General features: G+C 71.7%; 54 protein-coding genes and 2 pseudogenes (1 of these 56 cut by a window edge). 26 read left to right on the forward strand and 30 right to left on the reverse strand.

The window, feature by feature from the left end; genetic code table 11:
- Positions 1-213: 213 nt before the first annotated feature.
- Complete coding sequence (locus tag AB0O07_RS34045; protein WP_365641027.1) at positions 214-453, forward strand: DUF6879 family protein; 240 nt, start codon at positions 214-216, stop codon at positions 451-453.
- Positions 454-611: 158 nt separating this feature from the next.
- On the opposite strand, the gene AB0O07_RS34050 is transcribed toward AB0O07_RS34045, so the two are convergent.
- Positions 612-1,103: a hypothetical protein gene (locus tag AB0O07_RS34050; RefSeq protein WP_365640836.1), complete on the reverse strand. Its 492-nt coding sequence runs from the start codon at positions 1,101-1,103 to the stop codon at positions 612-614.
- A gap of 151 nt (positions 1,104-1,254) precedes the next feature.
- Between AB0O07_RS34050 and AB0O07_RS34055 the strand changes: the two are divergent.
- A pseudogene (locus AB0O07_RS34055) lies at positions 1,255-1,527 on the forward strand (Scr1 family TA system antitoxin-like transcriptional regulator); the annotation flags it as partial.
- A 108-nt stretch (positions 1,528-1,635) separates the two neighbouring features.
- On the opposite strand, the gene AB0O07_RS34060 reads toward AB0O07_RS34055, so the two are convergent.
- Positions 1,636-2,172, reverse strand: coding sequence for a hypothetical protein (locus tag AB0O07_RS34060; protein ID WP_365640839.1), 537 nt, complete (start codon positions 2,170-2,172; stop codon positions 1,636-1,638).
- 95 nt (positions 2,173-2,267) lie between these two features.
- Positions 2,268-2,597 (reverse strand): hypothetical protein, encoded by a 330-nt coding sequence (locus AB0O07_RS34065; protein WP_365640841.1) that lies wholly within the window; start codon positions 2,595-2,597, stop codon positions 2,268-2,270.
- A gap of 100 nt (positions 2,598-2,697) precedes the next feature.
- On the opposite strand from AB0O07_RS34065, the gene AB0O07_RS34070 reads away from it, so the two are divergent.
- Positions 2,698-3,384: a helix-turn-helix domain-containing protein gene (locus tag AB0O07_RS34070; protein ID WP_365640844.1), complete on the forward strand. Its 687-nt coding sequence runs from the start codon at positions 2,698-2,700 to the stop codon at positions 3,382-3,384.
- Between the two features lie 1,037 nt (positions 3,385-4,421).
- Here AB0O07_RS34070 and AB0O07_RS34075 read toward each other — a convergent pair.
- Positions 4,422-5,162 (reverse strand): SDR family oxidoreductase, encoded by a 741-nt coding sequence (locus AB0O07_RS34075; RefSeq protein ID WP_365640847.1) that lies wholly within the window; start codon positions 5,160-5,162, stop codon positions 4,422-4,424.
- A gap of 88 nt (positions 5,163-5,250) precedes the next feature.
- On the opposite strand from AB0O07_RS34075, the gene AB0O07_RS34080 reads away from it, so the two are divergent.
- Both AB0O07_RS34080 and AB0O07_RS34085 read left to right on the forward strand, forming a co-directional pair.
- Positions 5,251-5,721 (forward strand): MarR family winged helix-turn-helix transcriptional regulator, encoded by a 471-nt coding sequence (locus tag AB0O07_RS34080; protein WP_365640850.1) that lies wholly within the window; start codon positions 5,251-5,253, stop codon positions 5,719-5,721.
- A 340-nt stretch (positions 5,722-6,061) separates the two neighbouring features.
- Entirely contained in the window at positions 6,062-7,096 is a 1,035-nt protein-coding gene (locus tag AB0O07_RS34085; RefSeq protein WP_365640852.1) for a hypothetical protein, read from the forward strand.
- Positions 7,097-7,150: 54 nt separating this feature from the next.
- Here AB0O07_RS34085 and hemC (AB0O07_RS34090) read toward each other — a convergent pair whose 3' ends face one another.
- Positions 7,151-8,107 (reverse strand): hydroxymethylbilane synthase, encoded by a 957-nt coding sequence (gene hemC / locus AB0O07_RS34090; protein ID WP_365640854.1) that lies wholly within the window; start codon positions 8,105-8,107, stop codon positions 7,151-7,153.
- The gene (locus AB0O07_RS34095; RefSeq protein ID WP_365640856.1) at positions 8,104-8,715 is read right to left on the reverse strand and encodes an NUDIX hydrolase; all 612 of its coding nucleotides are present in this window, start codon (positions 8,713-8,715) and stop codon (positions 8,104-8,106) included. Before AB0O07_RS34095 ends, hemC (AB0O07_RS34090) begins: the two co-directional genes overlap by 4 nt.
- A 35-nt stretch (positions 8,716-8,750) precedes the next feature.
- Here AB0O07_RS34095 and hemC (AB0O07_RS34100) point away from each other — a divergent pair, with 35 nt between their 5' ends.
- A complete protein-coding gene (hemC, locus tag AB0O07_RS34100) occupies positions 8,751-9,674 on the forward strand; it encodes a hydroxymethylbilane synthase (protein WP_365641029.1) in 924 nt (307 codons plus the stop codon).
- 46 nt (positions 9,675-9,720) lie between these two features.
- Here the strand turns inward: hemC (AB0O07_RS34100) and AB0O07_RS34105 are convergent, their stop codons facing one another.
- Complete coding sequence (locus AB0O07_RS34105) at positions 9,721-10,641, reverse strand: hypothetical protein (protein ID WP_365640859.1); 921 nt, start codon at positions 10,639-10,641, stop codon at positions 9,721-9,723.
- Positions 10,642-10,827: 186 nt separating this feature from the next.
- On the opposite strand from AB0O07_RS34105, the gene AB0O07_RS34110 reads away from it, so the two are divergent.
- Positions 10,828-11,361: a helix-turn-helix transcriptional regulator gene (locus AB0O07_RS34110; RefSeq protein ID WP_365640862.1), complete on the forward strand. Its 534-nt coding sequence runs from the start codon at positions 10,828-10,830 to the stop codon at positions 11,359-11,361.
- Complete coding sequence (locus AB0O07_RS34115; protein WP_365640865.1) at positions 11,265-12,083, forward strand: hypothetical protein; 819 nt, start codon at positions 11,265-11,267, stop codon at positions 12,081-12,083. Before AB0O07_RS34110 ends, AB0O07_RS34115 begins: the two co-directional genes overlap by 97 nt.
- Before the next feature lie 163 nt (positions 12,084-12,246).
- Here AB0O07_RS34115 and AB0O07_RS34120 read toward each other — a convergent pair whose 3' ends face one another.
- Positions 12,247-13,119 carry a hypothetical protein gene (locus AB0O07_RS34120; RefSeq protein WP_365640867.1) on the reverse strand — a complete coding sequence of 291 codons (873 nt, stop codon included), beginning with the start codon at positions 13,117-13,119 and terminating at the stop codon, positions 12,247-12,249.
- Between the two features lie 182 nt (positions 13,120-13,301).
- Here AB0O07_RS34120 and AB0O07_RS34125 point away from each other — a divergent pair, with 182 nt between their 5' ends.
- The 6 genes and pseudogenes from AB0O07_RS34125 (at position 13,302) to cseC (ending at position 19,895) form a co-directional block, all read left to right on the forward strand.
- The gene (locus AB0O07_RS34125) at positions 13,302-14,012 is read left to right on the forward strand and encodes a phosphatase PAP2 family protein (RefSeq protein WP_365640869.1); all 711 of its coding nucleotides are present in this window, start codon (positions 13,302-13,304) and stop codon (positions 14,010-14,012) included.
- Positions 14,013-14,210: 198 nt separating this feature from the next.
- A complete protein-coding gene (locus tag AB0O07_RS34130; protein ID WP_365640871.1) occupies positions 14,211-15,248 on the forward strand; it encodes an A/G-specific adenine glycosylase in 1,038 nt (345 codons plus the stop codon).
- Between the two features lie 265 nt (positions 15,249-15,513).
- Positions 15,514-15,999: pseudogene (locus tag AB0O07_RS34135) on the forward strand (SigE family RNA polymerase sigma factor); the annotation flags it as partial.
- 884 nt (positions 16,000-16,883) lie between these two features.
- A complete protein-coding gene (locus tag AB0O07_RS34140; protein WP_365640874.1) occupies positions 16,884-17,825 on the forward strand; it encodes a hypothetical protein in 942 nt (313 codons plus the stop codon).
- 10 nt (positions 17,826-17,835) lie between these two features.
- Positions 17,836-18,540: a two-component system response regulator CseB gene (gene cseB, locus AB0O07_RS34145; RefSeq protein ID WP_365640877.1), complete on the forward strand. Its 705-nt coding sequence runs from the start codon at positions 17,836-17,838 to the stop codon at positions 18,538-18,540.
- A 14-nt stretch (positions 18,541-18,554) separates the two neighbouring features.
- Positions 18,555-19,895: a two-component system sensor histidine kinase CseC gene (cseC, locus tag AB0O07_RS34150; RefSeq protein ID WP_365641031.1), complete on the forward strand. Its 1,341-nt coding sequence runs from the start codon at positions 18,555-18,557 to the stop codon at positions 19,893-19,895.
- A gap of 117 nt (positions 19,896-20,012) precedes the next feature.
- Here the strand turns inward: cseC and AB0O07_RS34155 are convergent, their stop codons facing one another.
- Positions 20,013-21,731 carry an MDR family MFS transporter gene (locus tag AB0O07_RS34155; protein WP_365640880.1) on the reverse strand — a complete coding sequence of 573 codons (1,719 nt, stop codon included), beginning with the start codon at positions 21,729-21,731 and terminating at the stop codon, positions 20,013-20,015.
- Between the two features lie 131 nt (positions 21,732-21,862).
- Between AB0O07_RS34155 and AB0O07_RS34160 the strand changes: the two genes are divergently transcribed.
- The gene (locus AB0O07_RS34160; RefSeq protein WP_365640882.1) at positions 21,863-22,453 is read left to right on the forward strand and encodes a helix-turn-helix domain-containing protein; all 591 of its coding nucleotides are present in this window, start codon (positions 21,863-21,865) and stop codon (positions 22,451-22,453) included.
- Between the two features lie 36 nt (positions 22,454-22,489).
- Here AB0O07_RS34160 and AB0O07_RS34165 read toward each other — a convergent pair whose 3' ends face one another.
- A complete protein-coding gene (locus tag AB0O07_RS34165) occupies positions 22,490-23,155 on the reverse strand; it encodes a M23 family metallopeptidase (RefSeq protein WP_365640884.1) in 666 nt (221 codons plus the stop codon).
- A gap of 353 nt (positions 23,156-23,508) precedes the next feature.
- Here AB0O07_RS34165 and AB0O07_RS34170 point away from each other — a divergent pair, with 353 nt between their 5' ends.
- The 3 genes from AB0O07_RS34170 to AB0O07_RS34180 are packed head-to-tail and all read left to right on the forward strand — an operon-like array spanning position 23,509 to position 27,113.
- On the forward strand, positions 23,509-23,892 hold the full coding sequence (locus tag AB0O07_RS34170) for a trypco2 family protein (protein ID WP_365640887.1): 384 nt from the start codon (positions 23,509-23,511) through the stop codon (positions 23,890-23,892).
- Positions 23,889-24,989 (forward strand): trypsin-like peptidase domain-containing protein, encoded by a 1,101-nt coding sequence (locus tag AB0O07_RS34175; protein WP_365640890.1) that lies wholly within the window; start codon positions 23,889-23,891, stop codon positions 24,987-24,989. The genes AB0O07_RS34170 and AB0O07_RS34175 overlap by 4 nt, the downstream gene beginning before the upstream one ends.
- 12 nt (positions 24,990-25,001) lie before the next feature.
- Positions 25,002-27,113, forward strand: coding sequence for an NACHT domain-containing protein (locus AB0O07_RS34180; protein WP_365641033.1), 2,112 nt, complete (start codon positions 25,002-25,004; stop codon positions 27,111-27,113).
- A gap of 136 nt (positions 27,114-27,249) precedes the next feature.
- Here AB0O07_RS34180 and AB0O07_RS34185 read toward each other — a convergent pair whose 3' ends face one another.
- The gene (locus AB0O07_RS34185) at positions 27,250-29,772 is read right to left on the reverse strand and encodes an ATP-dependent Clp protease ATP-binding subunit (protein ID WP_365640892.1); all 2,523 of its coding nucleotides are present in this window, start codon (positions 29,770-29,772) and stop codon (positions 27,250-27,252) included.
- Between the two features lie 433 nt (positions 29,773-30,205).
- Between AB0O07_RS34185 and AB0O07_RS34190 the strand changes: the two genes are divergently transcribed.
- Positions 30,206-30,973, forward strand: a complete 768-nt coding sequence (locus AB0O07_RS34190) for an SCO3374 family protein (protein WP_365640894.1) — start codon at positions 30,206-30,208, stop codon at positions 30,971-30,973.
- Here the strand turns inward: AB0O07_RS34190 and AB0O07_RS34195 are convergent.
- The 14 genes from AB0O07_RS34195 to AB0O07_RS34260 all read right to left on the reverse strand — a co-directional run bounded on the left by AB0O07_RS34195 (position 30,952) and on the right by AB0O07_RS34260 (position 42,685).
- Entirely contained in the window at positions 30,952-31,287 is a 336-nt protein-coding gene (locus tag AB0O07_RS34195; protein WP_365640897.1) for an Lsr2 family protein, read from the reverse strand. The two genes, AB0O07_RS34190 and AB0O07_RS34195, sit on opposite strands and share 22 nt — an antisense overlap.
- Before the next feature lie 143 nt (positions 31,288-31,430).
- Positions 31,431-31,970 carry an amino-acid N-acetyltransferase gene (locus AB0O07_RS34200; protein ID WP_365640899.1) on the reverse strand — a complete coding sequence of 180 codons (540 nt, stop codon included), beginning with the start codon at positions 31,968-31,970 and terminating at the stop codon, positions 31,431-31,433.
- A 9-nt stretch (positions 31,971-31,979) separates the two neighbouring features.
- Positions 31,980-32,456, reverse strand: a complete 477-nt coding sequence (locus tag AB0O07_RS34205; RefSeq protein ID WP_365640902.1) for a BlaI/MecI/CopY family transcriptional regulator — start codon at positions 32,454-32,456, stop codon at positions 31,980-31,982.
- 135 nt (positions 32,457-32,591) lie between these two features.
- Positions 32,592-32,777 carry a hypothetical protein gene (locus AB0O07_RS34210; RefSeq protein ID WP_365640905.1) on the reverse strand — a complete coding sequence of 62 codons (186 nt, stop codon included), beginning with the start codon at positions 32,775-32,777 and terminating at the stop codon, positions 32,592-32,594.
- A gap of 14 nt (positions 32,778-32,791) precedes the next feature.
- Positions 32,792-33,457 carry a hypothetical protein gene (locus AB0O07_RS34215; protein ID WP_365641035.1) on the reverse strand — a complete coding sequence of 222 codons (666 nt, stop codon included), beginning with the start codon at positions 33,455-33,457 and terminating at the stop codon, positions 32,792-32,794.
- Positions 33,458-33,631: 174 nt separating this feature from the next.
- The gene (locus AB0O07_RS34220; RefSeq protein ID WP_365640908.1) at positions 33,632-34,429 is read right to left on the reverse strand and encodes a type III pantothenate kinase; all 798 of its coding nucleotides are present in this window, start codon (positions 34,427-34,429) and stop codon (positions 33,632-33,634) included.
- A complete protein-coding gene (gene nadC / locus AB0O07_RS34225; RefSeq protein ID WP_365640911.1) occupies positions 34,429-35,496 on the reverse strand; it encodes a carboxylating nicotinate-nucleotide diphosphorylase in 1,068 nt (355 codons plus the stop codon). Before nadC ends, AB0O07_RS34220 begins: the two co-directional genes overlap by 1 nt.
- Before the next feature lie 2 nt (positions 35,497-35,498).
- Entirely contained in the window at positions 35,499-37,343 is a 1,845-nt protein-coding gene (locus tag AB0O07_RS34230) for an L-aspartate oxidase (protein ID WP_365641037.1), read from the reverse strand.
- Between the two features lie 86 nt (positions 37,344-37,429).
- Positions 37,430-38,572 carry a pantoate--beta-alanine ligase gene (panC, locus tag AB0O07_RS34235; RefSeq protein ID WP_365640914.1) on the reverse strand — a complete coding sequence of 381 codons (1,143 nt, stop codon included), beginning with the start codon at positions 38,570-38,572 and terminating at the stop codon, positions 37,430-37,432.
- Between the two features lie 89 nt (positions 38,573-38,661).
- Positions 38,662-39,630, reverse strand: coding sequence for a DUF2520 domain-containing protein (locus AB0O07_RS34240; protein ID WP_365640916.1), 969 nt, complete (start codon positions 39,628-39,630; stop codon positions 38,662-38,664).
- A gap of 180 nt (positions 39,631-39,810) precedes the next feature.
- On the reverse strand, positions 39,811-40,047 hold the full coding sequence (locus tag AB0O07_RS34245) for an antitoxin (protein ID WP_365640919.1): 237 nt from the start codon (positions 40,045-40,047) through the stop codon (positions 39,811-39,813).
- A 61-nt stretch (positions 40,048-40,108) separates the two neighbouring features.
- Positions 40,109-40,711: an AAA family ATPase gene (locus tag AB0O07_RS34250; RefSeq protein WP_365640922.1), complete on the reverse strand. Its 603-nt coding sequence runs from the start codon at positions 40,709-40,711 to the stop codon at positions 40,109-40,111.
- A gap of 5 nt (positions 40,712-40,716) precedes the next feature.
- Positions 40,717-41,397 carry a response regulator transcription factor gene (locus tag AB0O07_RS34255; RefSeq protein WP_365640924.1) on the reverse strand — a complete coding sequence of 227 codons (681 nt, stop codon included), beginning with the start codon at positions 41,395-41,397 and terminating at the stop codon, positions 40,717-40,719.
- Between the two features lie 88 nt (positions 41,398-41,485).
- A complete protein-coding gene (locus AB0O07_RS34260; RefSeq protein ID WP_365640927.1) occupies positions 41,486-42,685 on the reverse strand; it encodes a sensor histidine kinase in 1,200 nt (399 codons plus the stop codon).
- Between the two features lie 269 nt (positions 42,686-42,954).
- On the opposite strand from AB0O07_RS34260, the gene AB0O07_RS34265 reads away from it, so the two are divergent.
- On the forward strand, positions 42,955-44,013 hold the full coding sequence (locus AB0O07_RS34265) for an SAM-dependent methyltransferase (protein ID WP_365640930.1): 1,059 nt from the start codon (positions 42,955-42,957) through the stop codon (positions 44,011-44,013).
- Positions 44,014-44,128: 115 nt separating this feature from the next.
- Entirely contained in the window at positions 44,129-45,298 is a 1,170-nt protein-coding gene (locus AB0O07_RS34270) for an NADH-quinone oxidoreductase subunit D (RefSeq protein ID WP_365640933.1), read from the forward strand.
- 89 nt (positions 45,299-45,387) lie between these two features.
- Here the strand turns inward: AB0O07_RS34270 and AB0O07_RS34275 are convergent, their stop codons facing one another.
- From AB0O07_RS34275 to AB0O07_RS34290, 4 genes are all read right to left on the reverse strand, one after another.
- A complete protein-coding gene (locus AB0O07_RS34275; protein WP_365640936.1) occupies positions 45,388-46,677 on the reverse strand; it encodes a hypothetical protein in 1,290 nt (429 codons plus the stop codon).
- A gap of 86 nt (positions 46,678-46,763) precedes the next feature.
- Complete coding sequence (locus AB0O07_RS34280) at positions 46,764-47,765, reverse strand: ABC transporter substrate-binding protein (protein WP_365640938.1); 1,002 nt, start codon at positions 47,763-47,765, stop codon at positions 46,764-46,766.
- Positions 47,766-47,852: 87 nt separating this feature from the next.
- Positions 47,853-48,575, reverse strand: coding sequence for an ABC transporter permease (locus AB0O07_RS34285; RefSeq protein ID WP_365640940.1), 723 nt, complete (start codon positions 48,573-48,575; stop codon positions 47,853-47,855).
- Positions 48,576-48,577: 2 nt separating this feature from the next.
- Positions 48,578-49,315, reverse strand: a complete 738-nt coding sequence (locus AB0O07_RS34290) for an ABC transporter permease (RefSeq protein ID WP_365640942.1) — start codon at positions 49,313-49,315, stop codon at positions 48,578-48,580.
- Positions 49,316-49,461: 146 nt separating this feature from the next.
- On the opposite strand from AB0O07_RS34290, the gene AB0O07_RS34295 reads away from it, so the two are divergent.
- Positions 49,462-50,643 carry a betaine/proline/choline family ABC transporter ATP-binding protein gene (locus tag AB0O07_RS34295; protein ID WP_365640944.1) on the forward strand — a complete coding sequence of 394 codons (1,182 nt, stop codon included), beginning with the start codon at positions 49,462-49,464 and terminating at the stop codon, positions 50,641-50,643.
- 57 nt (positions 50,644-50,700) lie between these two features.
- Here the strand turns inward: AB0O07_RS34295 and AB0O07_RS34300 are convergent, their stop codons facing one another.
- On the reverse strand, positions 50,701-51,813 hold the full coding sequence (locus AB0O07_RS34300) for an alpha/beta hydrolase-fold protein (protein WP_365640946.1): 1,113 nt from the start codon (positions 51,811-51,813) through the stop codon (positions 50,701-50,703).
- Positions 51,814-51,957: 144 nt separating this feature from the next.
- Between AB0O07_RS34300 and AB0O07_RS34305 the strand changes: the two genes are divergently transcribed.
- The 4 genes from AB0O07_RS34305 to folK form a co-directional block, all read left to right on the forward strand.
- On the forward strand, positions 51,958-53,952 hold the full coding sequence (locus AB0O07_RS34305) for a phosphatidylglycerol lysyltransferase domain-containing protein (RefSeq protein ID WP_365640949.1): 1,995 nt from the start codon (positions 51,958-51,960) through the stop codon (positions 53,950-53,952).
- Between the two features lie 95 nt (positions 53,953-54,047).
- Positions 54,048-54,977, forward strand: coding sequence for a dihydropteroate synthase (gene folP / locus AB0O07_RS34310; RefSeq protein WP_365640951.1), 930 nt, complete (start codon positions 54,048-54,050; stop codon positions 54,975-54,977).
- Between the two features lie 215 nt (positions 54,978-55,192).
- Positions 55,193-55,552, forward strand: a complete 360-nt coding sequence (folB, locus tag AB0O07_RS34315; protein ID WP_365640954.1) for a dihydroneopterin aldolase — start codon at positions 55,193-55,195, stop codon at positions 55,550-55,552.
- Positions 55,549-55,738 carry the 5' portion of a 2-amino-4-hydroxy-6-hydroxymethyldihydropteridine diphosphokinase gene (folK, locus tag AB0O07_RS34320; protein WP_365640956.1) on the forward strand. It continues 425 nt past the right edge of the window, so 190 of the gene's 615 nt are visible here — the first part of the coding sequence; it begins with the start codon at positions 55,549-55,551; its stop codon lies beyond the right edge, outside the window. Before folB ends, folK begins: the two co-directional genes overlap by 4 nt.

Here is a 55,738-nt window from a genome sequence, read left to right on the forward strand (position 1 = left end):
GACGACGTGCACAACGGCGCCCCGCGCCCAGCTCTCGGCTGAACCGACCCGCGCGCGCTGCCCTGCCGATCCCCCAGGACCGTCAGGGCATCGCACACGTAGAAGACGAGGTGAGCGGTGGCAACGACGCTTGAGCAGGAGTGGGCTCAAGTCACCCGTAATGCTGTGCACTTGGAGATGTGAGACAGCTACATCCGGGACGACCCCGCGTTCATCGCATGGCAGGAGGGCCGCGTATCCGAGGCCGCCACCGCCTACCGGGGATGGACTGATCTCGTGCGGAAGGCCACGGCGCGAGGCGTGGTGGTGCGCCGTGCCCGCATCGTCAGCGAGCCTTTGTCGGACTACACGCGATGTGAGTACGACGTGACCGGCGCGGTGAACCTCGCCGGCGGTGAACAGGTGCGTTGGCTGCCCCGGCGTCGCGCCTCGGACATCGCGCTGCCCCGGTAACGACTTCTGGGTTTTCGACGGCGCGCACGGGAAGTTCAACCACTTCACGGGTGGCTTTGTCTACGAGAACGGACAGCGAATGTTCACCACTTCGGGAGGCGCGAGCGATTCGAACGGTCAGCAGCCTGGGGCACCTCGGAGGCGCCGCTCTTCTCTGCTCACCCCGGAAACGCAGAACTCTCACCGACGGCGGCGAGAAGCTCGAAGGGGAGCTCTCGGTCCCCCTGGCCGATAGTGAGGCCGAGCCAGCGGCCGGCGGACGGCACCCGCCAAACCTGCATGTCCACGGCGACGTTGCACAAATAGCTCAACGGCTCGGGCGCCTCGTTGCCGGGGTAGTCCGGGTCATCAAGCCCGAGATAGGGCCGCAAGTCGATCGCCTCCGGGGCACCCCAGCGTCCAGTGAGAACGACAGCCAGCGCGGCAAGGTCGGCCGCCAGCTCCCCTTCAGCCGCGTCGACGACCTCGGTGCTCCGGTCTTCCCAGAAGTCCTGGCTCTCACGGAGCACCACCAAGTGGAAGCCGGGCCCGCCCCACTGCCCGTTCGCGTCCGGTCGGCCTTCTTCGTCAGGGAAGGGCCGAAGAAGCAAGCCATCGAGGATCGACAACTGGTCGTCGGCGTGGTCTGCGGACGGGTTCTGAGCGGGCATGGCCGAAGCGTAGCTTCGCGCGCCCAGCCGCCACGGCCGGGCCGTCGGGGCAGCTCGACCCACGTCACAAATATCGAACAGAGCCCGGGTCAGCTGACTCCCGAAGTGGTGAACATTCGCTGTCCGTTCTCGTGGACAAAGCCAGCACGGCCAGCTTGAGCACCTCCTGGCAATGTGCCGACTTCCCAACGTCAGCCTGGGAGTTGTTCCCGAGCGCCATGACCGTACGCGTATGCCGGTCGAGGGGTTCTGGGTCTACGACGCGGGCCAAGTCAACGTTGAGCTCGTGAGCGGCTACCTCACGATCACGCAGCCCAGCGAGGTGGGCATGTACGCGGACGCGTTCGCGGAGCTTGCCGACATCGCGGTGTACGGCCCGAAAGCCCGCAGGACGATCATGGCGGCGATTGCCGCCCTCGGGTGATCGCTCCGCAATCACGAGCAATCGGCTGGTAGCTGAGATTCCGCTGTCCCTAGTGCAGCACCGCGTTGATCCTTCGGGGGTCTGTGACTCCCAGTTTTTGGCGGCTTTTTAGCTGACCGGTGTTGCTGCCGATGTGCCTTGACGTGGCCAGGGGTATGCCGGGTCCTCAGTGATCTCCACCTGTTGGGGAGCGTTCCGGGGGAACGTCCAGATGCGGCCCGCAGTGTTGATCGCGGTCACTACGGTTTCGTCCAACGTGACTTCGGCGAACGGATTGGAGGAGCAGGAGACCGCCAGCCACTCCAGGGTGCATTCGTCGTCCCGGGTCAGGGCGACCCAGCCGATACTCCCGTGGGCCGATGTTTCGCCTGCCAAGGCACGGCTTCCGGCGAAGGCGTGTGTGGCGAACTCCGTGTCCACATCCATCCATTCGCTAGGGGTCCACACGTGGGCACGCAAAAGCTCCTGCCAGCGCCAGGTCGCCGCCTGTGGGTTGTGGAGTTGGTCGTGCGGAAAGAAACGCACGAGCTCCATCACTGACAAAGAGCCGTCACCGAACATGATGAAGTCTCCGGCAGGCGCCTCCCGAGCGCGCCAGCGCTCACGTACCTGGTTGGCGTCGGATATCGTTTCGAAAGAATCCACGCCCCCATGGTGACAGCGAACCGCGGATACGGGCGGTCCGACGGAGATCGAGTACGTGCCCGCCACGAAAGTCGGGAGTCACGGGGTCTGAGCGCTCAGGTGGGCGGGGCGCCGAGGTAGAGTCCGGCGGCGCAGTCCAAGGCGTCCTCGGGGGTGCCGAACGGCAGGCCGGTGGGCAGGATGTTGCCCTCATAGCGTTCGTTGCTGTAGGTGAACAGGGCGAAGCCCCACAGCTCGGGGTGTCCGGTGTCCTTCAGGCGGCACAGTTGCAGGTCGCCGTCATCGTCGTCGGCCACGACGGCGTCGATGTAGGCGTAGCCGGCCCGCCAGCGGACCTTGATCTCGGTGATCTGTGGCCAGCACCGGGCGTGGGCGGTCAGTCGTTGCTGCAATGCGGCCGTCTTGGCGGCGTTCGGGCTGGCCATGGCCCCATCTTGCCCGACCCCGGCCCCGGTGCCCGCGTGGCACCCGGCCGCAGACTCGCGGAATGATCAGCGGAGCAGCAGGCTGATCTCAGGGTGGGCGATGGCGCTGGATAGTCCGTTCAGGATCGAATTGACGTCGGCCGAACAGGAGGAGCTGGAACAGCTGGCCGCCGCCCGGACAGCACCGTTTCAGCAAGTGCAGCGGGCCGGGGCGATCCTGGCCCTGGCTGGCGGAGCGTCCAACGCCGCCGTCGGCCGCGATCTGAACCGGCACGTCGACACCATCCGCGCCTGGCGCAAGCGGTTCGCCGCCGAACGCCTGACCGCACTGACCGACCGGCCCCGACCTTTGGGCCGCCCGAGGCTGAGCCCGGAGGACAAGCTGCGGATCATCGCCGCGGCCACCGCCGCGCCGCCGGGCCCGGACACGGTGTGGACCCACCGGCTGCTGGCCGAGCAGCTGCACCTGTCCGGCGGGCTGGCGGTCTCCGCCTCGCAGGTCGGACGGATCCTGGACAGCGTCGATCTCAAGCCGCACCTGGTGCGCGGCTGGCTGACCCGCCCGCCCGACCCAGAGTTCTTCACCCGCGCCGCCGACGTCTGCGACCTCTACCGGACCTGCCCGGCCAACTCCGTGGTGATCTCGGTGGACGAGAAGACCGGAATCACCGCCCGCTCCCGCAACGAACTTGCCGCACGCATCGACGACTTCGTCTGGACCTACGACGAACACGACGCCAAGCCCTACCGCTGGACCTACGACGGCTCCCCGCTCAAAGCCACGTGAACCCCTGAAGGATCAACGAGGTGCTGCACTAGCGTGGTCGTCATCGATCCACGCGAGGGGACAGCGGCGATGGCGAGCAGAAGCGGCACATCGACTGCTTCCGGCAGGCCAAGGGCGAGCTGTAACCGGCCCCGTGCTGTGATCCGGCACGTTCGGCACGCGCCGCGACCCACCAGCCCCCGGAAGGGCGGGGTTCCCTTGCCCGCCCCCATATCGCTACAAACAAGGAGGGCCCAGCATGGGCATCGACAATGTCAACGGCTACGACGTAGCGGGCAACGAGATCATCAGCGCCCCCGAGCCGGAGCCGGAGCCCGACGAGGACGGCGACGGAGATGACAACTAGTACCCCCGGATCAGGTGACGGCAGTGCTCGCAGGACCGCGCGACGGTTCCTGAAACACGGGTTCCCCGAAGCCTCTGAGCTGTCGTGGCTGTGTCAGATGCACAAGGACCCGGAAGCCATGCGGCTCGTGCTCCGCTCCCGGTACGTGTGTCTGCACTGCCAGCGTGAGCGCACCCGCGCCTGACCCCTGCCCCCCCCGGCCCCGCCCTGGGCTTCCCGGTCGGCCCGTTCGCGTCCTTCGTGGCGGGCGTCAAGGCGGGCGAGTTCGGCACCGCCCGATCACCCGGCGCAGCAGGTACCGGTTCGTACCGGTCCACCGGCACCCCTGCGCCCTGCGCCCTGCGCCCCCGGAGCATGGCGGGGCTTCATCGACGACGTGCACAACGGCGCCCCGCGCCCAGCTCTCGGCTGAACCGACCCGCGCGCGCTGCCCTGCCGATCCCCCAGGACCGTCAGGGCATCGCACACACCTGGGGGCTTGAGCCCCGGGCCACCCGCCCCGGGCCACCCGCCCCGGGCCCCGGGCCCCGGGGCGGGTGGCGCGGGGCACCTCCACCACCGGCCCCGGCCACCGGCCCCGGCCCCGGCCCCGGCCCCGGCCAGCCGTGGAACACCAGGCCGCCGGCAAGTTCCTTCTGCGCGCCGACGGCTGCCGCCGCCCGCTGTCCCCGGTCATCACGTCCGGGCAGTTCTAGGTGTTGAGGCCGCCGTCGATGGTGATGGTGGTGCCGGTGATGTGGCGTCCGCCGTCGCCGGCGAGGTGGGCGATCATCGAGGCGATGTCGTCGGGGCGGCCGTAGCGGCCCAGTGGGGTCAGGTCGCGCATGCGGTGCGCCTGGGGCCCGTCGGCGGGGTTGGCGTCGGTGTCGGTGGGGCCGGGCTGGACCAGCACGGCGTTGATGCCCCGGGGGCCGAGTTCACGCGCCAGACCGCGGACGAGCCCGTGGAGCGCGGACTTGCTGGACGCGTAGAGCGCCATGCCGGGGAAGGGCGTGTAGTCGGCGACGTTACTGCCGAGGACGATGATCCGGCCGCCGTCGGGCAGGTGGCGCAGGGCCTCCTGGACGGTGAGGATGACCGCTCGGACGTTGAGATCGAAGGTCTGATCGATGTCGGCGACGCTGAGTCTGTCGATCGTGCCGGGGATCATGACCGCGGCGCTGTTGACGAGGATGTCGAGCCGCCCGAGACGCTCGGCGCCCTCGCTGACCGCGCCGCGCACTTGCGCGGGGTCGGCGCTGTCCGCCTTCAGCGGTATGGCGGTCCGGCCCAGTTCCCGAACCTGGCCCGCCAGGGCCTCGGCCTGTTCGTGGGAGCTGGTGTAGGTGAAGGCAACGTCGGCGCCGTCGCGTGCGAGGCGCAGTACGGTTGCGGCGCCGATGCCTCGGCTGCCGCCGGTGATGAGGGCGGCTTTGCCTGCCAGGGGGCTCATGGGTGCCTTTCCGGTGGAGTCACTTGCTTAGGCAAGTGATACTCCGCGAAGCTTGCCTGGTCAAGCGTCTCAGGGCACAGTGGGCCGCATGCACGGCGACGACACCCTCACCCCGCAGGAGGCGCGGCTCCTGCACGAGATGGGCCGCCTCGTGCACGCCCTTCCCCGGGCCCTGGAAGACGACATGAACCGCACCGCCGGCCTGACGATGACGGACTTCGCGGTCCTCCTCCGGCTCAGCGAAGCGCCGGAGCGGCGCTTGCGCATGGCCGAACTCGCCGGCCTCATGGGGCTGACCCCGAGCCGGATCACGCGCGTCGTCGACGGACTGCGCAGCCGGGACCTGGTGACCAAAGACCGCGACCCCGCCGACTTCCGCGGCATCGTCACCACACTCACCGGCGCGGGACTCGCCGCGATGGAGAAAGCGCATCCCCATCACCGCGCCAGCGCGCGTCGGCGGATCCTCGACCACATACCGGCCGACGAACTCCCTCTGCTGTACAACACAATTCGCCAGATCAACGCTGTTCTCGCACAGGACGAGGCCACGCCATGAGAATCCGCCCCCCCCCTTCATGAGCACCCCGACTCATGACCGCCGGGACAGCTCCCCGGTGGACGCCATGGCGAGGCGGCACGGAGCTTGAGCTTCGGGGGTCGAGCTCTGCTTGTAAGGACTGGTTGGTTCCTGTTTCCCACCCACCCTCCCTACCCGCCTTCCCCGCCTCCCCGCCTCCCCGCCTCCCCGCCTCCCCGCCTCAACGGTTGACTTTTCGCTGTCGAGTTGCGACGCAGGGTGAGATCCGTCTACCTTGCCCCTGAAACGTAAAACGGTCCCCGCCGGGTGTTAGCCGCACCTGACGGAGACCTCACCAGTCAGATCGGACACGATCCTCATGGCTGCTTCGCAGTTTAGTGTTGCGCCGCCGCGCGTGCACACCGCTCCCCATCCGATGGCCAACCCCGGGTACGGGAAGCGCTCGGCCGCCGGTCAACCGGCCCCCTCCACAGACGACTTCGCCCTCCTGCCCGGACGGGAAGCCGCCATCGCCGGGTTCATCGACCGGCTCCCCGACGGGGCCGACATCTCTGTGAAAGCCCTGGCCAAGGTGATGGAGTACGGACAGTGCGCCTTACGCACCGCCCTCAACTTCCTCGAACGCGCCGGACATCTCCTCCGCCGACGCGAATTCCTGACCGGAGACGGGGGCGGACGCTGGGTCACCCGTACGTGGTTCTCCCGCACCGCACGCAAGGGTGACGCCTGGGACACAGGCGCCGACACCGAGACCCCGGGCTCCCCGGACTCCGTGGGCTCCCCGGATGCCGACCCGGGCGCCGCCCCGGCCGCCCGGCCGACGACCGGCACCACCCCGGCCCCGGCTTCCACCCCGGCCGGCAGCGGACCCGCCCCCGCCCCGGCTTCCGCCCCGGCCCCCGCCCCCGTCGCTGCGCCCTGGACGCAGGCGGCCCGGCCGACACGCTCCCGGGGATACCTCCTCCTCGCCGCCCTGGGACGCCACTGCCCCACCCTCTCCCTCCCCGCCGCCGACTGCGCCGCCCTGGAACCCCTGGCCACCGAATGGTTCGCACGCGGAGCCGGGGAGCAGAACATCCTGCACGCCCTCACCCACGGACTGCCCACCCCCGTACACCACCCCGCCGGACTCGTACGCTCCCGGCTCACCACCAAGCTGCCACCCGACCCGGCGGACATGCCGACCACCCCGAACCCGGCGGCGGGCGCCCTCGTGGAGTGCGCCGCCTGCCAGGCACCGGGACGGCCGGAGGCCCTGGTCGACGGGGAGTGCCGGGACTGCCGAGGCACGTACACCCCCGTACAGGCCCCCGCCCCACTGCCACCGCACCGCGTCCGCGCCCTCGCCGCCGAAGCGCGGAACGCCGCCGCGTCGGGGCTGGACAAGGGCTAGGGCCTGTCTGACAATTCCCGCCTCCGGGCGACGACGGGAATTGTCAGACAGGCCCTAGTGGGGGATGCCCATGATCAGGTCACGGGCTCCCTGCCGAAGAAGCTCGGCGCAGACCCGTGCCCCCAGGACGGCGGGGTCGTTGCCGTCCTCTCCCCAGAACTGGGCGTGCGCGAAGTGCGCGCCTTCGCGGCTGAAGACCATGCCGCGCAGGACGAGTTGCCCGTCGGGACCAGTGGCGCAGCGGCCGGCAATCGGGGAATTGCAGTGCCCTCGGAGGCCGTGCAGCATGACGCGCTCGGCCGTCAGCTCCCTCATCGTCTTCTCGTCGTTGATCTGTTGGAGCACCCCGAGCACGGGGCCGTCGTCGCGGCGGCACTCGGCCCCGATGACTCCGGCTCCGACGGCAGGAAGCATCTCCTCCAGGGAGAGGATCTGTTCCGCCCGGTCACCCAGGCCGAGACGTTGCAGGCCGGCCATGGACAGAACCATGGCGCTCCAGCCGCGATCGCCTTTGTCGAGCCTTTCGACGCGGCTACCGACGAGTCCGCGTACGCGTTCGACCTGGAGGTCGGGGCGGTCGCGGAGGATCTGGGCCTTGCGCCGTACGGCCGAGGAGGCGACGACGGCGCCTGCGGGCAGATCGCCGAGACTCTTGTGGTCGGATCCATCGGGGAAGAGGACAACGTCGTGGACGTCTTCCCGGTGAAGGTACGCGCCGAAGATCAGCCCCTCGGGTAAGGGCTGGTCACCCGGTACGTCCTTCATGCAGTGCACGGCGACATCGATCTGTCCGCGCTGGAGCTTCTCGTCTACGGCTTTGGTGAAGAGTCCCTTGCCGCCGAGTCGCGCCAGGTCACCCTGCCATTTGTCGGCTTCCGTGGTGTGGGTGACGATTTCCGTCCGGATGCCGGGGGCGTGTTCACGGATCAGCTCCGCGACCTGTCCGGCCTGAAAGATGGCCATAGGGGCCGCGCGAGTGCCGATCCGGATCAGTTCGGGCGTGCCGCTCACCGGAGTTCTCCCATCTCGTGGAGGTAGGCGACCGTGCCGTTGTCGGCCGCGTCGATCAGGTAGTGAATGCGTTGCCAATCCGGGGGCTTCAGCACAGTGCGCCAGTCGTCCATCGTCCTCAGCCCCCAGTCGTCGTGCTCGCCGGACAGTTCGACGCAGGCGTCCAGGTATGCGGCTTCGAGCCGGCCTCCGTCGAAGAAGAACCCCATGCGATTACCGGTCCAGCCATGCGCGGGAAGGGCGAAATCGAGGCCGACCAGTCGGAGCGGACGTCCGGGGACGACGCCCGCCTCTTCGGCCAGTTCCCGGAGCGCGGCGCCGATGGGGTACTCACGGTGGTCGAGGTGACCACCGGGGAGCTGCCACGCACGGGGCCCGGCACCGGACTTGTGAAGGAGCAGTACGCGCCCGAGGTGATCACGGATCAGCGCGGCAGCCCATGAGGTGGCGTGTGGGAGCGACGCGTCGAACGCGGCTCGTGACCGACTTTTCGGATGCTCAGCCACAGCACTCCTCCAGTTCCCAATACCGACAATTAGTCGGAAAACTAGCCGACAAAAGGTTGGAAAAGCACACTGATGAACCGCAGTAGCATGTGCGACCAACACCCGTCCAAAGAAGCGGAGTTGACGCCGTGCCCACGGTGATTGTCGGATCGCGTGCCAGCCGGCTGGCCAGAGCGCAGGTCAGGGAGTGGCTAGGACCGATGCGCGAGCGGTTCCCGGACATCACCTTCAAGCAACGCGTGGTCCTGGAGGGCGGCGACGAGGATCGCCGGACGGGTTCGCTCGCCGAGGTCGCCGCGAAAACGGAAAGCGGGAACGCCTTCTCCGGCAAGCAACAGCGCGCTCTGCTCTCGGGTGAAGTCGATGTCGTCGTGCATTCCTTCAAGGATCTGCCGACCGAGCCCACACCGGGCCTGATGGTCCTGCCGGTTCCCGGACCCCGGGAAGACGTCCGAGATGTGCTGTGCGGCCACACCCTTGCCACGCTGCCCGTCGGCGCCCGTGTCGGCACCGGAGCCCAGCGCCGCATCGCCCAACTGCTCGCCCTGCGCCCCGACGTCGTCACCGTGCCGATCAAGGGAAACGTCCCACCGCGTCTCGGCAGGCTCAAAGGCCCCGGCGCCGTTGACGCGGTCCTCCTGGCCGCCGCCGGGCTCGGCCGGCTCGGCATCGGTTCCGAGACCCGCGAATACCTCGACGTCACGACGTTCCCTCCGTCGCCGGGGCAGGGGGCACTCGCGATCCAGGTCCGCAGCGAGGACGAGCGCCTTAGGGAGCTGCTGGCCGGTATCGGCGACCCCGTCGTGGACGCGACCGTACGCGCGGAGCGGTCGATGCTGGAGGCACTGCACGGCGGGTGCTCCGTGCCCGTCGGGGCCCACGCCACGGTGGACGCGGACGAGCTGCGACTCGCCGGCACGGTGACCTCCCTCGACGGCAAGGAGCAGATCCGCGCCACCGCTATGGGCCCCCTGAGCGACCCGGAGGGACTCGGGCGAGCGGTGGCGACAGAACTGCTGGAACGGGGTGCGGACGGCATCCTGGCCGCGATCCATCGCTAGTGCCGTGACCGGCGATGCCTGCTCGGGGCAGAGCTTGCGCGGAGGGTCACTGGAGCCTGCGTGCGATCTCCACCGCGCCGTAAGAGATGACGCGGTCGGCCCCAGCTCGTCGGAGCATGGTGAACGCTTCCACCAAGGGACGTACGTCACGGGTGCCGTCCGCGTTGGCCGGAGCGAGAGCGGCGTACTCGCCGCTGACGGAGAAGGGCATCAACGGGACCGGGCACTCCTCGCGCAGCCGCATCAGCGTGTCCACCGTGAACAGGGCAGGCTCCAACAGGATCATGTCAGCGCCCTCGGAGACCATGGCGAGACCTGTCCGTACTGCCTCGTCAGTCCGGCGAGGAGCGATCTGGAACGCTCGCGCACCCGACGCCGGAGCGGCGCTCATGGTTGTCCGGTAACCCTCGTACAGCGCGGAGTCGAAAATTAAGTGGGGCATGATCGACACGTCGCGATGGCCCGATTCGTCGAGAGCTGTCCGGACAGCCCTGATGGTGCCCGGAATCATCGCGGCCGGCCCTACGATGTCGGCCCCGGCCCCGGCCTGCGTAACAGCCTGCGTGGCCAGCACCTCGCCTGTGGCCGCGATGTCCACGCCGTGATGGTCAGTGAGGTAGCACTCTCCGGTGGTGGTGTGCGAACACACACACGTCTCCGTGATCACGGCTACTTCCGGCGCTTCGTTCTTCACTGCCTCGACCGAGCGTGCCATGAGGCTGTGCGGCGACATCGACTGCGCGGCCCGGTCGTCGCGCATGCGGCTGCCGGCGAAGAGCTTTACCGATCGGATACCCGAGTCGGATGCCTGCCGGACCGCCTTCGGGATATCCCGGAGAGCCACGGTCGGCATCGGACGGGGCTCCTGGTCGTTGTCCTCGTGTACGAGCAGAACCATGGTCAGATCCTCGGGGACCAGGGCGGGCCCGGCGAGGAAATGCCTGACGGCAGGGCGGTGAACGGGCATGGTCTCCTCCTCGGTGTGTCACCAAGCCGTACCGGCACGGCGAGCTTCCCCGCGTTTACGGGGCAGAGCGGGCCGGGATCGCGAAGGCTGATGTTCAGTCAATGCCTCAGCCGGGCAAGTGGATAGGTGCCAGGGTGTAGGCCATCTGCATGCCTCTTGTATGCCAGGAGCCCAAAGGGGAGGCTCATGACCCTCGGTGAAAAGATCCGCGAACTGCGCGAAGCGCGGCGCCTCTCCCAAGCCGCACTGGCGCGCGAACTCAACAACGCCCGCTGGGGCATCGGTTCGGACACGGTACGCGGCACATGCACTGGCCACTACGTCTACCGATGGGAGAAGGGCATCCGTCATCCGGAGGACTGGTTGCCCCATCTCGAACAGGTGCTTGAGGTAGACCTCTCCGGTTACGGTGAATCTCCCGAGCCTGATACGGATGTTCTTGACCTGGAAGGGCTGGTGCCTCCTGTGGACCGTAGAGCATCCTTGGAGCCGGGACGGTCGCCGGCATCGCACTGTCCGCCCCCTCGGCCCTGGCGCAGGGCCGCCGCATCGGCCGTGCTGATGTCGTCCGCGCGGGCAAGCGACTGGCAGCGCTGCGCAGGCTGGACGACTACAGCGGTGGCGTGTCCGTCTACCCGAAGGTCGTCGCCGAGATCAAGACACACGCCGGCATGGCCGCTCACGGTTCCTACACGGAGCCCGTGGCGCGGGACCTGCTGAGCGGGCTTGCGGAGCTGTACCAGTTCGCTTCGTGGACCGCTTTCGACACCGGGCGCATCTCTCGTGCCCGGAAGTACGCGCTGGCTGCGGCGAGCGCCGCGAACCAGGCGGGGAACCATACCTTGGGTTCGACAGCTCTCTCCGAGCTGTCGTACCTGACATCATCCACAGCCGATCCCCGAGAGGGCGTCGCCATGGCGAAGGCGTCATTGACGAACGCTCCCCGAGATGTTCTCCCCGCTGTTCGCGTGGTCCTGGCGGACAGGCTCGCGTGGGCCTGTGCCCGGACAGGAGACGCCTCCGGTGTGGACCGTGCGATCGGGCTGTCGGAGCAGGCTCACGATCAGCGTGACACCGATCGGGTGGAGGAGCCGGACACCGTCTATTGGATCAACCGCGACGAGTCGGAGATCATGGCCGGACGGTGCTGGGCGGAGCTGCGGCAGCCTAAGAAGGCCGTGCCGATCCTGGAGGGACTGACCGCTCCCTACGACGAAACGCATGCCCGGGAAGTAGGACTGTATGCGTGCTGGCTGGCTGGGTCATATCTCGATGCCGGTGCCCTGGACGAGGCAACGCACGCAGCCGATCGGGCGGCGAACCTGAGCTACCACACCGCGTCGCCACGCTTGAACGACTGGGTCAAGGACACGCTGACGCGTTTCGAACCCCACCGGCAGCACTCGGGCGTGCGTGAACTTCTGGGTGCGTACAGCTCCTAGCAGCGACCCAGACTCGGCGAGCACGGCATCAGGCTGGGCCCAAGGCACAGGACCCAGGCGCTTCTTCCGGCAGTTCTCGGCCCTTCGTCGGGTGAACCATCGGAGGGCCTTCGGCGGTTCACCCGCCGGAGGGCGCTCGGCCCTTCGTCGGACGGCCGGCCCGTCAGTCCTTCTCCAGTCGGATCGACTGCCGTGCCTGCTTCACCGTCGCGCCCGGCGCCGCCGCCTCGACCAGGTAGGTGCCCGGACCGACCGCCTCCGACGGCGGGGTGGCGCACTGGGACTTGCTGCGCTTGCGGTCCCACTCGACGGTGCGGGTGACCGTGGAGTGCGCGGGCACCTGGAAGACCGCGCTGCCCGCCTGGGGGCAGTCCTCCGAGGACCAGACCGGCTCGTCGTCGGAGTCGGTGACGGTGAGCACCATCGCCTTCGGGCCGAAGTCCGCCTTGCAGGTGGTGTCCGAGGTGTTCTTCGCGAAGAGCCGGAACACGGGCTTCTCACCGGGGCCGTAAGCGACCTTCGTGGTGGCGAGGCCCAGCGTCAGGGAGCCCGGGGCGCAGGTCGGCAGGGCGGAGCCGGCGGGGACCTGCCGGCCGGAGGTGGTGGAGCCCGCGCCACCGGCGCCGCCCGCCCCGCCGTTGTCGGCACCGCCCGAGGCCTCGTCGCCGCCCGCGCCGCCGCCGGAACCGGAGCCGGCGCCCTCCGTGTCCGCGCCGGAGGTGTCGCCGTTCTTGCCGCCGTCGCCGCCCGCGTCCGTACCGCCGCCGTCCCCGCCCCCGTCGGAGCCGCCGGACTCGTCGCGCCCGCCGGGCTGCGCGCTGATGGCGGGCCCGGAGCCGGAGGGGCCCGGGGTGATGGTCGGCGCGGGCGTGGCGCCGTCGCCCTTGCCGTCCGCCTTCTTCACCACGTCTCCGCCCGAGGTGACGGCCCATACGACGAGCAAGGCGAGCAGCGCGACCAGCGTCGCCGCTACTGCCCTCCGTCGCCAGTAGATGGTGGAGGGAAGCGGCCCGACCGGATTGCGCAAAGATCCCACGGCTCAAACCTTACGAGAGATCCGGACCAACTCCCGCCCCCCATGCCGTCGATACGGCCAAGTTTTACGGATGATCATCCTGGACCCCCGGTTCCGGACCGCCCGGCACCGCCGCCGGCCCCGCTGACGCGGGTTCAGGTGGCGATTGAGGGAACTTGGGGTGTCATCGGTACGTTCTCCCTATGAACAGCAGCCTAACCAGAGGCCTTTACAGCGACGTCCTCGACTTCGCGCATACGACCCCTTCGTGGTTCCAGTTCCTGGCGGAGATATGGACGGAGGCCGGACTGCTCCTGTTCGGGGTCCTCTTCCTCGTCGTCTGGTGGCAGGCGCGGCCGGGCGGCTCGCGGGCGGTGGCGGTCGCGGTGCTCGCGCCGGTCGGGACGGCCGTCGCCTATGTGTGCAGCGAGGCCGCCAAGTCGGTGATCCAGGAGAACCGTCCCTGCCGTACGGTCACGGACGCCGTCTCCCTCGTCCCCTGCCCGCCCGTCGGGGACTGGTCCTTCCCCAGCAACCACTCGACCATCGCCGCTGCCGCCGCCGTCACCCTGGTGCTGGCGCGCCGGGGCCTCGCCTGGCTGACGGTGCCGATGGCGCTGCTGATGGGGTTCTCGCGGGTCTTCGTCGGGGTCCACTACCCGCATGACGTGGCGGTGGGCCTGGTGCTGGGCACGGTCGCGGCCACGCTCTTCGTGCTGGTGGCGACCCGTCCCGTACAGCGGCTGGTCGAGTCGATGCGCGGCTCCGGGTCGGGAGCGGCGCGCTGGCTGGCGGGTCCGGGCGACGGCGCGGGCGACCCGGCGGGCGACGGTGCCGGTGCCGGGGCCGGGGCCGGCACGGGCCGCGGCAGGCCGGCCGGGTCGCGCGGGCGGCACAGCGCCGGGCGGAGCTGAGGGCACGTACCGGCGTACGGGGGCGCGGAGGTACGGGTACGGACGTACGGGGGCGCGGACGCACGGGCGCGGCTCCATGGGGCGCGGATATCCGGCGACGGCGACTGACCCGGGCGCGTGGTGCTGACCGGCGTACTCCGGCGTACGCCCGTCCGCTGCGGCGTCCGCGCCCCCGCACATGTCAGGATCGGAGCTGCCATGACTGCTACCTCTGCCACCTCTGGCACCCCCACCGCCGCTCCCGCCGCCCCCCAGCCCACTCCCCCGCCGTCCCCGGACCCCTCGCATCCCCCGTTCCCCCAGGCCTCCCCGGCCCCGGACGGACTGCCCTCAGGGCTCCCCTCCGGACTTCCCTCCGGACTCCCCTCCGGGCTCCACACCCCCGTCATCGCCTGGTTCGAGACCCACGCCCGCGATCTCCCCTGGCGCCGCCCCGAGGCCGGTGCCTGGGGGGTGATGGTCAGCGAGTTCATGCTCCAGCAGACCCCGGTGAGCCGGGTCCTGCCGGTGTACGAGCAGTGGCTCGCCCGCTGGCCGCGCCCCGCCGACCTGGCCGCCGAGCCGCCCGGTGAGGCGGTCCGCGCCTGGGGCCGGCTCGGCTATCCGCGCCGCGCGCTGCGGCTGCACGGGGCCGCGCAGGCGATAACGGAGCGGCACGGCGGCGACGTACCCCGCGAACACGCGCACCTGCTCTCGCTGCCCGGGATCGGCGAGTACACGGCCGCAGCGGTGGCGTCGTTCGCGTACGGGCAGCGGCACGCCGTGCTCGACACGAACGTGCGCCGCGTCCTGGCCCGCGCCGTCAACGGCGTCCAGTACCCGCCGAACGCCACCACCGCCGCCGAGCGGAAACTCGCCCGCGCCCTGCTCCCCGAGGACGCGCCCACGGCCGCCGACTGGGCGGCCTCCTCCATGGAGCTGGGCGCGCTGATCTGCACCGCGAAGAACGAGGAGTGCGTACGGTGCCCGATCGCCGCCCGGTGCGCCTGGCGGCTCGCCGGGAAGCCGGCCCACGCGGGTCCGGCGCGGAAGGGCCAGACGTACGCGGGCACCGACCGCCAGGTGCGCGGCAAGCTCCTCGCCGTGCTGCGCGAGGCGTCCGGCTCCGTACCGCAGGCGGCGCTGGACGCGGTGTGGGACGAGCCGGTGCAGCGGGCCCGGGCGCTGGACGGGCTGGTCGCCGACGGCCTGGTCGAGCCCCTGGACCACGGCAGGTACCGGCTCCCGCAGGGCTGATCCCCGGCTGATCCTCCCGGCCGGTCCCGGGCTGATCCCCCGGCTGATCCCCGGCCGGTCCCGGGGCGGTTCCGGGCCGGTTCCGCTGTCACGGGGCCGAACAGGGGCCTGACCGGGCGCCGTTACACAACCGATGGACAGCCGTGCGTCCGCCGACGGCTGTCCCGCACAGCCCCGTGACAACCGCTCCGTAGGTTCATTGCTGTCAGGGAGATGCCGCCGGGAACGCGGCATGGAGATGGTCACGGGGTCGGAGGCGGTTGGCATGGCGCAGGGCGAGGTACTCGGTTTCGAGGAGTACGTACGGACCCGGCAGGACGCTCTTCTGCGGAGCGCCCGGCGGCTGGTCCCCGATCCCGTCGACGCGCAGGATCTCCTCCAGACCGCGCTGGCCCGTACGTACGGCCGCTGGGACGGCATCGCCGACAAGTCGCTGGCCGACGCCTATCTGCGCCGCGTCATGATCAACACCCGTACCGAGTGGTGGCGGGCGAGGAAGCTGGAGGAGGTCCCCACCGAGCAGCTCCCGGACGCGAGCGTCGAGGACGGCAGCGAGCAGCGGGCGGACCGGGCGCTGCTGATGGACATCCTCGGGGTGCTCGCTCCCAAGCAGCGCAGCGTCGTGGTGCTGCGACACTGGGAGCAGATGAGCACGGAGGAGACCGCGGCGGCGCTCGGGATGTCGGCGGGTACCGTGAAGAGCACGCTGCACCGCGCACTGGCCAGGCTCCGCGAGGAGTTGGAGAACCGCGCGGCCGAGGGTCTGGACCGGGGGGTCGTGAACGAGATGCGCGACCGGGCCCAGGCTCGCACGCAGCCGCAGGCACAGCCGCAGGCACGGGTACGGGTACGGGCGGAGGCGCCGTCGGCGTCGCGGCCGCAGACGCCGGTACGGGCGGAGGCGCCGGTACGGGCGGAGGCGCCGGTACGGGCGGAGGCGCCGTCCGCGTCCCGGCCGCAGGCGACGTCGCGGCAGGCGGCGCGGCAGGTGTCGCGGACGGCGGTGGCCGCGCGGGCCGCCGTGGCGGCGCGGCAGGCGTCGGCGGCGCGCCGTCCGGTGCCGGTGGCTCCGGTGACGCCGGTCGCCCCGGTCGCTCCGGCGGCGGTGGCGGCGCGGCAGGCCGCGGCGGCTCGCCAGGCGTCGGCGGCGCGGCAGGCCGTGGTGGTCCGCCATGACGCACGGGGTGGCCGGGGCGGCCACCAGGAACGGGGGCAGGAGAGGTGCGCGGCCTGAGAGAACCGGGCCGGCCGGGAGACGACGACCCGGACGGGGACGGAGGCGACGGAGCGAGACCGGCGGGGCGCGCGGACGCGCCGCCGGGGCAGGGCTCCGCGGGGAACGGCCCCGCGGGGCGGGCAGCACCGGAACGGGAGCGGCCGTCCGGGCAGGTAGCGCCGGAACGGGAGCGACTGTCCGGCCAAGGAGCGCCGGAACGGGAAGGGCCGTCCGGCCGGGAAGCGTCAGGACGGGAGCGGCCGTCCGGCCAAGGAGCGCCGGAACGGGAGCGGCCGTCCGGCCAGGAAGCGCCGGGACGGGAAAGGCCGTCCGGCCAAGGAGCGTCAGGACGGGAAAGGCCGTCCGGGCAGGGAGCGTCAGGGCATGGCTCGTCGGGTTCGCCGGGTACGCCGGGGTCATTGGGGGCTCCGGGTTCGTTGGGCTCGCCGGTGACGGCGCACGGCTCACTCGCGGCGGGTGGCACGGTACTGGCCGGGCTCGCCGCTTTCGGCATGCTCGCGGCCGGCTGCGCGACGGGCGGTACGGGGACGAGGGACGAGGGCGCGGCCGTGACCTCCCCGGTCGAGCGGGCGGGACCGACGCCCCGGGCCTCCTCGGTGGTCACCCCCTCCCACACGGTGGACTCGGTGGCCCTGCTCAAGGACGACCCCAAGGTCAGCGCCCGGATCAAGGCCGACCTGAAGCCGTGCTCCGAGGACGCGTACCCGGTGGACACGTCGTACGGGAATGTCACCGGCGGCAGCTCGCCCGATGTCGTCATCAATGTGATGACGTGCGGCGACGCCGTCGGTATCGGCACGTTCGTGTACCGGGAGCGGAACCACGCGTACGAGAACGTCTTCGCGGCGGAGGAACCCGCCGTGTACTCCACGATCGACCGGGGCGAGCTGGTCGTCACCCAGCAGGTGTACGCCAAGGGCGACCCGGTGACGTACCCCTCGGGCGAGGATGTCGTCACGTACCGCTGGGACAACGGCAAGTTCACCGAGCGGTACCGGGTGCGCAACGACTACAGCCGGTCGGCCGGGAGCGGCGACGGCGAGCCGAAGAGCGCGGCCACCGAGATGCCGACCAAGGTGCCGACGGAGCCCCGGCCCGAACCGGAGGGCCCCACCTCGCTCCGTAGCCCGGCCCCGCAGGGCGCCGCGTCGCCCGCCACCAGGCCGGCGGAGTCGGCGGCCTCAGCCGGAACCATCGCGTCCGCCCAGCTCGTCCCCCACTCCGGAACCACTGGCCTCACCAGCACCAGAGAGACCACCGGCACCAAAAAGACCGCCGGCACCGTCGGCACCACCGCCCCCGCGAACACCGCGAGAACCACCGAGACCACCGAGGACTGAGAGCCGCAGGATGGCAGAGACCCATGTCCTGTTCGTCGAGGACGACGACGTCATCCGCGAAGCCACCCAACTCGCGCTGGAGCGCGACGGCTTCGTGGTCACCGCCATGCCCGACGGACTCTCCGGCCTGGAGGCGTTCCGCGCGAACCGCCCGGACATCGCGCTGCTCGATGTGATGGTGCCCGGCCTGGACGGGGTCAGCCTCTGCCGGCGGATCCGGGACGAGTCCACCGTGCCCGTGATCATGCTGTCGGCGCGCGCCGACTCCATCGACGTGGTGCTCGGCTTGGAGGCGGGCGCCGACGACTACGTCACCAAGCCCTTCGACGGCGCGGTGCTCGTCGCCCGGATCCGCGCCGTGCTGCGCCGCTTCGGCCACGCCAACCGCCCGGCGGGCGAGCAGGGCGGCCCGGACGACGGCGCCGGGCAGGGCCTGCTCTCCTTCGGCGACCTGGAGGTCGACACGGAGGGCATGGAGGTACGGCGCGGAGGGCAGCGGGTGGCGCTGACCCCGACCGAGATGCGCCTCCTGCTGGAGTTCTCGGCCGCGCCCGGCACCGTACTCTCCCGTGACAAGCTGCTGGAACGGGTCTGGGACTACGGCTGGGGCGGGGACACCCGGGTCGTGGACGTCCATGTGCAGCGGCTGCGCGCCAAGATCGGCCAGGACAGGATCGACACGGTCCGCGGCTTCGGCTACAAGCTCAAGGCATGAGGGGCCTCGTCATCATGAAGGGCCTCGTCATCCGGACCGGTGTCCGGTGGAAGATCAGCATCGCGATCGCGGCGGTCAGCGCCCTCGTCGCGGTGGCGCTCAGCCTGGTCGTGCACAACTCGGCCCGGGTCTCGATGCTCGACAACGCCCGTGAGGTGCAGTTGGAGCGGCTGCTCTTCGCGCAGCGGATGTACGACAGCACGAAGGAGCCGAAGTTCGGCACCCGGGTCGACGACCCCCGGCTGCCGCACTCGCTCCAGCAGAAGATGAAGGAGGGGCGGCGCGCGACCTATGTGGAGGAAGGGTCGGACGGGGCGCCCGATGTCTGGGCGGCCGTCCCCCTGAACAACGGGAGCGTGCTCTCGCTCCACAACCAGTTCGCCGACCGCTCCACCACCATCATGAAGGACCTGGACCGCTCCCTGATCATCGGCTCGGTCTCGGTGGTCTTCGGCGGCTGCGCCCTCGGCGTGCTGATCGGCGGCCAGCTCTCGCGGCGGCTCAGCAAGGCAGCGGCGGCGGCGGTCCGGGTCGCGCAGGGCAACACCGACGAACGGGTCGGGGACGCCGTGGGCGGTCGCGTACGGGACGAGACGGACGAGCTGGCCCGCGCGGTGGACGCGCTGACGGACGCGCTGAACGAGCGGATCGAGGCCGAGCGCCGGGTCACCGCCGACATCGCCCACGAGCTGCGCACCCCCGTGACGGGGCTGCTCACGGCGGCCGAGCTGCTGCCGCCGGGCCGCCCCACCGAGCTGGTACGGGACCGGGCTCAGGCCATGCGCACGCTGGTCGAGGACGTGCTGGAGGTGGCGCGGCTGGACAGCGCGTCGGAGCGGGCCGAGCTCCAGGAGATAGCCCTGGGCGAGTTCGTCTCGCGCCGGGTGGCCACGCTCAACCCCGCCATCGAGGTCCAGGTCGTCCACGAGTCGTGGGTCAACACGGACCCCAGGCGGCTGGAGCGGATCCTGGGCAATCTGCTGGCCAACGCCGCCAAGCACGGCGGCACCCCGGTCGAGGTGACGGTGGAGGGCCGGGTCGTACGGGTACGGGACCACGGCCCCGGGTTCCCCGAGGCGCTGCTCCGCGAGGGCCCCAGCCGGTTCCGTACCGGCGCCACGGACCGCGCGGGGTACGGCCACGGCCTGGGCCTGACCATCGCGGCGGGCCAGGCCCGCGTCCTGGGCGCGCGCCTCACGTTCCGCAACGCGACCCCGGAGGGGGCCGAGCCCGTCCAGGGCGGCGGCGTGGAGGGCGCGGGCGGCGCGGGCGGCGCGATCGCGGTCCTGTGGCTCCCCGAGCACGCGCCGACGAACACGGGGAGCTTCCCGATGCTGGAGCAGTTGCAGGACTGAGAGTCCCTGATACGGCAGCGGCCCCCGGCGCGCGATGCGCCGGGGGCCGCCGTCATGGGGAGTTGGGTCCCTGATCCCCGAGCGGTGGGGAGAGACGGGAGAGTCCGGGGAAGCCGGTCAGGCGGACTGGGGCACCTTGTCGGTGTCCACCGCCGCCGGAGCCTTCCCGGCGTCGGCGTCCCCGGCGGCCGGGCCGCCCCGCAGCGGGACCTCGCGGACGAAGAACGCCGCCACGAGCGCGATCACCGCGATGGCCGAGCCCAGGATGAACGCCGAGTGCGTACCGGCGGAGACCGCCTGCTGGTACGCCTCGCGCACCGCCTCCGGCAGCTTCGCCAGGCTCGCCGCGTCGAGCTGCGCGGACTGCTGGGTCGCTCCGGCGCCGCCGGAGCCCGCCCGGGCCGCCATCTCGTCCTGCACCTTGTTGGTGAAGAGCGCGCCCATGATCGCGGCACCGAAGGAGCCGCCGAGCGTACGGAAGAGGGTGGTGGTGGAGGAGCCGACGCCCATGTCCTTCATCTCGACGCTGTTCTGCGCGACGAGCATGGTGATCTGCATCAGGAAACCCATCCCCGCGCCGAGCACCGCCATGTAGAGGCCGGAGGTGAACCGGGTGGTCCCGGTGTCCATCTGCGCGAGGAGGAAGAGCCCGGCGACCATCAGGATGGAGCCCAGGATCGGGAAGATCTTGTACTTGCCGGTGCTGGTGGTGATCCGGCCCACGACCAGCGAGACGACCATCATCGAGAGCAGCATCGGCAGGAGCAGCAGACCGGAGTTGGTCGCGGACGCGCCCTGGACCGCCTGCTGGTAGAGCGGGAGGAAGAGGACGGCGCCGAACATCACGAAGCCGGTCAGGAAGCCGATCACGGACATGGCCGAGAAGTTGCGGCTGCGGAAGATGTGCAGCGGCATGATCGGCTCGGCGGCCTTGGTCTGGACGGCGACGAACCCGACCAGCGCGGCGACCCCGCCGAAGATCAGCGTGAGGATCATGGCGGAGTCCCAGGCGTACTCCGTACCGCCCCAGGTGGTGACCAGCACGATCGCGGTGATGCCCACGGTCAGCAGCGCGGCCCCGAGGTAGTCGATCTTCGCGTCGGAGCGCTCCTTGGCCGGCAGGTGGAGTACGGCGGTGATCATCGCGAGGGCGACGGCACCCAGCGGGAGGTTGATGTAGAAGCTCCAGCGCCAGCCGAGGTGGTCGGTGATGGTGCCGCCGACCAGCGGCCCGCCGATCATGGCGAGGGCCATGACCCCGGCCATCATGCCCTGGTACTTGCCGCGCTCACGCGGCGGGATGAGATCCCCGATGATCGCCATGACCCCGACCATCAGACCACCGGCGCCGAGCCCCTGCACGGCCCGGAAGCCGATGAGCTGCCCCATGTCCTGGGCCATACCGCTGAGCGCGGAGCCGATCAGGAAGACGACGATGGAGGTGAGGAAGACACCCTTGCGGCCGTAGAGGTCGCCGAGCTTGCCCCAGATCGGGGTGGAGGCGGCGGTGGCGAGGGTGTACGCGGTGACCACCCAGGAGAGGTGCGCGAGGCCGCCCAGCTCACCGACGATGGTCGGCATCGCCGTACCGATGATCATGTTGTCCAGCATGGCGAGCAGCATGGCGATCATCAGCGCCATGAGGACGACCCGCACACTGCGCTGCTGCTTCCCGCCGTCCGCACCCTCCACGGCGACGGCACCGGAGCCACCGGAGGCACTGGAGCCCGGCGCGCCGGCTATGGACCCGCCGGCAGCTCCCCCCGCTCCGTCCGCCGCCGGCTCCGCTGGGACCGCGTCCGCGGCCGCTTTCTTCTGGTTCCCGCTCGAAGTCATCTTTTCCCCACCGCTCCCTGAGCGCCTTACAACCCGGCTACTTACTTGCCAACCGGCTAGCTGACTAGACTACGGTAAGGTAGACCTTCTACTTGCCGGGCGTCAAGTAAGTTAATTTCGGGAGAGCACCCATGGGCGGCACCACACAGCACCCTCGGCGCGGGAACACCCGCCAGCGGATCCAGGACGTCGCGCTGGAGCTGTTCGTGGAGCAGGGGTACGAGAAAACCTCCCTGCGCGAGATCGCCGAGCACCTGGACGTCACCAAGGCCGCGCTCTACTACCACTTCAAGACCAAGGAAGACATCCTCATCAGCCTCGTCGAGGACCTGACCCGCCCGGTCGACGAACTGATCGACTGGGCCTACGAGCAGCCGCGGACCCTGGAGAACAAGAAGGAGATCCTGCGCCGCTACAGCGCGGCCCTCCGCGACGCCGCCCCGCTCTTCCGCTTCATCCAGGAGAACCAGGCGGCCGTACGCGAACTGAGCGTGGGCGGGAACTTCAAGGACCGCGTGATCCGCCTGCTCGCCCTCTTCAAGGAGCCCGACGCCTCCCTGGTGGACCAGGTGCGGTGCGTGAGCGCGCTCTTCACCATGCACACCGGGATGTTCGCGTTCCGGGACATCGAAGGAGACCCCGAGGAGAAGCGCAAGGCCATCCTGGAGGTCTCCACCGAACTGATCACCAAGGCGCACCACGAGAGCGCGCCGCAGGCATGAGCGGGGTCACACCCGGACCGTCAGCCGGTCAGCCGGTCACACCCGGACGCCGACAGAGCGCAGGAAGTCGACCGGGTTGACGGCCGAACCGTAGTTGGGCGTCGTACGGATCTCGAAGTGCAGGTGCGGGCCGCTGGAGTTACCGGTGTTCCCGGACAGGGCGATCTTCTGCCCGGTCGTGACGGCCTGGCCGACGCGGACATCGATCCGCGACAGGTGCGCGTACTGCGAGTAGGTGCCGTTCTTGTGCTTGATGACTATCGCGTTGCCGTACGCGGGGCCGTCACCGGCGCCGTTCGGCCCGGCCTTGACGACGGTACCGGTGTGGGCGGCGCGGACGGTCGTACCGACCGGCACGGCGAAGTCCTGGCCGGAGTGCTTGTGCGACCACATCGAACCGCCACGGCCGAAGGTCGCGCTCAGCGTGTACTTCTTGACCGGGACGGACCAGGACGCGGCGAGCTTGGCGCGCGAGTCGGCGTCGCTCTTCAGCGAGACGGCCTGCTGGTGCACGGCGTCGGCCGAGGCCACGGCCGCCGAGACGGAGGGGCCGGCAGCCGGGGCGGCATGGTCACCACCGGTCGCGGCGAACGCGGCCCCGACCCCGAGCACCGACGACACTCCGAGACCGGCAGCCAGGACGCCGGCACGGGTACGAAGGGCGGAAGGGCGGGTCAGACGGGACAGGGTGCGCTGCGACATAACGGTGCGGAACCTCCGGGTACGAACGGACCCGGCACACGAGCGCCGGGCGGACCCCACTTTGGTAACCCGGACCCGCCCGCATCCCAAAACACCCCATCTACGACATCTCGTCGTAGCCGCGCACGGGACCGTCGCCCTCTTGACGCGAACCCGGTCCATGGCACCCCGGGGCCCGGGGTCCCAGCGGGGCGAGCACCCGGGTGCTATTCCGGTTAGTAGCGCCGAAAACGCCTGTGCGCCTTGTCACGGGGGCGGGGTCGCGAAGTGTCCGTTTCAGGACCAAAGCCCTGGCCTGCCGCCTAGGCTCTGGAGTTCCGCTATACGCCGTTTCACTCAGGGGGACACCGCACATGACCGACCACGCCGACCACGACTTCGACGGCATAGAACTGGCCGACGCGATCCAGTCCGTACGCGACCAGCTCCTGGAGGCCGCGACCCGCGCCACGGACACCGAGGTGGCCTTCGAGGTCGGCGACATCCAGATGGAGTTCACGCTGGAGCTGCGCAAGGAGCTGAAGGGCGGCGCGAAGGTGAAGGCGTGGGTGGTGGAGGCAGGTACGGACGCCGCCGTCACCTCCGGCCGTACGCACAAGGTCGCCTTCACCCTGAAGCCCCAGAACGCCCGCACCGGGGCACCCTGGAAGGTCGGCAACGAGAACCACGGCTCCACGGCGGGCTTCGGCGGGACGACGGGCTTCGGCGGCGCTGCGGGCTCCGGCGGGGAGCGGTGAGCGCCACCCGCGTCGTCGCGGTCTTCGGTACGCAGCAGGGGTCGGGCGTCCTGCTCGCCCCGCGCATGGTGTTGACCTGCGCGCATGTGATCGGAGACATGGAAGCCCCGGCAGTCGCGCATCCCGGCAGGGCGGGGACCGTAACGGCCGAACTCAAGTGGCAGGACCACACCCTGGACGCTGCGCTCCTCGTCACGGACCAGGACCTCATTCCCCCAGACGTGGCCACCCCACTGGGCCGCATCCGCATCGGCTTTGCGGACAGGGATGTCCCCCTGTCGCACTGCGAGATCATCGGCTTCCCCGACATCCAGCGGTACGGGCCCGATGGCGCCCTGGAGCTGGACCAGTACCGCGCGACGGTCCTCCCCGTGGCGGGACGGCTGCGTACCGCCCTGGTCTGCGAACTGGACCACCCTGCGGCAACCGACCGCGCCGACGGATCCACCCCCCTCCAGGGCCTCTCCGGCGCCCCGGTCTTCGCGGGCCCGGTCCTGCTGGGCATCGCCGCCCAGGTCCCCCAGGGCCGGGGCCACCTCAGGGTGGAGGGCGTGCCGATGACCCTGATCATGAAGGCGGGCATGCCGCTCCAGATAGCGTCCAAGGCGGAGTTGGTGACGGAGGTCCACCCCCAGGACGAGCGCTTCCGCCAGGAGTACGCGAGAGCCGTCAAGGCCCGGTATCGCAAGACCCGGATCTTCGGCATCGACGAACTGGGCACGAACGAGGCGACCTGGGACCTGGACACGGCGTACCTGAGCCTGGAGGCGGGCCGGCCGGAACGATCGCCGGACGTGGCAGGGTCCGGGCCGTACCGTCACGTGCAGGTCCAGCCGAGCCGAATCGACACTCTGCTCACGGGCCGCCGCCGCACCCTCCTGCGCGGAGAAGCGGGGGCAGGCAAGACCACCCTGGTCTGGTGGCTCGCCGCCCACGCGGCCTGCGGCACCCTCGGCCCCGAACTGGCCGACCTGAACGGCCTGGTGCCCTTCGTCGTCCCGCTGCGTACGGTGCACTCCCGGGGCACGGGGCTGCCAGGTCCGGCCCAACTGCCCGTCATGGCACAGGTCCTGATCGACGACCCGCCACCGGGCTGAGCCCGCCGGGTTCTGGAGTCCGGCCGGGGCTTCCTCCTGGTCGACGGGGTGGACGAGGTGCCCTCCGAGGAGCGCGAGAACACTCAGGTCTGGCTGAACGAACTGCTGGCCCACTACCCTGCTACCCGCTGCCTGGTCACCGTGCGCCCGCTCGCCGTCGAGGAGGAGTGGCTGCGCTCGGAGGACTTCCATGAGCTGCGCCTCCTTCCGATGCGCAACAAGGACATCCAGGAGTTCGTCAGGGCCTGGCACCGGGCCGCCCGCCTCGAATGCGACACGTACGGGGACAAGGCGCGCGCCGAGTCGGAGCGCGCCGAACTCACCACGCTGGAGGCCGAACTACAGGAGCAGTTCAGCCGGAACCGCGCTCTGCGCACGCTCGCCCGGACCCCGCTGCTCTGTGCCGTGATCTGCGCCCTGCACCGCCGCCGGGGCGGCCTCCTCCCCGACACCCGCTGGGAGCTGTACCGCGCCACGCTCGCGATGCTGCTCGGCGGCCGGGACGCCCGGCGCGGAATCGCCAACCCGGACGGCATCACGATGGGCTTCGAGGAACACCAGGAGCTGTTGCAGTCCCTCGCGGTCTGGCTGGTACGGGGCGGACAGGCCCAGCTTTCCCGCGCGGAGGCGGAGCAGCAGATCGAGGTGGCCATGCGCCGCCTGCCCCAGGTACGGGCACAAGGGTCGCCGGCATCGGTACTCACCCATCTGCTCAACCGCAGCGGCCTCCTCCAGGAACGGGCCGACGACGAGATCCAGTTCATCCACCGCACCTTCCAGGACTACCTGGCGGCCCGCGCCCTCGTGGAGGACGGCTCACTCAAGGAGTTGCTCGGCAACGCCCATAAGGAACAGTGGCAGGACACCGTCCTTCTCGCCGTGGGCCACTGCCGTCCCCGCGAAGTCCACTGGCTGATCGAGGGGTTGCTGACGAACGGGGAAAACACCTCGGACGAGGAGCGACAGGCGATCTTGTACGCCCTCGCGGCGCGGTGTCTCCTCAATACCGTGGTGGTCGACGAGACCGTGAGCGACCGGGTGGCGTCCAGGATCCGCACCCTGCTGCCGCCGCACCGCATGGCAGACCAGGCAGTGCTGGCACCGCTGGCCGACTACTTGCTGGACCTCCTTCCCGAGCCCTCCGCGCTTGGAGCCAGGGAAGTCAGGTACGTCGCCGAGATCATCTGCCGGATCGGCGGCCGCGAGGGCGTCCGCCAGGCGAAACGGTACGCACAGCACGGAGGCACCACGGCCCAGAACGTGTTCGCCTTCAAGTGGTCACGCTTCCCTACGGAGGAGTTCGCCCGTGACGTACTCACCGAGATACCGCTCACGGAGGCCGAAGTCAGGGTGGCCGACATCGGCCAACTGCATCTGCTCAGACAGCTCGCTCCTTTTGGTGGCCTCACAATCCAAGGCGACTTCTCTGGTGCCCAGTTGGAACGCAATCTGGCCGACGTACACGTCAGCGGCCTGTCCCTCTGGGGGAATTCGGCGCTGGAGGATCTGGCCTTCGTCCAGCTGCTGCCGCACCTGGCAGAGTTTTCCGCTCTCGACTGCCCGGGGATCACCAGCCTGTCCCCTCTCGAAAAGACAGACATCCAACTGCTCGACCTGCACCTGGGCGGCCTCACCCAGGCGCACCTCAGGACGATCGCACACATTCCGAAGCTCACCATGCTGAGCCTGCAAGCCTGGGGCACGCCACCCGTGCCCGAGCTGCCCCCCGCACATCCCGGAGTGCTCTTCCTTGCCCTGGAATGTCAGGAGCAGGGCGATCTCTCCACTCTCCATGAGTGGTCAGCGCTCCGCGCCCTCAGCCTAGGTATCGACTCGTGCACCTGGCTGGTCCACGGTCAGCGCACCATCACCCCCGCGCCCCAGATCAGAAAACTAGATGTGTCCGTCCGCTCGGACTACGCCGGGTTGGAACATATCGCCACAGCCTTCCCCGCCCTCACGGAGCTGGACCTCTCCACCCGCGTACCAAGGTCCCAGCAACTGGACCTCACGCCCCTGCACGCACTCCCCGACCTCCAGGTCACCGTCTCCGTCGGTCGGACCGGTCGGCTCGTCCTGCACGGCACCGAGCCCTTCGGCGACCGCCTCACCGTAAACCAGTAGGCCACGCCCCCACCCCCACCAAAAGGGGCTGCCCCGGAACCGTAAACCGGTCCGGGGCAGCCCCTTCAAACGCTCAGCTTCAAGCGCTCAGCAACTCAGCCGACTCAACTGCTCAGACAGCCGCGCAGCCTCACCCTCACGCTTCCTTCCGCAGGTTGGGCCCGCCGCCCGCGGCCTGCTCGATCGGCGGGACGTCCGGCAGCGGGGACTTCTCCTCGCCTCGGAAGGTGAACGCCTTCGCGTCGCCCTCGCCCTCCGTGTCCACGACCACGATGTGGCCGGGGCGCAGCTCGCCGAAGAGGATCTTCTCGGAGAGGACGTCCTCGATCTCGCGCTGGATCGTCCGGCGCAGCGGCCGGGCGCCCAGGACCGGGTCGTAGCCCTTCTTCGCCAGGAGCGACTTGGCGCTGGGGCTCAGCTCCAGGCCCATGTCGCGGTCCTTCAGGCGCTCGTCCACCTTGGCGACCATCAGATCCACGATCTGGATGATGTCTTCCTCGGTGAGCTGGTGGAAGACGACCGTGTCGTCGACGCGGTTGAGGAACTCGGGGCGGAAGTGCTGCTTCAGCTCTTCGTTGACCTTGTTCTTCATCCGGTCGTAGTTCGTCTTCGTGTCTCCCTGCGCCGCGAAGCCCAGGTTGAAGCCCTTCGAGATGTCCCGGGTCCCGAGGTTGGTCGTCATGATGATGACCGTGTTCTTGAAGTCCACGACCCGGCCCTGGGAGTCGGTCAGGCGACCGTCCTCCAGGATCTGGAGAAGGGAATTGAAGATATCGGGGTGGGCCTTCTCGACCTCGTCGAAGAGAACGACGGAGAACGGCTTCCTGCGGACCTTCTCGGTGAGCTGGCCGCCCTCTTCGTACCCGACGTATCCGGGGGGAGAACCGAAGAGGCGGGAAACCGTGTGCTTCTCGCTGAACTCCGACATGTCGAGGGCGATCAGCGCGTCCTCGTCGCCGAAGAGGAATTCGGCGAGCGTCTTGGACAGCTCGGTCTTACCGACACCGGACGGTCCTGCGAAGATGAACGAACCGCCGGGGCGCTTCGGGTCCTTCAGGCCGGCCCGCGTACGGCGGATCGCCTGCGAGAGGGCCTTGATGGCGTCCTTCTGGCCGATGACGCGCTTGTGCAGCTCGTCCTCCATGCGGAGCAGCCGGGAGGACTCCTCTTCCGTGAGCTTGAAGACCGGGATGCCCGTGGCGGTCGCCAGGACCTCGGCGATCAGCTCCTCGTCCACCTCGGCGACGACGTCCATGTCGCCGGCCTTCCACTCCTTCTCCCGCTTGGTCTTCGCGGCGAGGAGCTGCTTCTCCTTGTCGCGGAGAGAGGCGGCCTTCTCGAAGTCCTGGGAGTCGATGGCCGACTCCTTGTCGCGGCGGACTCCGGCGATCTTCTCGTCGAACTCGCGGAGGTCCGGCGGCGCGGTCATCCGGCGGATGCGCATCCGCGAACCGGCCTCGTCGATCAGGTCGATCGCCTTGTCCGGCAGGAAGCGGTCCGAGATGTAGCGGTCGGCGAGCGTCGCGGCGGCGACCAGCGCGGAGTCCGTGATGGAGACGCGGTGGTGGGCCTCGTAACGGTCGCGCAGACCCTTCAGGATCTCGATGGTGTGCGGCAGCGACGGCTCCGCGACCTGGATGGGCTGGAAGCGGCGTTCCAGGGCCGCGTCCTTCTCCAGGTGCTTGCGGTACTCGTCCAGCGTCGTGGCACCGATGGTCTGGAGTTCGCCACGGGCCAGCATCGGCTTGAGGATGCTCGCCGCGTCGATGGCGCCTTCGGCGGCGCCCGCGCCGACCAGCGTGTGCAGCTCGTCGATGAACAGGATGATGTCGCCGCGGGTGCGGATCTCCTTGAGGACCTTCTTCAGGCGCTCCTCGAAGTCACCGCGGTAGCGGGAGCCGGCGACCAGCGCGCCGAGGTCGAGGGTGTAGAGGTGCTTGTCCTTGAGGGTCTCGGGCACCTCGCCCTTGACGATGGCCTGCGCCAGGCCCTCGACGACCGCCGTCTTGCCGACGCCGGGCTCGCCGATGAGGACCGGGTTGTTCTTGGTGCGGCGGGACAGCACCTGCATGACCCGCTCGATCTCCTTCTCGCGCCCGATGACCGGGTCGAGCTTGGATTCGCGGGCCGCCTGGGTGAGGTTCCGGCCGAACTGGTCGAGGACCAGGGACGTGGAGGGCGTGCCCTCGGCAGGACCGCCCGCGGTGGCGGCCTCCTTGCCCTGGTAGCCGGAGAGCAGCTGGATGACCTGCTGCCGCACCCGGTTGAGATCGGCGCCCAGCTTCACGAGGACCTGGGCGGCGACGCCCTCGCCCTCGCGGATCAGGCCGAGCAGGATGTGCTCGGTGCCGATGTAGTTGTGGCCGAGCTGGAGGGCCTCCCGGAGCGACAGCTCCAGGACCTTCTTGGCACGGGGAGTGAAGGGGATGTGCCCGGACGGGGCCTGCTGGCCCTGGCCGATGATCTCCTCCACCTGCTGGCGGACCGCCTCAAGCGAAATGCCGAGGCTCTCCAGGGCCTTTGCGGCGACACCCTCACCCTCGTGGATCAGGCCCAGGAGGATGTGCTCGGTGCCGATGTAGTTGTGGTTGAGCATCCGGGCTTCTTCCTGAGCCAGGACGACAACCCGCCGCGCGCGGTCGGTGAACCTCTCGAACATCGTTAATCGCTCCTCAGAGCGGTCAGGCAGTAAAGGGGTCGGTCCCCTCCCTGTCCTTCCGCAGCTTAGTCCCGCAAGCGGGGACCGCTCATTCCAACTGCCGACTACCTGTCCCAGGCTCCCAGCCCCGAACGCCGGACAACACCTTCAACCTGATGGTGCGAGACGATGTTCCCGCAGGCCAAGCGGATACCCCTCGCATCACTACGCCGATGGCGAACGTGGGGCGTCCTGAACCGCGTGTCGCCCCTTCCCACTAGGAATGTCTTACCCGCAAGCACGGACACTCCATGCGGCGCGCCCCGGTTGACTCCGCTACGGGCGAACACCCTTGCGCTCCCGAAAGCTCCCGCACGCCCCCTTATCGGATACCGAGAGCAGGGAAGTATCCACACAGCGTAACTCCGGGCGGGGGTCGGGAGTTGCTCGGGGTATGGCTCCGCCCGTGCCGCCGCCCCGCGCGCCGCTCCCCCGCGCGCCGTTCCCCCACGTCCCGTCACCGGTCTCGTACGGGGCGTGGTGCCGTCGGTGGTACGAGGACGGGCTCGGCTGGCCGACCGCCGCCGGGCCGGGGCCCGGGGCGGATGCCGGGCCGGACGCCGCCCCGGATGCCGGGCCGGCCTCCGGGGCGCCGGTCTGGCTGCTCACCGGGGTCCGGTTCGACGTGCTGGAGGTGCCGTACGACGCCGGTACGGCGCTGCTGCGGCGGCTCGGCCCGCCGGCCTGCCCCGTGGTGGCCCTGAGCGGCTGCGGGAGCCTGCTGCGGCTGCTGGTGGCCGCCGGGAGCGCGGAGGAGCTGCCGGGGCTGCTGGAGTGGCTGGAGTGGGGCGGGATCGGCCTGGGGCTGCGGGCGCTCGGGGCGGGCGGGCGGATGGCCGCCCCCGTACCGGCTGTCACGCCGGCGGCCGTAACCGTGCCCGTACCTGCCTCCGTATCCGTGCCCGAATCCACCCGTCAGGCTGCCCCTGTGGTCACGCAGGGGACCGCCGTGTGGCTGCGGCCCCCCGAAGCGGGACGCGAGGTGGAACGGAGTCTGCCGGCGCTCACCCTGGACGGGCGGGGCGACGGCAGCGGGGGCAGTGGTGGGGGTGCCCCCGGTCTCGTACGGCTCGTGGCCGCGGCGGCGACGGAGTGCCACCGGGCCCGGTTGCTGCGCGGAAATATGTTCCGACCGAATACTCAGCCGTTGGCCTTCTCGTAAGCCTCACGGATCTCGGCGGGAACGCGGCCACGGTCGTTGACGCTGTAGCCGTTCTCCTTGGCCCACTTGCGGACTTCGGCGGTGTCCTTGTTGCCGCCGGTCGCCGGGCGCCCCTTGCCGCGGCTGCCCGCTCCACGGCCACCGGTGCGCCGGCCGCCCTTGGTGTACGGGTCCAGCAGCCCTCGCAGCTTGTCCGCATTGGCCGTGGTGAGGTCGATCTCGTAGGTCTTGCCATCCAGCGCGAACGTCACCGTCTCGTCCGCCTCGCCGCCGTCGAGGTCATCGACAAGAAGGACCTGAACCTTCTGTGCCACCGGATTTCCTTTCATCGAAAATGCAGTACGCGGAAAGGAAACCGCTTTTCCCGGGAAAACACAAACCCCCGGGAGAGGTTCACAGACGCAACAGGACGGGAAACGTACGCGATTCGGACATGGAGCGCTGCGGAGTCGGACGATCACAGATGCAGAAGCATCCGGCTGTTGCCCAAGGTGTTCGGCTTCACCCGTTCGAGACCGAGGAACTCGGCAACACCCTCGTCATAGGAACGCAGGAGCTCTCGGTAGACATCTCGGCCGACCGGCGTCTCACCGATCTCCACGAAGCCGCGCTTCGCGAAGAACTCCACTTCGAAGGTGAGGCAGAATACCCGGCGCACTCCCAGCCAGCGGGCGGTCTCCAGCAACTTGTCCAGCAGGAGATGTCCCGCCCCGAGCCCCTTGACCGCAGGATCAACGGCGAGTGTGCGCACTTCCGCGAGGTCTTCCCACATCACGTGCAAGGCGCCGCAGCCGATGACGGCGGCGTCCGCGTCGCGTTCCGCGACCCAGAACTCCTGGATGTCCTCGTAAAGCGTCACGGGTGCTTTGTCGAGCAGGATGCCTTCGCTCACGTAAGGGTCGACGAGGCGGCGTACGGCCGGCACATCCCTGGTCCTGGCCCGCCGGACGGTGAGGGCATTTGCTTCGGCATTGGTAACGGGTGGCACTGAGCGCATGACCGGACGCTATCGCCCCGGGCCGCCGCCCCGGTCGGCACCCTCCGGCGCCGGCCCTTCCGGGGTTACGGCCGCCCCGGGGGTTTCGGCGGCTTCCGGGATGTCCTCCCGGGCCCCTTCCGGGTTGTCCCCCCGGACCATACGGACGGCGTCCTCAAGGGACTGCCGCTGCTCCGCCGACATCATGCCGAAGAAGGCGACCAGCGCGGCGGCCGGGTGGTCGCTCTGCGACCAGGCTTCGTTCATCAGCGCTGCGGCGTAGGCGGCGCGGGTGGAGACCGCCGTATATCGATAGGCGCGGCCGTCCACTTCCCGGCGCACCCAGCCCTTCTGATGGAGATTGTCCATTACCGTCATGACGGTGGTGTAGGCGATGGACCGTTCCCGCTGAAGGTCTTCCAGGACTTCCCGGACGGTGACCGGGCGGTTCCATTGCCAGACGCGGGTCATGACGGCGTCTTCCAGCTCTCCCAATTGACGGGGCACCCCGCCACCATAGTGCGAGATGCCCGAATGGCCGGTTATTGACGTAACAAAAAGGACGTACGACTGGATTCCAGTCGTACGTCCTGGCGCCTGCCCTCTCGCACGCCCGGTCGGCCGGTCACTCCACCGTGGGGCTCAGGCGCCGCGCGCCTCGGGCGCGGCGCCCTGGCGGGCGGTCTCCGCCTGGGCCAGGGCCGCGTCGACCGCCGCGTCCTCCTTGGCCTTGTTGGGCCCGCCCTGGCTCTTGACGATCGTCCTGACCAGGAGGGTGAAGAACGTGGCCATGACCACGGGGGGCAGCAGCGCCGAGAAGTAGTCCATACCGCCCAGCGTAGCTATCCGACGGCGAGCCGTTCCGGCGGGGGCGCGGGCTTGCGGCGCGGCGGAAAGACCTCGGAGGGTTTGGGCGCGGGCCTGGGGGCCGGCTTGGGCGCGGGCTTGCCCGGTTCCGCGGGCTTACGGGGCTCACGGGGCCGGGCGGGCTCGGCGGGCCGGGCCGGCTTGCGCGGCTCGTCGGCCGCGCGCCCGCCCGGCAGCGCGAGGAGCCGGACCCGGGGCGGGGGCGGCACCTGGGGCGCGGGGACGGCCCGGGACACCCCGGGCCGCGTGTCCGTACGGTGCTCGGCGCGCGGGGCCGCGAGGCGTTCCCGTACGGCCTCCTCCGCGAGCCGCCCGCAGTGGCCGAGCAGCGCCGCCGCCGCGGGGTTGCCGCGCAGGGCGCGGAGCGCGGCGAGATCGTCGGCCCCGGGCAGGTGACCGGCGGCGAGGGCGTCCCGCAGCACATCGAGATAGCCGGCGACGGAGCCGGGCAGCGCCGCCCGGTACCGCGCCAGATCGGCGACGAGGAACGCGCGCATCCGCCCCGCCTCGCGCATCGCCTCGTCCACGGACTCGGCGAGCCGCAGACAGTCCTGGACATCGTCGCGCGGGAGCGGGGCGGGGTGCAGGGCGGCGGCGAGGGCGCGCCGGAGCAGGGAGAGCTCGTCGGCGCCGAAGGCCATGCCGCCGCGGGATCCGTAGGGCGTGGGCATGGGGCGACAGTACGCCCAAAAGGGACAAAATCCTCTTAATGCGATACTCCGGGCGTGCCCGGCCGGGGCCGGGCCCCGGGGTTCGCGGACCCCGGGACCCCGCCGGCCGCCGGGCTCACCGGCCCCGGGACGGCCCCGGGCGGGCTACATGCGGGCGACGTTCCGTTCGTAGACGAGGCGGAGGCCGATCAGGGTCAGCCAGGGTTCGTGCTCGTCGATGACGGCGGCCTCGCCCAGGACCATCGGGGCCAGGCCGCCGGTGGCGATGACGGTGACGTCCTCCGGGTCCTCGGCCAGCTCGCGGGCCATCCGGGTGACCACGCCGTCGACCTGGCCCGCGAAGCCGTACAGGATGCCCGCCTGCATCGCCTCGACCGTGTTCTTGCCGATGACGCTCCGTGGCCGGGCCAGTTCGATCTTGCGGAGCTGCGCGCCCTTGACGCCCAGCGCCTCCACGGAGATCTCGATACCGGGGGCGATGACCCCGCCCGCGTACTCGCCGCGCGCGCTCACCGCGTCGAACGTCGTCGCCGTACCGAAGTCGACGACGATCGCCGGGCCCCCGTAGAGCTCGACCGCGGCGACCGCGTTGATGATGCGGTCCGCGCCGACCTCCTTCGGGTTGTCCATGAGGATCGGCACCCCGGTCTTGATGCCCGGCTCCACCAGGACGGCGGGGACGTCGCCGTAGTAGCGGCGGGTCACCTCGCGCAGCTCGTGGAGGACGGAGGGGACCGTCGAGCAGATCGCGATGCCCTCGATCCCGTCGCCCAGCTCGTCGCCGAGCAGCGGGTGCATCCCCATCAGGCCCTGGAGGAGGACGGCGAGCTCGTCGGCGGTGCGGCGCGCGTCCGTGGAGACGCGCCAGTGCTCGACGATCTCCTCGCCGTCGAAGAGGCCGAGCACGGTGTGGGTGTTGCCCACGTCGATGGTGAGCAGCATCAGGCGCCGACCTCGCGCCGCTCGGCCTCGCGCAGGTCCAGGCCGATGTCGAGGACCGGGGAGGAGTGCGTCAGCGCGCCCACCGCGAGGTAGTCGACGCCGGTCTCCGCGTAGGCGCGGGCGTCGGCGAGCGTGAGCCGGCCGGAGGACTCCAGCACGGCGCGGCCCGCGACGAGCGCGACGGCCTCGGCGGTCTCCTCCGGGGTGAAGTTGTCGAGCAGGATCAGGTCGGCGCCCGCGTCCAGGACCTCGCGCACCTGGTGCACCGTGTCCACCTCCACCTCGACCGGCAGGTCGGGCGTGCCCAGCTCCTCCAGCGTGGCCCGTACGGCCTTGAACGCCTCCGCCACGCCCCCGGCGGCGACGACGTGGTTGTCCTTCACCAGCGCGGCGTCGGAGAGGGACATCCGGTGGTTGACGCCGCCGCCGCACCGTACGGCGTACTTCTCCAGGGCGCGCAGCCCCGGGGTCGTCTTGCGGGTGTCGCGGACCTTCGCCCCGGTGCCTTCGAGGGCGTCCGCCCAGGCGCGGGTCGCGGTCGCGATGCCGGAGAGCCGGCCGAGCAGGTTGAGCGCGCCGCGCTCGGCGGTGAGCAGGTCGCGGGTGCGGGTGGTGACGCTGAGCAGCCGCTGCCCGGCCTCGACCCGCTCGCCGTCCAGGACATGCCGCTCGACCTCGAACTCCTCCGTGCAGACGAGCGAGAGCACCGCCTCGGCGACCTGGAGCCCGGCGACGGTGCCGCTCTCGCGCGCGGTGAAGTCGGCGGTGGCCACGGCGTCTTCGGGGACGGTCGCGAGGGTCGTCACGTCCACGCCGCCGTCGAGGTCCTCCTCGATCGCGACATGGGCGATGTCCTCGACCAGGACGGGGTCGAGCCCGGCGGCGGCGAGGATCTCGGCGAGGGCGGGGTCGAGTCCGCACTCCAGCGCCTCGGGATCGTAGCCGTCCTCGTCGGCGCAGCCGCAGTGGTCGCCGCAGCCGCCCGCGGCGGCCTCGGCGGGGGCGCCGATGCGGACGAGCGGAACGTCCACGGGCTCGGGGCGCGGGGTCTCTTCGGGCGTGCTCACGGTTACGGCTCCCTGGGGGCGTCGGCGGGGTGGGGGGACGGGGGCGGGGACAGGGGTACGGGGACGAACGGGCGGTCCACGGGCGGGAACGCGGGGGTCTCCGTACGGCGCGACAGCACCGTACGGCCGGGGCCGAGGCGGACGACCAGGTGGGCGCGGAACGCGGCGTCGTCGCGCTCGGGGTGGTCCTCGCGCCAGTGCGACCCCCGGGTCTCCGCGCGGGCCAGCGCGGTGGCGACCAGGACGCGCGCGACGCAGAGGAGGTTGGTGGTCTCCCAGGCGTCGACCCCGGGGACGGCGGGCTTGGTCCCGGGGTCCTGGGCCTCCTCGCGTACGGCCTCCAGGGCCGTGGCGGCGGCTTCCAGGCTCGCCGCGGAACGGAGCACTCCGGCGCCCTCGGACATGACCCGCTGGATGGTGCCCCGCGCCTCCGGGGCGATCAGGGGGAGCGGGGGGAGCTGGGGCGGGAGCGGCCCCGCGCTCCCCCGGGCGTCCGGGCCGCCCTGTGCGCGGCCGTACGGGGCCGGGCCGCCCTGCGCGCTGTCGTACGGGGCCGGGGCGCCCTGTGCCGCCGTACCGTACGAGCCCGCCTCGCCGCCGGCTCCGCCCCGCAGGGTCTCCGTGATGTCCGCGGCGATGCGCTCCGCGAAGACCAGGCCCTCCAGGAGGGAGTTGGAGGCCAGCCGGTTGGCGCCGTGGACGCCCGTGCAGGCCGCCTCGCCGCTCGCGTAGAGGCCCGGGACCGTCGTACGGCCGCGCAGGTCCGTGCGGATGCCCCCGGAGGCGTAGTGGGCGGCGGGGGCGACCGGGATCGGCTCGGTCAGCGGGTCGATGCCGTGGGCGCGGCAGGCGGCGAGGATGGTCGGGAAGCGGGTCTCCCACATCTCGGTGCCGAAGTGGCGCGCGTCGAGGTACATGTGCTCGGCGCCCTGCTCCAGCATCCGGCGCGTGATCGCCTTGGCGACGATGTCGCGCGGGGCGAGCTCGGCCAGTTCGTGCTGGTCGAGCATGAAGCGGACGCCGTCCGCGTCGACCAGGTGGGCGCCCTCGCCCCGTACCGCCTCCGAGACCAGCGGCTGCTGGCCCTCCGCGCCGGCGCCGAGGAAGAGCACCGTCGGGTGGAACTGCACGAACTCCAGGTCGGAGACCTCCGCCCCGGCGCGGAGCGCGAGCGCCACGCCGTCGCCGGTGGAGACCGGGGGGTTGGTCGTCGCGGAGAAGACCTGGCCCATGCCGCCGGTGGCGAGGACGACGGCGGGGGCGTGGACGGCGCCGACGCCGTCGTGCTGCCCCTCGCCCATGACATGGAGGGTGACGCCCGCCGTACGGCCCTCGGCGTCCGTCAGGAGGTCCAGGACGAGGGCGTTCTCGACGGTGCGGAGCGCGGCCTCGCGGACCGCCTCGACCAGGGCCCGGGAGACCTCGGCGCCGGTCGCGTCGCCGCCCGCGTGAACGATACGGCGGCGGTGGTGGCCGCCCTCGCGGGTGAGGTGGAGCGCGCCCCCGGCGGCGGCGTCGAACCGGGCGCCGGTGTCGATGAGGCGGTGCACGGCGGCCGGGCCGTCGGTGACCAGGGCGCGTACGGCCGCCTCGTCGCAGAGCCCGGCGCCCGCCACGAGGGTGTCGTCCAGATGCTGCTCGGGGGTGTCGCCCTCGCCGAGGGCGGCGGCTATCCCGCCCTGGGCCCAGCGGGTCGAGCCGTCGTCGAGGCGGGCCTTGGTGACGACGACGGTACGGAGCCCGGCGGCGGTGCACCGCAGGGCGGTGGTGAGCCCGGCGACGCCGGAGCCGACCACGACGACATCGGCCTCGACGGCCCAGCCGGGGGCGGGGGCGGTCAGCCGTATGCCACCGGCGGCACCGGTTCCGCCGCTGCTGTCATCTGCTGCTCCGGGACCGGCTGCTCTGTCGCCGGTTCCGGTCGGGTGTCCGGTCACTGGGGCGCTCCGAAGGTCAGCGGGATGTTGTCGATCAGCCGGGTGGTGCCCACCTTCGCGGCCACGGCGAGGATCGCCTCGCCGGTGTGGCCGTCGGGGACCTCGGTGAAGTCGGCGGGGTCCACCAGCGCGAGGTAGTCCACTTCCAGCGGGGGTACGGCGCGGGCCGCCTCGTCCAGGACCGTACGGGCGGCGGCCCGGACCGCGTCGGCCCCTTCCGGGGTGCGGGCGGCGGCCACCGCGTGGGCGTCGGCCGCGAGCCGGGCCTCGCCGAGCGCGGAGAGCCCGGCGGCGCGGGCGCCCGGCGCGGGGGCGGAGGCGGCGCGGGCGCGCAGCGCGTACTGGGCGGCGAGGCGGTCGCGGGCGGCGAACAGGGCCCGGGAGAGCGCGAGGGCGGTACGGCGCTCCGGTACGGAGAGGTAGCGGTTACGGCTGGAGAGCGCGAGCCCGTCGTCCTCGCGGACCGTGGGGACGCCGACGATCTCGACCGGGAAGTCGAGGTCCCGGGCCATCCGGCCGACCAGGGCGAGCTGCTGGGCGTCCTTGCGGCCGAAGAAGGTGACGTCGGCGCGGGTGAGGTGGAGGAGCTTGGCGACGACCGTGAGCATGCCGTCGAAGTGCCCCGGGCGCGAGGCGCCCTCGTACCGCTCGCCCATGGCCCCGGCGGAGAGCGTGACCCGCGGTTCGCCGCCGGGGTAGACCTCGTCGGCGGCGGGCGCGAACACGACATCGGCACCGGCCTCCCGGGCGACCTTCAGATCGGCGTCCAGGGTGCGCGGATAGCGGTCCAGGTCCTCCCCCGCGCCGAACTGGAGCGGGTTGACGAAGACGGTCACCACGACCAGCCCGCCCGCCCCGACCCGGGCGCGGGCGGCCCGTACCAGCGTCGCGTGCCCATCGTGGAGCGCCCCCATCGTCAGCACGACCCCGACCCGCGCACCCGGGGCACGCCGGTCCAGGACCCGGTCGAGATCGGCACGGGTCGCGGCGAGCACGAAGGTCACGGGGTCTGTCGCGGTGGGGTCCGTCCCGGCGGGGTCAGTGCGGGCGGGATCCGTCCCGGCGGCGTCCGCACCGGCGGCGTCCGCACCGGCGGGGTCCGTGCGGAGGGGGTCCTTGCTCACGGGGTCGGTGCTCATGGGGTCCGTCTCTCCGGGATACGGGGGCTGCCCGGCGTGAGGGGTGTGAGAGGGCTGTCCGGGGTGCGGGGGCTGTCCGGGGTACGCGGTCATCCCGCACCTCCGGCGGAGTCCGTGCCCTCCGTGGCTTCCCCGCCCCCGGGCAGGCCCTCGCCGCCCGCGAGGACGCCGAGCAGGTCCTCGGCCAGCTCCGGCTTGAGCAGCCCGTGCGCGAGGGCGCGGTCGGCGGTCGTACGGGCCATCGCCAGATACCCCGCGACGGCGCCGGGGGCGTGCGCGCGCAACTCCGCGACATGGGCGGCGACCGTACCGGCGTCACCGCGGGCGACCGGTCCGGTGAGGGCCGCGTCGCCGGAGCGCAGCGCGTTGTCCAGGGCCGCGCCGAGGAGCGGGCCGAGCATCCGGTCGGGGGCGGCGACCCCGGCCGCGCCGAGCAGCTCCATCGCCTGGGCGACCAGGGTGACCAGGTGGTTCGCGCCCAGGGCGAGGGCCGCGTGGTAGAGCGGACGGGACTCCTCGGCGATCCACTCGGGCTCCCCGCCCATCTCGATGACCAGGGCCTCCGCCGCCAGCCGCAGCTCCTCGGGCGCGGTGACCCCGAACGAGCAGCCGGCCAGCCGCTGGACGTCCACGGAGGTGCCGGTGAAGGTCATCGCGGGGTGCAGGGCGAGCGGCAGCGCCCCGGCCCGCAGCGCGGGGTCGAGCACCCGCGCCCCGTACCGCCCCGAGGTGTGCACGAGGAGCTGCCCCGGCCGTACGGCCCCGGTGTCGGCGAGCCCCTCCACCAGCCCCGGCAGCGTGTCGTCGGGCACGGTCAGCAGCACGAGCTCGGCGCGCGCCAGCACCTCGGCGGGGGTGACCAGCGGAACGTCCGGCAGCAGCGCGCCCGCGCGCCGTACGGAGGCGTCGGAGACCCCGGAGACGGCGACGGGCCGGTGCCCGGCGAGCCGCAGGGCCGCCGCGAGCGCGGGCCCGACCCGCCCCGCACCGACCACCCCGACACTCAGCCGCGCGGGCCGGTCCCGGGGATCGAAGGACTCATGAGCAGATGCGTTCACGCGAGGGCCTTCCGTTCCAGTCCGCAGGGGGTACCGGACGATTTCTCGCCATGCTACGCCAGCGTTTCCCACCACCCCCGAGTTGTCCACAGGCCCGGCGATACCCGCAGGCCGCTCCCCCACAGGTGGCGCCCGGCGGGGCAGGACGGGCGCGGTGGGGAGGTCGGCGCCGGCGCCGGGTCAGCGGCGGTCCCGCCCGTCTTCGATCGCGTCGAGGATGTCGGTGGTGCTCAGCTGGGCACGGGTTTCGCGCTCCAGGCGCGCGGCCGTCTCCGCGAGGCCGGGGCCGACGGCTTCCCGGACCTGCAGCTCCCGGGCGTACGCCCGGGGCGACATGCCCGGCCGCGCGGCGCGGGCTTGCGGGGCGTTGTCGATGTCGTCCGGGTCCGGGACACCCCGGATCGTGGTTGGGGGCATGCCCATATCTTGGCACCGGCGGCCGGGGAAGAGTCACGGGCCGGGGGACGTCACGGGAACGTCAGAGGAAGCGGATGTGGCGGAGGCCGATCCGGATCTGGCGGAGCCGGTGGCGGCGGGGGCCGTAGGTGTTGGGGGTGAGGTGGAGGCCGGTGGAGAGGGCGACGCGGTCGGCGACCTGGGGGAGGGTGAGGCGGTCGGTGTGGAGGTGTTCGGCGAACCGGGGCCCGGCCAGCGCCTCCAGGCAGTGGTCCAGTTTCGCGACGGCGAAGCTCTCGCGCTTCAGGCCGCGCCCCCAGCCCCGCTCGGTCAGCCGCCGCAGTACGGTCGCCCGCTCGGCCAGCAGCGCGAAGTGCCGTACGTCGTGGCCGCTCTCGCGCAGCCGTCCGACGGTCTCGTCGAAGTAACCGGGGTCGACCACGGTCATCGGGGCGATCACCGGGCCCTCGTGGGCGCGGAGGACGCGGTCGAGGACCTCGTACACGCCCTGCCGCCACGCAGGCAGGTCCTGGAAGTCGCCGCGCAGCCCCGGCGGCAGCATCCGGTGGAGCCCGAAGCCGACCTCCTCCGGGTCGCAGACGACGCTGCCCGGGAGCCGCCGGTGGAGCTCGTGCGCGGTCTGCGTCTTGCCGCCGCCGAAGGGGCCGTTCAGCCAGATGAGCACGGCGGTCAGCGCGCCCCGCCCGCGCCGCCCCCGGCCCGTACCATCCCCGTCTCGTACGCGAGGACGACGACCTGGACCCGGTCGCGCAGGCCGAGCTTGGTGAGGATGCGGCCCACGTGGGTCTTGACGGTCGCCTCGGAGAGGACGAGCCGGCCGGCGATCTCGCCGTTCGACAGGCCCTGCGCCACCAGCAGCATGACCTCGCGCTCCCGGTCGGTCAGCCGGTCCAGCTCCTTGTTCTCGGGCTGGGTGCTGGTGGGCAGCATGGGCGCGAACTGGTCCAGGAGCCGGCGCGTGGTGGACGGCGCCACGACCGCGTCGCCGCTGTGCACGGCGCGGATCGCGGTCAGCAGGTCGCCCGGCGGCACGTCCTTCAGCATGAAGCCGCTGGCCCCGGCCTTGAGCCCGGAGAAGGCGTACTCGTCGAGGTCGAAGGTGGTCAGGATGAGGACCTTCGGGGGGTTCGGCGCGCCGCATATCCGGCGGGTCGCCTCGACCCCGTCCATCCTCGGCATCCGCACGTCCATCAGGACGACGTCGACCTCCGTCGTGCGCAGCCGGTCGATCGCCTCGACGCCGTCCCCGGCCTCCGCGACGACGTCCATGTCGGGCTGAGCGGCCAGCACCATGCGGAAGCCGGTCCGCAGCAGCATCTGGTCGTCCACGAGCATCACTCGGATCGCCATCGGGGGTCCTTGTCCGGTCGAAGCCAATGGGCCGTCTACGGGGCCGACTCGGGGGTCGGGGCGGAGTCGGGGTCGGCCCGCACCACGGCTAGTGCGCCGTCTTCAGGGGCAGCAGCGCGCTGATCCGGAACCCGCCGCCCGGGCGCGGGCCCGCGTCCAGGGTGCCGCCCACCATACCGACCCGCTCGCGCATGCCGATCATCCCGTGGCCCCGCCCGTCCGCACCGCCGTCCGCGTACAACTCGTGGGCCGCGCCCCGCCCGTCGTCCTCGACCAGCAGGCCGAGCCCGTCGTCGAAGTAGACGAGCCGGACGCTGGCGCCGACGTCCGGGCCGCCGTGCTTGCGCGAGTTGGTGAGGGCCTCCTGCACGATGCGGTACGCGGTGAGCTCGACCCCGCTCGGCAGCGGCCTCGGGGTGCCCTCGATCCGGAAGTCGACGGCGAGGCCCGCCGCCCGCACGTTCTCGATCAGGTCCTCGATCTGGCCGACGTCCGGCTGCGGTACGTACTCGCCGCCCTCCGGGGCGTCGCCGGTACGGAGCACACCCAGCAGCCTGCGCATCTCGGCGAGCGCCTGCCGGCCCGTGTTCGAGATGGTCTCCAGGGCCTCCTTGGCCTGGTCGGGCGCGGCGTCCAGGACATACGCGGCGCCGTCGGCCTGGACGACCATCACGGAGACGTTGTGCGCGACCACGTCGTGCAGCTCGCGGGCGATCCTGGCGCGCTCGGCGGCGACCGCCACCTGCGCCTGCGCCTCGCGCTCCTTCTCCAGCCGCTTGGCCCGCTCCTCCAACTGCGCGAAGTAGGCGGTTCGGGTCCGCATCGAGTCGCCCAGCACCCAGGCCAGCACGAACGGCACCGCCAGGACGGCGGAGAAGAAGACCTGGCCCGCGATGCCGCCCTCCCCCGGCGACCAGCGGAGCTGCGAGAGCGGCGCCGCGAGGACCCCGCCGACCAGCGCGAACCGGGGCGCCCAGCGCGAACCGCCGCGCGCGGCGACGGTGTAGATCACCGCGAGCATCGCGAAGTCGGCCGGGCCCGGCAGGACGTCCAGCGCGAGCTGGGCGAGGCCGACGGCGGTCACCAGCAGCAGCATGCGCTCGGGAGCGTGCCTCCGGAGGGCGACGGCGAGCGAGAGCGGAACGGTGACGGCCATGGCGGCCAGCCGCCGTTCGACACCGTCGTTCTGCTGCACAGCCCACAGCAGGGACACCCCGAAGAGCAGGACAGCCAGGAAGCTGTCGACGCCCGTCGGGTGCCGGCGGAGGAAGTCGTAGAAGCGCTGCACGTAACCCAGCGTAGGGAAGCGGACCCGCCGGGGGGTCAGCCGGTGGGGCGATCCGCTCGGCGGAGGCGTACTCCCCAAGGTGGAGACTGGGGCCCGTGACGGATGAGACACGTACAGCACGGGGGACGGAAGGCGTCCAGGGAGGCGTCCCGGAGGGCGTCCCCGGGGCCGTTTCAGGGGCCGTTTCCGGGGGCGTTTCCGGGGGCGGGGAGGGGGGCGCCACGGCGGGGGTTCCAGGGGGCGGGGCCGGCTCCGGTCCCGCCGGAGCGGTGCGGTGGCGTACGGCGGCGGAGGCCGCGCTGTACGGGCCCGGCGGCTTCTATCTGCGTCCCGAGGGGCCCGCGGGTCACTTCCGTACCTCCGTGCACGCCTCCCCGCTCTTCGCCTCCGCCGTCGCCCGGCTGCTGGTACGGACGGCGCGGCTGCTCGGCGGCGACGAGGTGGACCTGGTCGACATCGGCGCGGGCCGGGGCGAGCTGCTCACCGGGGTGCTGGCGGCGGTGCCGGCCGGGCTGACCGTACGCGCGTACGCGGTCGAACGCGCCCCGCGCCCGCCGGGGCTCGACCCGCGCGTGGAGTGGCGCGCGGAGCCTCCGGAGGGCGTGCGGGGTCTCCTCTTCGCCAACGAGTGGCTGGACAACGTACCGCTGGACATCGCCGAGACGGACGCCGACGGGACCGTGCGGTATGTCCTGGTCCGCCCGGACGCCACCGAGGAGCCGGGCCCCCCGGTCGCGGGCGCGGACGCGCGGTGGCTGGCCCGCTGGTGGCCGCCGGCCGGGCCCGGCACCCGGGCCGAGATCGGCCGCCCGCGCGACGAGGCCTGGGCGGCGGCGGTCGGCACGGTGGCGCGGGGGCTCGCGGTGGCCGTGGACTACGCGCACGTACGGGAGGCCCGGCCGCCCTTCGGTACGCTGACCGGCTTCCGGGAGGGCCGGGAGGTGCCCCCCGTCCCCGACGGCTCCCGGGACCTCACCGCCCATGTGGCGCTGGACGCGTGCGCGGCGGCCTGCCCGCTGCCGGGCACGCGGCTGCTGAGCCAGCGCGCGGCCCTGCGGCGGCTGGGGGTGAGCGGCGCGCGCCCGCCGCTGACGCTGGCGGCGTCGGACCCGGCGGCGTACGTAAGGGCCCTGGCGGGGGCGGGCGAGGCGGCGGAGCTGACGGCGCGCGGCGGCCTCGGCGACTTCGGCTGGCTGGCCCAGCCGGTGGGGACCGGGGCGGCGGCCTCCGACGACCTGTGGGGCACGGCCGACGACCTGCGGGGCGCGGCGGGCGGCCTGCGGGGCGCGGCGGGCGGCCTGCGGGGCGCGGCGGGCGGCCACCCTTGACGGGCGGCGGACAGCGGGCGGGGGGGGGCGGGCACCCGTGACGGACAAGGGGCGCCGAGCGGGGGCGGCCACCCGTGACGGTCTGCGGCCCGCGCGGCTCTGAGAGACTGTCGCCATGACGGACACCACCCGGACGACCACGCCCCGCACCACCACGGTCGGCATCGGCGGCGCGGCCGAGTCCACCGACATGGTGCTCAACATCGGCCCCCAGCACCCCTCCACGCACGGGGTGCTCCGGCTGCGTCTGGTCCTCGACGGCGAGGTGATCCAGCACGCGGAGCCGGTCATCGGCTACATGCACCGGGGCGCGGAGAAGCTCTTCGAGGCGCGCGACTACCGGCAGATCGTGATGCTCGCCAACCGCCACGACTGGCTCTCCGCGTTCTCCAACGAGCTGGGCGTGGTGATGGCCGTCGAGCGGATGCTCGGTATGGAGGTCCCCGAGCGCGCCGTCTGGACGCGGACGCTGCTCGCCGAGTTGAACCGGGTCCTCAACCACCTGATGTTCCTCGGCTCGTACCCGCTCGAACTCGGCGGGATCACCCCGATGTTCTACGCCTTCCGCGAGCGCGAGGACATCCAGCGGGTGCTGGAGGAGGTCTCCGGCGGCCGGATCCACTACATGTTCAACCGGGTCGGCGGCCTCAAGGAGGACCTCCCGGCCGGCTGGCAGGGGCGGACCCGGCAGGCGGTCGCCGCGGTGCGCTCACGGATGGACGTGTACGACCGGCTGGTCCTCGGCAACGAGATCTTCCGGGGGCGTACGCGCGGCGTCGGCGTACTGGCGCGGGAGACCGTGCACGCGTACGGGGTGTCGGGGCCGATCGCCCGCGCCTCCGGGGTCGACTTCGACCTGCGGCGCGACGAGCCGTACCTCGCGTACGGGGAACTCGCGGACACCCTGCGGGTGGTGACCCGGGAGGAGGGCGACTGCCTGGCCCGGTTCGAGTGCCTGCTGGAGCAGACGCACAACGCGCTGGACCTCGCCGACGCCTGCCTGGACCGGCTGGGCGAGCTGCCCCCTGGGCCGGTCAACCAGCGGCTGCCGAAGGTGCTGAAGGCGCCCGAGGGGCACACGTACGCGTGGACGGAGAACCCGCTCGGCGTCAACGGCTACTACCTGGTCTCGCGGGGCGAGAAGACGCCGTACCGGCTGAAGCTGCGCTCGGCGTCGTTCAACAACATCCAGGCCCTGACGGAGCTGCTGCCGGGGACCCAGGTCGCGGACATGGTGGCGATCCTGGGGTCGCTGTTCTTCGTCGTCGGAGACATCGACAAGTGACCGACACGTAGCGGTCCGGGGCGGGCTGGTGCGGTCCGGGGCGGGCCGTTGACCCCGTTCCTGTTACGGGTCTACGAGCCGGCCCGGGGCTACGAGCTGACCACGCCCCGCAGTTCGCCCAGCGGCAGCGGCTCCGTGTCGTCGTGCGCGGTCAGGTCGATCACCTGGCCGACGCCCTGGTCCCCGCCCTGGTCCCGGTGGTCCTGGTCGGCGAGGGCCTCTTCGCCGACCACGTCGGCCAGGTCCTCGCGCGCCACGCGGGCCAGTTCGTCCCGCGCCACCTGTGCCAGCCGGTCCATGGGGACGGGCGCGCCGGGGGCCGGGACGCCCACCGGGGCGGACGGGGGCACGGACGCCTCCGCCGGGGCGGGGACCGCGGGGGCCGGGGTGACCCGGGGCGCCTGGTCGGGCACCTGGTACGGCGCCTCGGCCACCGGCACCTCCTCCACCAGCACCGGCGCGACATCCCTCGGGCGGTCGTGACGGCGGTCGTTCCGGTCCGCCGTCCGCGCCGCCTCGGCCGTCCGCGCCGCCTCGGCCTCCGTCTCCGGCCCTTGGGCGCCGAAGAAGTCGAAGTGGCCCTCGGGGCGCCGTACGGAGCGGTCCTGCGGGTGGTACGGGACGATCGCCGAGGCCACCGGGACGCGCGGCCCCGGCGGGGTGGCCGGGGCCGGCTGGCCCTGCGGGGCGGGCGCCGGGCGGCCGTGCTGGTCGGTGGGGGGCGTCGCGGCGTGCCTGCCCTGCGGCTCGTCCTCGCTCTCCGCGGCCCGCTCGGCCAGGTCACGGGCGCGGGCCGCCTCGACGGTCCGCTTCACCTGCTGGGCCACGCCGTTGCGGACCAGCTCGTCCAGGGCGCGGGCGGCGGCGGCGAAGGTGTCGCCGGTGAGCCCGCCGCCCGAGGCGGTGATCGCCCTGGGCCCGGACGAGGTCTCCAGGGCGAGCCGGCGCCGGCCCTCCAGGGCGCTGGCGCGCTCGGTCTCGGCGGTGGCGTACCGGCGCAGCAGCGCGGCGTGCTCGCCGCGCAGGTTCGCCAGTTCGACCCGCTTGGAGCGGATCTTCGCCTCCAGCTTGGCGCGCACCGCGCGCCCCTCCTCGACGTCGGCCTCCAGCTCGGCCACCCGCTCCTCGGTCTTCCAGTGGTCGCTCTCCCGCACGCGGGTCAGCTCGGCGACCCGGCGGCCGGCCGTCCGGTCCCAACTCCGCATGAAGACGGCGCCGGTGACCGCGGCGACGGCCGCCGCCGCGGTCAGCGCACGGAGCACCAGGGGATCCGCGAGGAGCCAGGCGCCCGCGGCGCAGAGCACCGCGGCCCCGGCGACCGCCATCGGCGGCAGAAGCTTGTGGAGAGGAGGCGAATGGCGGTGGCGTCCACGTGGCATGGCCTGAAATTTACCGTGCGTGGAGGCCGATGGGGGCATCGGTCCGACAATCTTTCCCTCTCTGTTGTCGGGGCTTGTTGTCAGGGCTACTTCTTGACCAGACCTTTGGAGTGGAGATACTCCTTGGCCACGTCTTCGGGCTTGGCGCGCTCGGCATCGACCTTGAGGTTCAACTCCGCGAGATCGGCGGTCGTCAGAGTGTCCGTCAGCTTGCCGAGCGCGTCGGCTATGTCCTGTGCTCCGGCGTCCTTGGCATTGACGACCGGCAGGACGTTGTCGGCGTTCTGGAGCTTCTTGTCGTCCTCCAGCACCACGAGTCCGAAACTGTCGAGAGTGCCGTCGGTGGTACTGGTCAGCGCCAACTGGTCGACGCCGTCCTTGACCGCCTGCTTGGACTGCGGGGTGCCGACTCCCTTGGGGTCGATGCCCGCCACGTCGATGCCATAGGTCTTCTTGAGGCCGGGCGCGCAGAAGGGCCGTACCTCGCACTCGTCGCCTGCCGCGATCTTCACTTTGATCTTGGATTTTCCGAGGTCGGAAAGGGTCTTGAGGTTGTTCTTGTCGGCGAATTCCTTGCTGACGGCGAAGGCATTCTGGTCGACGGCCTGTCCGGCGGGGAGCACCTTGAGCCCGCGCGGCTCGGCGAGCTTCTTCAGCTCGGCGACGGTGGCGGCGGCGTCGCTGGAGGCGAGCGGCTTCTCCTGGGCCGCCTTGGCGCCGTTGACCTTCGCGTTGAGGAATTCGGTGATCGTGGCGGCGTATTCGGGCACCACGTCGATCTCCCCGTTCTCCAGGGAGGGTTCGTACAGTTCCCGGTTCTTCACGGTGGTGACGGAGGTGGAGTAGCCCGCTCCGCCCAGCACCTGGGCGTACAGCTCCGCGAGCACCTTGGACTCGGTGAAGGCGGCGGCGCCGACGACCAGCGAGCCCTTCTTGCCGTCGCCGGAGCCCGCGCCGGAACCGGTGGAAGCGGCGTCGGAGCCGCCGTCCTTGCTCTTCTCCAGGCTGTCGCCGCCGCATGCGGTGAGCGACACGGCGAGCGCCGCCGACGCCAGCACCGCGCCCGCGAAACGCGAGGTCTTGCTCATGATGTCCACTCTCCCAAGGGGCGGAAAAAGTCTGTCGTGATCGAGAAGTCTGTTGAGGTCGAGAAGTCTGACGGGATCAAGCCGGGATCAAGCCGATGAGGTCGTGGCCGGGGCGGACCGGGCGGACGGGGCCGCCGGGGCCTTCCCGAGGGACGGCGCCGGGTCGATCAGCCGGTCCAGCGCCACCAGCGCGCCCTCGACCAGCAGGGCGAGGAGCGCCACCAGCAGCGCGCCCGCGACCACCTGCCCCGTGTCGTAGGTGTTGAACCCCGCGGTGATGATCCTGCCCAGACCGCCCTGGCCGACCATGGCCGCGATCGTCGCGGTGGCCACCACCTGGACGGAGGCCGAGCGGAGCCCGGTCATGAGCATCGGATACGCGAGGGGCAGCTCGACCCGGAGGAAGACCTGGCGCCCCGACATCCCCATGCCCCGGGCCGCCTCCACCACCGCGCGGTCCACCTCCCGCATGCCCACATAGGCGTTGGTGAGCAGCGGCGGCACCGCGAAGAGCACCAGCGCGATCACCGTGGGCAGCGAACCGGAGTTGCGCAGCGGCGAGACCATGAAGAGGGCGAGGACCGCGAAGACCGGGACGGCCCGCCCGACGTTGGAGATGTTGACGGCGAGCGCGCCGCCCCTGCCGATGTGCCCCAGCCAGAGCGCCACCGGCAGGGCGATCGCGCAGGCCACCGCCAGCGCCGTACCGCTGACCGCCGCGTGCTCTCCCAGCCGCTGCCAGACGCCGCCGTCGCCGCTCCAGTGGGAGCCGTCCGCCAGCCACGCCCAGGCCTCTCCGAGGACGCCCATGGTCACCCCACCGCCTTCGCCGTATCGGGTGCGGCAGGGGCAGCCGCGGGGGCAGGGGCGGGGGGCCCGCCGGTCCGTATGCGGGTCCACGGGGTCAGCAGCCGCTGGATTCCGAGCAGCAGCAGGTCGGCGAGGACGGCGAGGAGCACGCAGAGCACGGAGGCCGTCAGCACCTGCGCCTTGAAGAAGCTCTGCAACGCGTCGTCGATGAGGTTGCCGAGCCCGCCCCGGCCCACGATCGAGCCGACCGTGGTCAGCGCGACCGTCGAGACCGTCGCGATCCGCAGCCCGGCCATGAGCGCGGGCAGCGCGAGCGGCAGTTCGACCTCCCAGAGCAGCCGCGCGGGCCCGTACCCCATCCCGCGCGCCGCTTCCCTCGCCTCTTCCGGCACCGCCGCGAGCCCCGCCATGATGTTCCGTACGAGAATGGTCAGCGAATAGAGCACGAGCCCCGTGATCACCAGCCCCGCCGAGAGCCCGAAGAGCGGCAGCAGCAGCGAGAACATCGCCAGTGAGGGAATCGTGTAGAGCAGGGTCGTCAGGCCGAGTACGGGTCCGGTGAACGCGGGCCGGCTCCGCGCGAGCAGCGCGAGCGGAAATGCGATCAGCACCCCGATGACGACCGACACCGCCGTGATCCACACATGCTGGACCGTGGCATCGATCAACTCCTGGCTACGGGAGCGCAGATATTCCCCGCAGATCCAGTCGTTCGCCGCCAGGCATCCTCGCGTACCCATCCACCTCCGCCTCCCCCGTCGGACCGCACGCGGCCGTCTTCGTCACGCACACTCCGGCGACCCTAACCCCCACCTCCGACATTCGCGGAAGCCGGCCACATTCCAGCAACATTGCCTTCACACAACACACCGCACAATGGGGAACCATGATCCGATTCGAGCATGTCACCAAGCGGTACCCGGACGGCACGACCGCTGTGGACGACCTCTCCTTCGAGGTCTCCGAAGGCGAACTGGTCACGCTCGTCGGACCTTCCGGCTGCGGCAAGACCACGACGATGAAAATGGTCAACCGGCTCATCGAACCGTCGGAGGGACGCATATTCCTCGACGGCGACGACATATCCGCGATCGACCCGGTCACCCTCCGGCGCCGTATCGGCTATGTCATCCAGCAGGTCGGCCTCTTCCCGCACAAGACGGTGCTGGAGAACACCGCGACCGTGCCGCACCTCCTCGGCTGGCAGCGCGCCAAGGGCCGGGCGCGCGCGGCGGAACTCCTCGATCTGGTCGGCCTGGACCCGTCGGTCTACGGCGACCGCTACCCCGAGCAGCTCTCCGGCGGCCAGCGCCAGCGGGTCGGGGTGGCCCGGGCGCTCGCCGCGGACCCGCCGGTGCTGCTGATGGACGAGCCGTTCGGCGCGGTCGACCCGGTCGTCCGCGACCATCTCCAGAGCGAGTTCCGCAGGCTCCAGGCGACCCTGCGCAAGACCGTGCTCTTCGTCACGCACGACATCGAGGAGGCGGTACGGCTCGGCGACCGTATCGCCGTCTACGGGCAGGGCAGGATCGAGCAGTTCGACGCCCCGGCGGCGGTGCTGGGCGCCCCGGCCACCCCGTACGTCGCGGAGTTCGTCGGCGCCGACCGGGGCCTGAAGCGGCTCTCCGTCACCCCCATCGAGGAGGGCGACCTCGAACAGCCGCCCGTCGTCCACCTCGACGACCCGCTCGGGCGGGCCGCCGCGGAGCTCGCCGGGCAGGGCGCGCGCTGGGCGGTGGTCCTGGACTCCGGCGAGAAGCTGCACGGCTGGCTCGCCGCCGACGGCGCGGCGGACGGCCCGGCCACCGGGACGGTACGGGAGCGGGCCCGCCGGATGGAGGCGTGGCTGCCGGTCGGCGCCTCCCTGAAGCAGGCGTTCGCCACCATGCTCCAGCACGACGCCGGGTGGATCGCGGTCATCGACCGGGAGGAGACCGGGCGGTTCCTCGGCGTGCTGACCCCGGCCCGGCTCCACGAGGCGCTGCGCCGCTCGATCGACGCGGACGAGCGGGCCATCGCGCGTACGGAGGTGGAACTGGAGACCGTCAGCGCCCTCACCACGCCGTGAGCGGGCCGAGCGGGCCCCGTACGCCCGGCCCCGTACGCCCGCCCCGCCCCACCGCGGTCAGTACTGGCTGAGCCGGCCCGACATCCACTCCAGGGCCGGCGGGATCTCCCGGCGCCAGGTGTTGAAGTTGTGGGCGCCGTTGTCGAGGATGATCGACGAGACCTTCGCGGGCGCCTTGACCTTCTTCATGAACGTCCGCGTGTCCCGGAGGTTCCGCTCCCCCTTCAGCGAGCTGGTGACCAGCAGCGACGTGTTGCCCTGCGGCAGGTGGTCGAGGCTCCACAGCAGGTCGGCCCGGTTGCGCAGCCCCTGGTCGCCGTGGAAGAGGTCGCCGGTCGTCGGGTCCTCCGCCGCCTTGTAGTACGCCGAGAGCCCGGCGCCCACCGAGTACCGCTCCGGGTGGTGCATGGCGATCTTCAGGGCGCAGTAGCCACCGGTCGAGTTGCCGATGATGCCCCAGTTCCGGGCGGCGCTCTTGACCCGGTACGCCTTCGACACGGCCCGGGGCAGGTCCTCGGCGAGGAAGGTCTCCGTCTTCGGGCCGCCCGGGACGTCCACGCACTCGGTGTCGCGCGGCGGCGCGACCGTCGGCCGCAGCATCACCAGGATCATCGGCTGCATCCTGCCCTGCTTGGCGAGGTTCCAGGCGGTCGACGGGTAGTTCAGGCCCTTGATCAGGTTCTCCGCGACCCCGGGGTAGCCGGTGAGCACCACGGCGGCCGGGAAGGACTGGTTCTCGAACCCCTTCTGGAAGTACTCGGGCGGCAGATAGACGTACGCCGTCGAGTCGATCCCCGAGCTCTGCCCCGACACGGCGATCTTCTGGATCTCCCCCGCCACCGCCGACCTGGCGCCGCCCGGCACCCCCGTGCGCTGCGTGTCCATGACCGCGACATGCTTGCCGTCGGCCGCCGCGCCGACCACGGTGCCGAGTTCCTGCTCCTTGCCGAAGAGGTCGCCCCAGGTGCCGTAGAAGAGGAAGTACTGGTTGGCCAGCAGCCCCACGGCGGCGAAGATCGCCACCTGGGTCGCGAGGACGAGGCTGATCCTGCCGAGGACAGCGCGGGCCGTCGGGCGGGAGAGCCGGGGCCAGAGCCAAATGGTGGCGACGAACAGGAAGACGGCCGCCAACACGGCCAAGGCCAGGACTTTACGACTGGTGAGACCCATGGCGAGCGAGCTTCTTCCGTGAGATTTTCCCAGAAACAGATGAACCCGCTCCCCGGAAGCCGCGTCCTAGAGGGCGCAAAATGTCCGGACCCGCAGGGGGGCGTATCCGGGCAACCACACTCTCTCGCGGAGCCACGGGAAGCGATGTCTGTGACGCTAGATGGGGATAAATCAGGATCGGTTCCGGATCGGGCCCAGCACTCCCCCGGAGCACCCGCCAAGAACCCGCACTCCCCCGGCGCCGCCGCCGAGCACAAGAAGGAGCCCCAGCGCGTCCCCACCGCCGCGCGCCGTCTGCTGCGCGCCCCGCGCTCCGAGTCGGTCCCCCGGATCGTCGGCACGGCCTGTGCCTTCATCGGTCTGGTCGACATCGCCGCCGGGGTCTTCCCGCGCTTCCGGCACAGCCGGATGCACACCGTCGCCGAGGTCCTGCCGGGGGCGCTCGGCCCCTTCGCCGCCGCGCTCTCGCTGAGCGCCGGCGTACTCCTGCTGCTCCTCGCGCACGGGCTCAAGCGGCGCAAGCGCCGGGCGTGGCGGGCCGCCGTCTTCCTGCTGCCCGCGGGGGCCGTGGCCCAGTTCGCCTACCGGCACTCGGCGATCGGCGTGCTCCTCTCGCTCGCCCTGCTCGTCCTGCTGGTGCGCGGCCGCGCGGAGTTCAACGCCCTGCCCGACCCGCGCAGCCGCTGGCGGGCGCTGGCCAACTTCGTCCTCATGGGCGCCGGGTCGATCGGGCTCGGCCTGGTCATCGTCAGCGCCCATCCGCGCAGGACCGTCGGGAACCCGAGCCTCTCCGAACGCCTCGAACACGTGCTGTACGGGCTCTTCGGCCTCGAAGGCCCCATCGACTACCGGGGGCTCGTCAGCGGCACCGTCGGCTACTCGCTCGGCTCCCTCGGCCTGCTCACCGCGCTCACCACCATCTACTTCGCCTTCCGCCCCGAACACCCGGTCGCCCGGCTGACCGAGGAGGACGAGCGGCGGCTGCGCGCCCTGCTGGAGCGGCACGGCGGCCGGGACTCGCTGGGCCACTTCGCGCTCCGCCGCGACAAGGGCGTCGTCTTCTCGCCCAGCGGCAAGGCGGCCGTCTGCTACCGGGTGGTCTCCGGGGTGATGCTCGCCAGCGGTGACCCGATCGGCGACGTGGAGGCGTGGCCCGGGGCCATCGAACGCTTCATGGACGAGGCCAAGGCGCACTCCTGGACCCCGGCGGTGATGGGGTGCGGCGAGACCGGCGGCGAGGTCTGGACCCGCGAGACCGGCCTCGACGCGCTGGAGCTGGGCGACGAAGCGGTGGTGGACGTGCCGGATTTCTCCCTGCGCGGGCGCGCGATGCGCAACGTACGCCAGATGGTCACGCGCATCGAGCGGGCCGGTTACGAGACCCGCGTACGGCGCGCCCGTGACCTCTCGGACGAGGAGCTGGCCCGGATCCGCTCGGCCGCCGACGAGTGGCGGGGCACGGAGACGGAGCGCGGCTTCTCCATGGCGCTCGGCCGGATCGGCGACCCCGCCGACGGCGACTCGGTGATCGCCACGGCGCACAAGCCGGGCGAGGAGGCCCCGGGCCCGTACGGCGACCTGAAGGCCGTCCTCCACTTCGTTCCGTGGGGTACGGACGGGATGTCGCTGGACCTGATGCGCCGCGACCGCACCGCCGATCCGGGCATGAACGAGCTGCTGATCGTCGCCGCGCTCACCGCGGCGCCCGGCCTGGGCGTCACCCGGGTCTCGCTCAACTTCGCGATGTTCCGCTCGGCGCTGGCGCGCGGCGAGAAGCTGGGCGCGGGCCCGGTGCTGCGGATCTGGCGCGGGCTGCTCGTCTTCCTCTCCCGGTGGTTCCAGATCGAGTCGCTGTACCGCTTCAACGCCAAGTTCCGGCCCCGCTGGGAGCCCCGGTACGTGGTCTTCCGCTCCACCGGCGACCTGCCCAGGATCGCCTTCGCCGCGATGCAGGCGGAGGGCTTCGTCACCCTGTCGCTGCCGCGTCCGCTGCGCCGCCTCGGCCGCCCCCGCCACCAGCCGCAGGGCCGGCCCGGCAGCGGCTCGGGATCGTCCTCCGGCTCCCCGGAGGGCGGCGGCCCCGACGGCGGCGGCGCGGGCCACGGTCCGGCCCCCCGCACCGCCGCCCGCGCGGCGTAGGGGTCCTCCCGTACGGCTCCTCCCGTACGGGCCGGACGCCCGCCCGTACGGGACACCCCGGGGCACCCCGCACGACAGGCCCTAGGGTGGGGCATATGAGCATGTCGCACGCGCGGGGCACGGTCCAGGGGCTGCCGGAGTGGGACCGGTGCGCCGTCATGGGGGTCATCAATGTGACGCCCGACTCCTTCTCCGACGGTGGCCGCTGGTTCGACACCACCGCCGCCGTCAAGCGCGGCCTCGACCTCGCCGCCCACGGCGCCGACCTGGTCGACGTCGGCGGCGAGTCCACCCGCCCCGGCGCGGTCCGGGTCGACGAGGACGAGGAGCTGCGCCGGGTCGTCCCGGTGGTGCGCGGGCTGGCCGCCGAGGGGGTCAGGGTCTCCGTCGACACCATGCGGGCCCGGGTCGCCGAGCAGGCGGTCGCGGCCGGCGCGGTGCTGGTCAACGATGTCAGCGGCGGACTCGCCGACCCGGCGATGGTGCCCGCGGTGGCCGCCGCCGGGGTGCCGTTCGTGGTGATGCACTGGCGCGGCTTCAGCCAGGACATGAACAGCCGCGCCGTCTACCGGGACGTCGTCGCCGAGGTCACCGCCGAGCTGCGGGCCCGGATGGACGCCGTGGTCGACGGCGGGATCGCCCCCGAGCGCCTGGTGATCGACCCCGGTCTCGGCTTCGCCAAGGAGGCCGCCCACGACCTGGCGCTCCTCGCCCGCCTCCCCGAGCTGCGCGCCCTGGGCCGGCCGCTGCTGGTCGCCGCCTCCCGCAAGCGTTTCCTCGGCCATGTCCTCGCCGGCCCCTCGGGCACCCCGCCGCCCGCCCGCGAGCGCGACGCGGCCACCGCGGCGGTCTCCGCGATCGCCGCGCACCGGGGCGCCTGGGCGGTCCGGGTCCACGAGGTACGGGCCACGGCGGACGCGGTACGGGTGGCCCGCGCCGTCGAGGGCGCCCTCGGCCCCGGGGGCCACGGGGGCTCCGAGGCCACCGTCGCCGACAACACGGCGGACGGCGCGCCACCCGCGTGAGTGGGTCCTCACCCCCGGGGGATTGCGGCGGAAGAGCGCGGGTAGGGACGGCTACCAGTCGCGCGGCGCCGTCTTCCCCACCCCCTGCCGTTACCCGTCCTTCACCCCCGACCGGAAGCGTTGTCGGTGCCCGCGAGTACATTCAGCCTTGGGTCCCGTGCCGTACCCGTTCGCGGCCGGGCGCCCGACGACAAACGACAGCAGGAGTGATTCGCGTGGACCGTGTCGCGCTGCGCGGCCTGAAGGCCCGTGGGCACCATGGCGTCTTCCCCCGGGAGCGCGAGGAGGGCCAGACCTTCATCGTGGACCTGACGCTGGGCCTCGACACCCGCCCCGCGGCCGCCGCCGACGACCTGGCGAAGACCGTCCACTACGGCGTCGTCGCCGAGGAGGTCGTGGAGGTCGTCGAGGGCGAGGCCGTCGACCTGATCGAGACGCTGGCGGAGCGCATCGCCCAGAGCTGCCTCAAGCATGACGGTGTCCAGGAGGTCGAGGTGGTCGTGCACAAGCCGGACGCCCCGATCACCGTCCCCTTCGACGATGTGACCATCACCATCACCCGGAGCCGAGTATGAGTCCGAACCCATCGACCGGGCCGCAGAGCGACCCGACGGTCCAGCCGGTGCCCGCCTCCGTGGTCGCCCAGGTGGACGCCGCCGACACCACCCTCTCCAACCCGCGCCGCGCCGTGGTGGCGCTCGGCTCCAACCTCGGGAACCGGCTGGAGACGATCCAGGGCGCCATCGACGCCCTGGAGGACA

The sequence above is a fragment of the Streptomyces sp. NPDC093085 genome (genome assembly GCF_040683935.1).
Classification (GTDB): domain Bacteria; phylum Actinomycetota; class Actinomycetes; order Streptomycetales; family Streptomycetaceae; genus Streptomyces.

Bases quoted from the DNA above. Each gene is read 5' to 3' on its own strand.
- AB0O07_RS34050 (WP_365640836.1), bottom strand. From the start codon at position 1,103: ATGCCCGCTCAGAACCCGTCCGCAGACCACGCCGACGACCAGTTGTCG.
- AB0O07_RS34065 (WP_365640841.1), bottom strand. From the start codon at position 2,597: ATGGCCAGCCCGAACGCCGCCAAGACGGCCGCATTGCAGCAACGACTG.
- AB0O07_RS34070 (WP_365640844.1), top strand. From the start codon at position 2,698: ATGGCGCTGGATAGTCCGTTCAGGATCGAATTGACGTCGGCCGAACAG.
- AB0O07_RS34075 (WP_365640847.1), bottom strand. From the start codon at position 5,162: ATGAGCCCCCTGGCAGGCAAAGCCGCCCTCATCACCGGCGGCAGCCGA.
- AB0O07_RS34080 (WP_365640850.1), top strand. From the start codon at position 5,251: ATGCACGGCGACGACACCCTCACCCCGCAGGAGGCGCGGCTCCTGCAC.
- AB0O07_RS34085 (WP_365640852.1), top strand. From the start codon at position 6,062: ATGGCTGCTTCGCAGTTTAGTGTTGCGCCGCCGCGCGTGCACACCGCT.
- AB0O07_RS34105 (WP_365640859.1), bottom strand. From the start codon at position 10,641: ATGCCCGTTCACCGCCCTGCCGTCAGGCATTTCCTCGCCGGGCCCGCC.
- AB0O07_RS34110 (WP_365640862.1), top strand. From the start codon at position 10,828: ATGACCCTCGGTGAAAAGATCCGCGAACTGCGCGAAGCGCGGCGCCTC.
- AB0O07_RS34125 (WP_365640869.1), top strand. From the start codon at position 13,302: ATGAACAGCAGCCTAACCAGAGGCCTTTACAGCGACGTCCTCGACTTC.
- AB0O07_RS34130 (WP_365640871.1), top strand. From the start codon at position 14,211: ATGACTGCTACCTCTGCCACCTCTGGCACCCCCACCGCCGCTCCCGCC.
- cseB (WP_365640877.1), top strand. From the start codon at position 17,836: ATGGCAGAGACCCATGTCCTGTTCGTCGAGGACGACGACGTCATCCGC.
- cseC (WP_365641031.1), top strand. From the start codon at position 18,555: ATGAAGGGCCTCGTCATCCGGACCGGTGTCCGGTGGAAGATCAGCATC.
- AB0O07_RS34155 (WP_365640880.1), bottom strand. From the start codon at position 21,731: ATGACTTCGAGCGGGAACCAGAAGAAAGCGGCCGCGGACGCGGTCCCA.
- AB0O07_RS34160 (WP_365640882.1), top strand. From the start codon at position 21,863: ATGGGCGGCACCACACAGCACCCTCGGCGCGGGAACACCCGCCAGCGG.
- AB0O07_RS34165 (WP_365640884.1), bottom strand. From the start codon at position 23,155: ATGTCGCAGCGCACCCTGTCCCGTCTGACCCGCCCTTCCGCCCTTCGT.
- AB0O07_RS34170 (WP_365640887.1), top strand. From the start codon at position 23,509: ATGACCGACCACGCCGACCACGACTTCGACGGCATAGAACTGGCCGAC.
- AB0O07_RS34185 (WP_365640892.1), bottom strand. From the start codon at position 29,772: ATGTTCGAGAGGTTCACCGACCGCGCGCGGCGGGTTGTCGTCCTGGCT.
- AB0O07_RS34190 (WP_365640894.1), top strand. From the start codon at position 30,206: ATGGCTCCGCCCGTGCCGCCGCCCCGCGCGCCGCTCCCCCGCGCGCCG.
- AB0O07_RS34200 (WP_365640899.1), bottom strand. From the start codon at position 31,970: ATGCGCTCAGTGCCACCCGTTACCAATGCCGAAGCAAATGCCCTCACC.
- AB0O07_RS34210 (WP_365640905.1), bottom strand. From the start codon at position 32,777: ATGGACTACTTCTCGGCGCTGCTGCCCCCCGTGGTCATGGCCACGTTC.
- AB0O07_RS34215 (WP_365641035.1), bottom strand. From the start codon at position 33,457: ATGGCCTTCGGCGCCGACGAGCTCTCCCTGCTCCGGCGCGCCCTCGCC.
- AB0O07_RS34220 (WP_365640908.1), bottom strand. From the start codon at position 34,429: ATGCTGCTCACCATCGACGTGGGCAACACCCACACCGTGCTCGGCCTC.
- panC (WP_365640914.1), bottom strand. From the start codon at position 38,572: ATGAGCACCGACCCCGTGAGCAAGGACCCCCTCCGCACGGACCCCGCC.
- AB0O07_RS34245 (WP_365640919.1), bottom strand. From the start codon at position 40,047: ATGCCCCCAACCACGATCCGGGGTGTCCCGGACCCGGACGACATCGAC.
- AB0O07_RS34255 (WP_365640924.1), bottom strand. From the start codon at position 41,397: ATGGCGATCCGAGTGATGCTCGTGGACGACCAGATGCTGCTGCGGACC.
- AB0O07_RS34270 (WP_365640933.1), top strand. From the start codon at position 44,129: ATGACGGACACCACCCGGACGACCACGCCCCGCACCACCACGGTCGGC.
- AB0O07_RS34275 (WP_365640936.1), bottom strand. From the start codon at position 46,677: ATGCCACGTGGACGCCACCGCCATTCGCCTCCTCTCCACAAGCTTCTG.
- AB0O07_RS34280 (WP_365640938.1), bottom strand. From the start codon at position 47,765: ATGAGCAAGACCTCGCGTTTCGCGGGCGCGGTGCTGGCGTCGGCGGCG.
- AB0O07_RS34285 (WP_365640940.1), bottom strand. From the start codon at position 48,575: ATGGGCGTCCTCGGAGAGGCCTGGGCGTGGCTGGCGGACGGCTCCCAC.
- AB0O07_RS34290 (WP_365640942.1), bottom strand. From the start codon at position 49,315: ATGGGTACGCGAGGATGCCTGGCGGCGAACGACTGGATCTGCGGGGAA.
- AB0O07_RS34295 (WP_365640944.1), top strand. From the start codon at position 49,462: ATGATCCGATTCGAGCATGTCACCAAGCGGTACCCGGACGGCACGACC.
- AB0O07_RS34300 (WP_365640946.1), bottom strand. From the start codon at position 51,813: ATGGGTCTCACCAGTCGTAAAGTCCTGGCCTTGGCCGTGTTGGCGGCC.
- AB0O07_RS34305 (WP_365640949.1), top strand. From the start codon at position 51,958: ATGTCTGTGACGCTAGATGGGGATAAATCAGGATCGGTTCCGGATCGG.
- folP (WP_365640951.1), top strand. From the start codon at position 54,048: ATGAGCATGTCGCACGCGCGGGGCACGGTCCAGGGGCTGCCGGAGTGG.